The sequence below is a fragment of the Priestia sp. P1_B12_1 genome (assembly GCF_056406695.1).
Genome location: NZ_JBFTZR010000003.1, coordinates 57,672 through 115,342 on the forward strand (window position 1 = coordinate 57,672; position 57,671 = coordinate 115,342).

54 protein-coding genes, 1 tRNA gene, 1 riboswitch and 2 other annotated features (2 of these 58 cut by a window edge) are annotated in these 57,671 nt (G+C 36.5%); of the genes, 13 read left to right on the forward strand and 42 right to left on the reverse strand.

The genetic code is table 11. The annotated features are described in order from the left end of the window. Positions 1–453: the 3' portion of a hypothetical protein gene (locus AC1D0Y_RS11310; protein WP_060745586.1), read on the forward strand. Its footprint begins 48 nt before the window's first position; 453 of the gene's 501 nt are visible here — the last part of the coding sequence; its start codon lies off the left edge, out of view; the stop codon is at positions 451–453. Between the two features lie 48 nt (positions 454–501). Further along, positions 502–966, forward strand: coding sequence for a hypothetical protein (locus AC1D0Y_RS11315; protein WP_060745587.1), 465 nt, complete (start codon positions 502–504; stop codon positions 964–966). A gap of 79 nt (positions 967–1,045) precedes the next feature. Here AC1D0Y_RS11315 and AC1D0Y_RS11320 read toward each other — a convergent pair whose 3' ends face one another. Both AC1D0Y_RS11320 and AC1D0Y_RS11325 read right to left on the reverse strand, forming a co-directional pair. Beyond that, positions 1,046–3,553: an ABC transporter permease gene (locus AC1D0Y_RS11320; protein WP_477707586.1), complete on the reverse strand. Its 2,508-nt coding sequence runs from the start codon at positions 3,551–3,553 to the stop codon at positions 1,046–1,048. Further along, positions 3,550–4,317, reverse strand: coding sequence for an ABC transporter ATP-binding protein (locus tag AC1D0Y_RS11325; RefSeq protein ID WP_060745589.1), 768 nt, complete (start codon positions 4,315–4,317; stop codon positions 3,550–3,552). The genes AC1D0Y_RS11320 and AC1D0Y_RS11325 overlap by 4 nt, the downstream gene beginning before the upstream one ends. Before the next feature lie 364 nt (positions 4,318–4,681). Between AC1D0Y_RS11325 and AC1D0Y_RS11330 the strand changes: the two genes are divergently transcribed. Both AC1D0Y_RS11330 and AC1D0Y_RS11335 read left to right on the forward strand, forming a co-directional pair. Further along, the gene (locus AC1D0Y_RS11330) at positions 4,682–5,095 is read left to right on the forward strand and encodes a thiol-disulfide oxidoreductase DCC family protein (protein WP_060745590.1); all 414 of its coding nucleotides are present in this window, start codon (positions 4,682–4,684) and stop codon (positions 5,093–5,095) included. 21 nt (positions 5,096–5,116) lie between these two features. Continuing rightward, on the forward strand, positions 5,117–5,602 hold the full coding sequence (locus AC1D0Y_RS11335; RefSeq protein ID WP_060745591.1) for a hypothetical protein: 486 nt from the start codon (positions 5,117–5,119) through the stop codon (positions 5,600–5,602). Between the two features lie 293 nt (positions 5,603–5,895). Here the strand turns inward: AC1D0Y_RS11335 and AC1D0Y_RS11340 are convergent, their stop codons facing one another. Then, positions 5,896–6,456 (reverse strand): nitroreductase family protein, encoded by a 561-nt coding sequence (locus AC1D0Y_RS11340; protein WP_025751852.1) that lies wholly within the window; start codon positions 6,454–6,456, stop codon positions 5,896–5,898. A gap of 234 nt (positions 6,457–6,690) precedes the next feature. Beyond that, positions 6,691–7,983: a Glu/Leu/Phe/Val family dehydrogenase gene (locus AC1D0Y_RS11345; protein WP_060745592.1), complete on the reverse strand. Its 1,293-nt coding sequence runs from the start codon at positions 7,981–7,983 to the stop codon at positions 6,691–6,693. 198 nt (positions 7,984–8,181) lie between these two features. Here AC1D0Y_RS11345 and AC1D0Y_RS11350 point away from each other — a divergent pair, with 198 nt between their 5' ends. Continuing rightward, on the forward strand, positions 8,182–8,337 hold the full coding sequence (locus tag AC1D0Y_RS11350) for a hypothetical protein (RefSeq protein WP_169305162.1): 156 nt from the start codon (positions 8,182–8,184) through the stop codon (positions 8,335–8,337). 9 nt (positions 8,338–8,346) lie between these two features. Here AC1D0Y_RS11350 and AC1D0Y_RS11355 read toward each other — a convergent pair whose 3' ends face one another. The 5 genes from AC1D0Y_RS11355 to pdxR all read right to left on the reverse strand — a co-directional run bounded on the left by AC1D0Y_RS11355 (position 8,347) and on the right by pdxR (position 14,501). Further along, entirely contained in the window at positions 8,347–10,281 is a 1,935-nt protein-coding gene (locus AC1D0Y_RS11355; RefSeq protein WP_060745593.1) for an alkyl/aryl-sulfatase, read from the reverse strand. Between the two features lie 395 nt (positions 10,282–10,676). Beyond that, positions 10,677–10,874 carry a ChaB family protein gene (locus tag AC1D0Y_RS11360; protein WP_060745594.1) on the reverse strand — a complete coding sequence of 66 codons (198 nt, stop codon included), beginning with the start codon at positions 10,872–10,874 and terminating at the stop codon, positions 10,677–10,679. 65 nt (positions 10,875–10,939) lie between these two features. Then, the gene (locus AC1D0Y_RS11365; RefSeq protein WP_060745595.1) at positions 10,940–11,785 is read right to left on the reverse strand and encodes a DUF2971 domain-containing protein; all 846 of its coding nucleotides are present in this window, start codon (positions 11,783–11,785) and stop codon (positions 10,940–10,942) included. Between the two features lie 138 nt (positions 11,786–11,923). After that, a complete protein-coding gene (locus AC1D0Y_RS11370) occupies positions 11,924–12,556 on the reverse strand; it encodes a hypothetical protein (RefSeq protein ID WP_060745596.1) in 633 nt (210 codons plus the stop codon). A gap of 508 nt (positions 12,557–13,064) precedes the next feature. Continuing rightward, positions 13,065–14,501, reverse strand: coding sequence for a MocR-like pyridoxine biosynthesis transcription factor PdxR (gene pdxR, locus AC1D0Y_RS11375; protein WP_060745597.1), 1,437 nt, complete (start codon positions 14,499–14,501; stop codon positions 13,065–13,067). A 136-nt stretch (positions 14,502–14,637) separates the two neighbouring features. On the opposite strand from pdxR, the gene AC1D0Y_RS11380 reads away from it, so the two are divergent. Continuing rightward, positions 14,638–15,537 (forward strand): DMT family transporter, encoded by a 900-nt coding sequence (locus tag AC1D0Y_RS11380; protein ID WP_028408470.1) that lies wholly within the window; start codon positions 14,638–14,640, stop codon positions 15,535–15,537. 155 nt (positions 15,538–15,692) lie between these two features. On the opposite strand, the gene AC1D0Y_RS11385 is transcribed toward AC1D0Y_RS11380, so the two are convergent. Then, a complete protein-coding gene (locus tag AC1D0Y_RS11385) occupies positions 15,693–15,923 on the reverse strand; it encodes a hypothetical protein (protein WP_016764194.1) in 231 nt (76 codons plus the stop codon). A 181-nt stretch (positions 15,924–16,104) separates the two neighbouring features. Then, positions 16,105–17,406, reverse strand: coding sequence for a GH25 family lysozyme (locus AC1D0Y_RS11390; protein WP_028408471.1), 1,302 nt, complete (start codon positions 17,404–17,406; stop codon positions 16,105–16,107). A 225-nt stretch (positions 17,407–17,631) separates the two neighbouring features. Between AC1D0Y_RS11390 and AC1D0Y_RS11395 the strand changes: the two genes are divergently transcribed. Next, on the forward strand, positions 17,632–18,180 hold the full coding sequence (locus AC1D0Y_RS11395; protein WP_060745598.1) for an HD domain-containing protein: 549 nt from the start codon (positions 17,632–17,634) through the stop codon (positions 18,178–18,180). A gap of 106 nt (positions 18,181–18,286) precedes the next feature. Continuing rightward, a tRNA-Ala gene (locus AC1D0Y_RS11400) sits at positions 18,287–18,358 on the forward strand. A gap of 117 nt (positions 18,359–18,475) precedes the next feature. Here the strand turns inward: AC1D0Y_RS11400 and AC1D0Y_RS11405 are convergent. The 3 genes from AC1D0Y_RS11405 to AC1D0Y_RS11415 all read right to left on the reverse strand — a co-directional run bounded on the left by AC1D0Y_RS11405 (position 18,476) and on the right by AC1D0Y_RS11415 (position 21,257). Next, entirely contained in the window at positions 18,476–18,625 is a 150-nt protein-coding gene (locus AC1D0Y_RS11405) for a hypothetical protein (protein ID WP_013057122.1), read from the reverse strand. 846 nt (positions 18,626–19,471) lie between these two features. Beyond that, positions 19,472–19,924, reverse strand: a complete 453-nt coding sequence (locus tag AC1D0Y_RS11410) for a hypothetical protein (RefSeq protein WP_028408473.1) — start codon at positions 19,922–19,924, stop codon at positions 19,472–19,474. A 133-nt stretch (positions 19,925–20,057) separates the two neighbouring features. Further along, the gene (locus tag AC1D0Y_RS11415; protein WP_013057119.1) at positions 20,058–21,257 is read right to left on the reverse strand and encodes a phosphoglycerate dehydrogenase; all 1,200 of its coding nucleotides are present in this window, start codon (positions 21,255–21,257) and stop codon (positions 20,058–20,060) included. A gap of 168 nt (positions 21,258–21,425) precedes the next feature. Further along, positions 21,426–21,504: riboswitch (ZMP/ZTP riboswitch) on the reverse strand. Positions 21,505–21,714: 210 nt separating this feature from the next. Between AC1D0Y_RS11415 and htpG the strand changes: the two genes are divergently transcribed. Next, the gene (gene htpG, locus AC1D0Y_RS11420; RefSeq protein WP_477707587.1) at positions 21,715–23,592 is read left to right on the forward strand and encodes a molecular chaperone HtpG; all 1,878 of its coding nucleotides are present in this window, start codon (positions 21,715–21,717) and stop codon (positions 23,590–23,592) included. A 30-nt stretch (positions 23,593–23,622) separates the two neighbouring features. Here the strand turns inward: htpG and AC1D0Y_RS11425 are convergent, their stop codons facing one another. The 6 genes from AC1D0Y_RS11425 to trhO form a co-directional block, all read right to left on the reverse strand. Then, a complete protein-coding gene (locus AC1D0Y_RS11425) occupies positions 23,623–24,183 on the reverse strand; it encodes a tubby C-terminal domain-like protein (RefSeq protein WP_028408475.1) in 561 nt (186 codons plus the stop codon). A 55-nt stretch (positions 24,184–24,238) separates the two neighbouring features. Further along, positions 24,239–25,045, reverse strand: a complete 807-nt coding sequence (locus AC1D0Y_RS11430; RefSeq protein WP_028408476.1) for a DUF817 domain-containing protein — start codon at positions 25,043–25,045, stop codon at positions 24,239–24,241. A gap of 148 nt (positions 25,046–25,193) precedes the next feature. After that, positions 25,194–26,630 (reverse strand): 4-hydroxyphenylacetate 3-monooxygenase, oxygenase component, encoded by a 1,437-nt coding sequence (hpaB, locus tag AC1D0Y_RS11435; RefSeq protein WP_028408477.1) that lies wholly within the window; start codon positions 26,628–26,630, stop codon positions 25,194–25,196. A gap of 140 nt (positions 26,631–26,770) precedes the next feature. Further along, positions 26,771–27,133, reverse strand: a complete 363-nt coding sequence (locus AC1D0Y_RS11440; RefSeq protein WP_081085230.1) for a group I truncated hemoglobin — start codon at positions 27,131–27,133, stop codon at positions 26,771–26,773. A gap of 224 nt (positions 27,134–27,357) precedes the next feature. Then, positions 27,358–28,215 carry an SMP-30/gluconolactonase/LRE family protein gene (locus AC1D0Y_RS11445; RefSeq protein ID WP_025751869.1) on the reverse strand — a complete coding sequence of 286 codons (858 nt, stop codon included), beginning with the start codon at positions 28,213–28,215 and terminating at the stop codon, positions 27,358–27,360. A 207-nt stretch (positions 28,216–28,422) separates the two neighbouring features. Further along, complete coding sequence (gene trhO / locus AC1D0Y_RS11450) at positions 28,423–29,391, reverse strand: oxygen-dependent tRNA uridine(34) hydroxylase TrhO (protein ID WP_477707588.1); 969 nt, start codon at positions 29,389–29,391, stop codon at positions 28,423–28,425. Between the two features lie 334 nt (positions 29,392–29,725). Here trhO and AC1D0Y_RS11455 point away from each other — a divergent pair, with 334 nt between their 5' ends. Beyond that, a complete protein-coding gene (locus AC1D0Y_RS11455; protein ID WP_201026583.1) occupies positions 29,726–30,529 on the forward strand; it encodes an alpha/beta fold hydrolase in 804 nt (267 codons plus the stop codon). A 76-nt stretch (positions 30,530–30,605) separates the two neighbouring features. On the opposite strand, the gene AC1D0Y_RS11460 is transcribed toward AC1D0Y_RS11455, so the two are convergent. The 4 genes from AC1D0Y_RS11460 to AC1D0Y_RS11475 all read right to left on the reverse strand — a co-directional run bounded on the left by AC1D0Y_RS11460 (position 30,606) and on the right by AC1D0Y_RS11475 (position 33,542). Then, on the reverse strand, positions 30,606–31,385 hold the full coding sequence (locus tag AC1D0Y_RS11460; protein ID WP_060745602.1) for an MBL fold metallo-hydrolase: 780 nt from the start codon (positions 31,383–31,385) through the stop codon (positions 30,606–30,608). Between the two features lie 184 nt (positions 31,386–31,569). Next, positions 31,570–31,905, reverse strand: coding sequence for an ArsR/SmtB family transcription factor (locus tag AC1D0Y_RS11465; RefSeq protein WP_060745603.1), 336 nt, complete (start codon positions 31,903–31,905; stop codon positions 31,570–31,572). After that, the gene (locus tag AC1D0Y_RS11470; protein WP_060745604.1) at positions 31,906–32,334 is read right to left on the reverse strand and encodes an SRPBCC family protein; all 429 of its coding nucleotides are present in this window, start codon (positions 32,332–32,334) and stop codon (positions 31,906–31,908) included. A 188-nt stretch (positions 32,335–32,522) separates the two neighbouring features. Continuing rightward, positions 32,523–33,542 carry an STAS domain-containing protein gene (locus tag AC1D0Y_RS11475; RefSeq protein WP_060745605.1) on the reverse strand — a complete coding sequence of 340 codons (1,020 nt, stop codon included), beginning with the start codon at positions 33,540–33,542 and terminating at the stop codon, positions 32,523–32,525. Positions 33,543–33,836: 294 nt separating this feature from the next. On the opposite strand from AC1D0Y_RS11475, the gene AC1D0Y_RS11480 reads away from it, so the two are divergent. Beyond that, complete coding sequence (locus AC1D0Y_RS11480; protein ID WP_028408486.1) at positions 33,837–34,568, forward strand: GntR family transcriptional regulator; 732 nt, start codon at positions 33,837–33,839, stop codon at positions 34,566–34,568. A gap of 41 nt (positions 34,569–34,609) precedes the next feature. Here the strand turns inward: AC1D0Y_RS11480 and AC1D0Y_RS11485 are convergent, their stop codons facing one another. The 9 genes from AC1D0Y_RS11485 to AC1D0Y_RS11525 form a co-directional block, all read right to left on the reverse strand. Then, positions 34,610–35,452, reverse strand: a complete 843-nt coding sequence (locus AC1D0Y_RS11485; protein WP_060745606.1) for a PfkB family carbohydrate kinase — start codon at positions 35,450–35,452, stop codon at positions 34,610–34,612. A gap of 15 nt (positions 35,453–35,467) precedes the next feature. After that, positions 35,468–36,352, reverse strand: coding sequence for a carbohydrate ABC transporter permease (locus AC1D0Y_RS11490; RefSeq protein ID WP_028408488.1), 885 nt, complete (start codon positions 36,350–36,352; stop codon positions 35,468–35,470). Continuing rightward, on the reverse strand, positions 36,352–37,233 hold the full coding sequence (locus tag AC1D0Y_RS11495) for a carbohydrate ABC transporter permease (protein WP_028408489.1): 882 nt from the start codon (positions 37,231–37,233) through the stop codon (positions 36,352–36,354). The genes AC1D0Y_RS11490 and AC1D0Y_RS11495 overlap by 1 nt, the downstream gene beginning before the upstream one ends. A 15-nt stretch (positions 37,234–37,248) precedes the next feature. Continuing rightward, positions 37,249–38,535 carry an ABC transporter substrate-binding protein gene (locus tag AC1D0Y_RS11500; RefSeq protein WP_060745607.1) on the reverse strand — a complete coding sequence of 429 codons (1,287 nt, stop codon included), beginning with the start codon at positions 38,533–38,535 and terminating at the stop codon, positions 37,249–37,251. Positions 38,536–38,651: 116 nt separating this feature from the next. Then, positions 38,652–39,638 (reverse strand): SIS domain-containing protein, encoded by a 987-nt coding sequence (locus AC1D0Y_RS11505; RefSeq protein WP_060745608.1) that lies wholly within the window; start codon positions 39,636–39,638, stop codon positions 38,652–38,654. Positions 39,639–39,717: 79 nt separating this feature from the next. After that, complete coding sequence (locus AC1D0Y_RS11510; protein ID WP_028408492.1) at positions 39,718–40,866, reverse strand: ABC transporter ATP-binding protein; 1,149 nt, start codon at positions 40,864–40,866, stop codon at positions 39,718–39,720. 302 nt (positions 40,867–41,168) lie between these two features. After that, entirely contained in the window at positions 41,169–41,333 is a 165-nt protein-coding gene (locus AC1D0Y_RS11515; protein WP_016764155.1) for a hypothetical protein, read from the reverse strand. 225 nt (positions 41,334–41,558) lie between these two features. Beyond that, positions 41,559–44,228: an MMPL family transporter gene (locus AC1D0Y_RS11520; RefSeq protein ID WP_060745609.1), complete on the reverse strand. Its 2,670-nt coding sequence runs from the start codon at positions 44,226–44,228 to the stop codon at positions 41,559–41,561. Beyond that, positions 44,225–44,686, reverse strand: coding sequence for a MarR family winged helix-turn-helix transcriptional regulator (locus AC1D0Y_RS11525; RefSeq protein WP_014460056.1), 462 nt, complete (start codon positions 44,684–44,686; stop codon positions 44,225–44,227). Before AC1D0Y_RS11525 ends, AC1D0Y_RS11520 begins: the two co-directional genes overlap by 4 nt. Positions 44,687–44,942: 256 nt before the next feature. On the opposite strand from AC1D0Y_RS11525, the gene AC1D0Y_RS11530 reads away from it, so the two are divergent. Further along, a complete protein-coding gene (locus AC1D0Y_RS11530; protein ID WP_060745610.1) occupies positions 44,943–46,151 on the forward strand; it encodes an MFS transporter in 1,209 nt (402 codons plus the stop codon). A 63-nt stretch (positions 46,152–46,214) separates the two neighbouring features. Here the strand turns inward: AC1D0Y_RS11530 and AC1D0Y_RS11535 are convergent, their stop codons facing one another. Continuing rightward, positions 46,215–47,615, reverse strand: coding sequence for an amino acid permease (locus AC1D0Y_RS11535; protein WP_028408496.1), 1,401 nt, complete (start codon positions 47,613–47,615; stop codon positions 46,215–46,217). A 384-nt stretch (positions 47,616–47,999) separates the two neighbouring features. Between AC1D0Y_RS11535 and AC1D0Y_RS11540 the strand changes: the two genes are divergently transcribed. After that, on the forward strand, positions 48,000–48,206 hold the full coding sequence (locus AC1D0Y_RS11540; protein WP_060745611.1) for a hypothetical protein: 207 nt from the start codon (positions 48,000–48,002) through the stop codon (positions 48,204–48,206). Between the two features lie 171 nt (positions 48,207–48,377). Here the strand turns inward: AC1D0Y_RS11540 and thrS are convergent, their stop codons facing one another. The 8 genes from thrS to AC1D0Y_RS11580 form a co-directional block, all read right to left on the reverse strand. Then, entirely contained in the window at positions 48,378–49,595 is a 1,218-nt protein-coding gene (thrS, locus tag AC1D0Y_RS11545) for a threonine--tRNA ligase (protein WP_477707589.1), read from the reverse strand. A gap of 54 nt (positions 49,596–49,649) precedes the next feature. Further along, positions 49,650–49,878: a binding site (T-box leader), on the reverse strand. A gap of 39 nt (positions 49,879–49,917) precedes the next feature. Next, positions 49,918–50,143, reverse strand: a binding site (T-box leader). A gap of 402 nt (positions 50,144–50,545) precedes the next feature. Further along, positions 50,546–52,288 carry a sulfatase family protein gene (locus AC1D0Y_RS11550; protein WP_477707590.1) on the reverse strand — a complete coding sequence of 581 codons (1,743 nt, stop codon included), beginning with the start codon at positions 52,286–52,288 and terminating at the stop codon, positions 50,546–50,548. A 506-nt stretch (positions 52,289–52,794) separates the two neighbouring features. Next, positions 52,795–53,253 (reverse strand): cell wall hydrolase, encoded by a 459-nt coding sequence (locus AC1D0Y_RS11555; protein WP_098790649.1) that lies wholly within the window; start codon positions 53,251–53,253, stop codon positions 52,795–52,797. A 204-nt stretch (positions 53,254–53,457) separates the two neighbouring features. Then, positions 53,458–54,744, reverse strand: a complete 1,287-nt coding sequence (locus AC1D0Y_RS11560) for a valine--pyruvate transaminase (RefSeq protein WP_098249707.1) — start codon at positions 54,742–54,744, stop codon at positions 53,458–53,460. A 15-nt stretch (positions 54,745–54,759) separates the two neighbouring features. After that, a complete protein-coding gene (locus AC1D0Y_RS11565; RefSeq protein ID WP_342839575.1) occupies positions 54,760–55,995 on the reverse strand; it encodes a DUF6421 family protein in 1,236 nt (411 codons plus the stop codon). Between the two features lie 27 nt (positions 55,996–56,022). Next, positions 56,023–56,961 (reverse strand): DMT family transporter, encoded by a 939-nt coding sequence (locus AC1D0Y_RS11570; RefSeq protein WP_028408502.1) that lies wholly within the window; start codon positions 56,959–56,961, stop codon positions 56,023–56,025. A gap of 32 nt (positions 56,962–56,993) precedes the next feature. Continuing rightward, positions 56,994–57,554, reverse strand: coding sequence for a hypothetical protein (locus AC1D0Y_RS11575; RefSeq protein ID WP_060745619.1), 561 nt, complete (start codon positions 57,552–57,554; stop codon positions 56,994–56,996). Between the two features lie 15 nt (positions 57,555–57,569). Next, positions 57,570–57,671 carry the final stretch of an ATP-grasp domain-containing protein gene (locus tag AC1D0Y_RS11580; RefSeq protein WP_028408504.1) on the reverse strand. 1,161 nt of this gene lie beyond the right edge of the window, so 102 of the gene's 1,263 nt are visible here — the last part of the coding sequence; its start codon lies beyond the right edge, outside the window; it ends in the stop codon at positions 57,570–57,572.

Sequence of the window (57,671 nt, forward strand, 5' to 3'; positions counted from 1 at the left end):
ATACTAACGGCTTGTTCAGCAACGAACGTACACAGTAAAAAAGACGTGGAATTCTATTCTAGTGAAGATGAAGCCTTTGAAAATGCAAAAAAAGAGTCTACAGGAATACAAGATATTATCGGTGAAAGCAAATATGTAGATAACGAAAAGATTGTTATCTATACAATTAAAGAAAAATCGAATGTAGGTGTAGGAACAGCTACATTAACTCAAAAGGATCAAAAAATCCGTTGGTATTTTAATGGGAATCCAGCTATTATCAAACAATCAAAGGGAAATACAGATATCACTAGTGAAATAACGACTCCAAAAGGTGTAAAGTACGATTTTTATGCCGGTACCCCAACAAAATCAAATATGACAATTGAAACCCGTACCGATACTGAAGTAGTCCCTCATATTGATAAAGAATATGATATTTATTATTACCTCTCCCCTGTTCCAAGAAATTAAGCAGCAATTTTTTTTACTAGTCACAACTCACTAAGGGGGACATTATATATGAAAGGGTTTATAAAATTATCTCTGTTTACGTTTATTATCGTTGGATTATCAGGGTGTATAGGCGAAGAATATGACTTCTCTCCCCCTACGGTTACATTATCGGCCAATGATGTTTTGGATGTCGAACTGAAAGAAACTAATGTAGATTGGCGAGGCGAAGAAGGAAAACAGTACAGAAAGGAAACAAATACAAGGAATGGTATAAATAGAGCTAAAAAGCAGCAACAGCTAGCTGTAGCCCCTGAAACACCAGGAAATTTAAGGTTTGACAGCGAAGATTTTCTTGTTAATGACATTAGTTCTTATACAATAAGTACTAGTAATGCGAAGCAAGATATTAGTATAAACGAACAAGATAGAACTTTTACGTTCCCAAAGAAAAAAGGGAATTATGTTTATGTGCTAGAACTTCAAACTGATAGAGGCTACGCACAATATGTAGGGAACGTTGTTGTTAAATAAATAACATAGAAACTAATAAGACCCAACCTCTACAAAGAGATTGGGTCTTATTAATATTATAATATATCTACATGAGAAGTCACCTATTATCATTAGTAAGCTCTATAGAAAGATCTTGTCCAGATATTTTTCGACTTACGTATGAGAATAAAAAAGTGCTAACTACAAGCATTGATACTACTACAGAAAGAATCGTTTTATAAGCTATAACAAACTTCCCTGGATCCATTAATAGCAGAATTAATGTCACTAAAAGTCCCATTACAATTCCACATATTACTCCAATCGTAATATATAAATTCACCTGTGAAAGAATGACTTTACGAATGGATTTTGGCGTCATGCCCATCGCGCGTAAAACAGCAAATTCTTTTCGTTTTGAGTAAATATTATTTGCCAATGAATTAAATACTCCTACCATGGTAGAAACAACCAACGTGGCAATAACAACTATAAAAATTCCCCAGCGCTGATAAAACATTTCGTTTGCTTCTTTAACAGATTGATCATAGCTGCTTACCTTTAATTCGGAATACTGGCTTTTTAAACCTTCAATTTCTTTTACAGCGGCCTTTACATCCGTAACATCTATGTATAGGCGGTAAAAATCTACATCTTTAAACTTGTTGCTTTTCCAATCTAAAAATGCTTCATTATTGTCAAGAAGGTGATTAGGTATAGCTGTTACCACATAATCTCCCTTAGGTATTATATTTCCCTCTACCATTGATTCATCTTGATTTTCAACATACATACCTAAATGGAGTACCTGACCTACTTTTAAATCATGACTTTCAGCAAATTTTTCAGACACTATTATACTATTCTCTTTATTACTTCCTTTTACATACGAGAAGTGCTCTAGAAGTCCTTGCTTCTGCAATCTTTTCAAGTCAACCACATTGTAACGAATATCCGCAACCTTTTTTGAATTTAAAATCTCTCCTAAGCCTTGATTACTCATGTTGCTAACGCTTTTTACGTTAGGTAATTGTTCAGCCTTTCTAGTTAGTTCTTCTACATCTATTTTTGAATCATCAAGGCGAGTTTCCACAATAATAGGCATTACATATTCTTTTTTTAAGTAGGTTAGTCCATTAATTTGTATGGTTCTAAATGTAATTGACCCAAATACAGTAATGATCATTAATCCCCATATTATTAAGATAATCATTGTGTTTTTTTTAACTTGGGGAATTAGGTTTTTTACCGCAATATAAAATTCTTTGCCAAATATTTTTTGTCCATATGGCAAAAACCATTTTAATCCTTTAGTCACTATGATAGGAAAGATTAGTATAAAGGCAAGCAAAACTAAAATAACTGTAATTAGCAACATCCCAGGTCCGTATGTGCCTCTTGTAGGAAATACTTGGCTTCCTATAACTAAAAATAAGGACAGTGCTAATAGTACCTTAAAAACTACTACTCTTGTCTTGGAAAAACCATAGTTAATTTTCTCGTTCGTCTGCATTGTTTTTAGGGGCAATACTTTTGTACTTCGATAAGCTGGAACGAGTAAAAAGAATTGAATAATAACAAACATTACAACTGTAAGGGTAATGGCAGTACCTACGTTAAAGTCAGATGGAAAGGAAGGTATTTCTGACACTTTTCCTAACCAGCTATATAAGTACCTTTGACTGCAAAAGGTTAGCAAAAATCCTACACCTGTACCTACGGTGTTTATAACGGTGCTTTGAAGTATGATAATCTTGCTAATCTGTTTAGCACTGGCTCCTATTGAACGCATAATGGCGAACTGATTCCTCATCTTGTAAAGCAAAAGCTCAAAGTTTGAAATGAGAATAAGAGACGTGATAATTAACACCAATGCCGATAAAACAATAATAAATGTATGTAAGGATTGTAAATTATTTTGCACGCCTGCATCTTGTTCAGCTATATCAATACGTAAGTTCTTGTTATAAGATTTTATACGATCGGCCAACTTTAAGGCGCTCTCATTCTTGTGTGCCTTTATTAATAAATAAGTTGCTTCTGCGCTGCTTTTTTCTTTTGCTTGAATATAGCCTTTTACGTTTTTTTGATTAAGTATTAGCATATCTGGAGCTACTCCAGTAGCGGATAAATCTTTTACCGTTTCTGCTAATGTATATGTTTTGTTTTCTATAAGAACTTTATCTCCTACTTTTGCATGTAAATCTTTAGCTAGTCCTTTGTTCATTGCGACAGAATTCTTATTCAACGGTTTGGAAAAGTGATACCGACTTTTAGCTAAATAATCATTTTCGACACCTACTGTATAGATAGAGGTATTTAGTTTATTTAGATTCAAATGAGCAATAGATACTTTTGATACCTTATCTACCATTTTATCCTGGTGAATTTCTTCCACTAAAGTCGATGTCAAAATTTTGCCTTGATCCATCTCAAACCCTACAGACAAATCCATCTCACCGTAAGTTTGTTTTAATTGACTTTTTAATGTGTCCTGCGCATTAAAAGAGAATAAAACCATACTAAGTACAAGCATCGTAGAAATAGCTATACTTACAATAGATGAGAACACTATAAATTTATTGGACTTAAATAAACGAAAAGCTAAGCCTTGTAGTGTTTTCATATCTTAGGACTCTCGACTTTTGTAATAAGCTTAAACTTCTCTAGTATATGATCCAAATCACTATTTCCGCTACAGATATATGTATCGACAATAGAGCCATCATGAAAGAATAGAACACGATCTGCATAAGTAGCTACATTAGGGTCGTGAGTAACAAGAAGTATGCTTTGGCTAAGTTCGTTTTTTGTAGTTACTAGTGTGTGTAGTATGACTTCGGAAGTATTAAAATCAAGGTTACCTGTAGGCTCGTCTGCCAGAATAATAGGTGGTTCAGTTATAATTGCTCTTCCTATAGCTACGCGCTGCTGTTGTCCACCTGACAGTTGTACAGGACGGTGTTTTTTCCAAGCTGTTAAGCCCAAGAGCTCGACAACGTTATTTACTTTTAAATCAATTACATCCGATGTAAGTCCCTTTAAAACGAGCGGCAGAGCTATGTTTTCTTCTACAGATAAATCCTTTAATAAGTGGAATGATTGAAAGACAAATCCAATATTATCTCTTCTGTACGCTGAAGCTTGAGGTTCTTGGAACATATCTTTTGAAAGCATTCCTTTTAATTTAATCGTTCCACTAGTTGGTTCATCCAGTGCTCCTAAAATGTTCAGCAGTGTGCTTTTTCCTGAACCACTTGTTCCCATAACAGCAACCATTTCACCTATCCTTAACTGAAAGGATATATCATTTAGTGCAGTAACTTCATAGCCCTCTCCTTTATAAACTTTAGTTAAATTTTTCACCTCTAAAATATGTTTATTTTTCACGTCTTCACCTCGAAGTAAGTTTCTTTTTGTAGTAGCAAAGGTAGTTCACGCTTTTATTACATCTACCTCGTAAATCCCCACTATATCTAGTACGTTTCAAAACAGGAATAGTTTTACATTTTGTTAAAAAAGGAAAAATTTTTAGTTGTTTATAAGAAACACAAAAAAGTAGAAGTTTATTAGATAAGCTGCTACATTCAAATTCAAACAAAAACAGTGTTGTATTTGACTCTGTTTTCTTGCTTAAATTCACTTGAACTCACATAAAACATTTCTACTTTTACCCTTATGTCTTGTAGTCCCACACGTAAACAATTATACTTATTTTAGTAAATATTCATAAAAAAGGAAGGAGAGAAACGTCATGCCGCCAAATCCATCACACCATCCTATTATTCTATTTGATGGTGTTTGCAACCTTTGCAACGGATGGGTACAGTTTGTTATCAAACGAGATCCACGTGCTCTATTTCGTTTTGCGTCGCTTCAATCTGATACTGCGGGAACCTTGCTGCGTAAGCATAACCATGAGCATCCACCACTTCACTCGGTTATTCTTCTTATGAACGGGAATCTTTACACAGAGTCTACGGCTATTCTACATATTGTCCGCCAGCTTCGAGGACCCATTCAACTAATGGCGTGTTTCCAAGTGGTTCCCTCGTTCATTCGAAACCTGCTCTATCGTTTCATTGCACGTAATCGGTATAAGTGGTTTGGAAAACAAACGTCATGTATGTTGCCGACCCCTGAAGCCAAAATGCGATTTTTGGACTAAGCATACAAATGGAGGAAAACAATGCGTTTATCAACAAAAGAGAAATTTCGTTTAAGTGTTCTTGCGACCCTAAGGTGGACCATGGCTATTACGTTTCTTATTTATGGAATGGCCAAAATCTATCCAGGACAATTTATAACAGGCGATTTTGTGTTCGATTCAACAAAAGATTCTGCGATGAAACTGGCGTGGTATTTCTTTGGGTATTCCGATTTCTACAACTATTTTATTGCCGCTGGCGAATTATTAGCTGCGTTGTTATTGGTGATTCCGCGTACCGCGACACTAGGGAACATTATTTTTCTCCCCATTATTGCCAACATCACCGTCCTTAACTATTGTTTCAACATTCCTGCCAAAGTGGTGTGTGTTCCGCTTCTTGCGATGAGTTTGCTATTAGTATTGATGGAATACTCAAAGTTAAAAGGCATCTTCTTTGTCAACACTGCTACCCCAACGCAGAAAGTAGACGTTCAATCATCCGAAAGGAAGGTGACCGTTAAATGATCGTCTTTCTTTTGCCGCCCATTATCTTCGGTTTGGCGTGTACTTATTATTTTGGTCTTCGCAAAGAAGACTGAACACAGACAATTCCTATTTTGCTTTGACTAGTAGTTACGGAAACCAGAGAAGTTCGCGATAAGATACTAAAAAGAACTGCTGCAGGTAAACCCATAAAAGTACAAATTGATGCCGCTGCATGGTGGCATTAAATTTGCACTTTTCAAAAACAATAAAAAAGGCAGCAGCTCATAAGTTGAGCTGCTGCCTTTTATTTATAGAAACATGGGAATAACCTTTTAACGATACCAAATCGTTTTATCTTGATATGGAATACGTTTTGATGAAGCTTCTTTATTAGGGTGGCCGACGTAAATTAAGCCTAAGAGCTTATCTCCGTCTTCTAGAGATAAAAAGTCATTCAGTTCTGACTGATAGACAATTTCACCGGTTCTCCAAATTGTAGCCAGACCTTGTTCTTCCGCTACTAATAGCATATTTTGTATGCTTGCCGCTACGGCAGAGATTTCTTCAATTTCAGGCACTTTTCCAGAAGGGCTTACTGCTACAGCAATAATGACAGGAGCGCGAAGCGGTCCTTTTTTTGCTTTTGTTGTTTTTTTCAACGCTTCTTCTTCACTTAAGTGAGCAGTTTTTTGCTTCATAATACGTTCCATTTCGTCTCCTAAACGAACGCGTGAATCCCCTGTAAACACGCGGAACTTCCAAGGCTCTGTCTTTTTATGATTAGGAGCCCAAGTGCCGGCTTCTAACATAAGGTTAATAGCATCTTCTGATACGTCTTTGTCTTGCATGGCCCCAATCGTTCTTCTAGCTTTAATAATATCTAATACGCTCATGCTTTCTATCTCCTTTTCTACATTTAATTTATTAGTATAGGTATGTATATATCTTATATATAGAATAATTGAAAATCATTCTCACTGTCAATTGTTTTGCCCTTATTCGGGTCGCGATAAATATGCCAATTTTTTAAGCGTGTTTGCTTTTTTAGCAGGTTTTCTTTTAATTATTTGGCAGTCCGGTAAATAAAAAACGATTTGGAACATAGAGCCCAAATCGTTTTTTTTATCTTATACCCAGCCGCGGAAACGAGAAGCTTCAGCTGATTTTTTAATTCCGGCCATGTAAGCAGCAAGTCTCATATCTACGTCATGTTCTTGAGAGATTTGATAGACCGCTTCAAATGAATCCACCATTACTTTGCGTAATTTGTAAGCTACTTCTTCTTCAGACCAGTAGTAGCCTTGATTATTTTGCACCCATTCGAAGTATGAAACCGTTACGCCTCCAGCACTCGCTAAAATATCTGGCACTAAAAGCACGCCTTTTTCATTTAAAATGCGCGTAGCTTCAAGCGTAGTCGGTCCGTTCGCTGCTTCTACTACAATAGAAGCTTTAATGCGATAAGCGTTGCGAACCGTAATTTGATTCGAAATGGCTGCGGGCACTAAAATATCACATTCTTTTTCTAATAGTTCTTTGTTTGTGATCACATTGGTAAATAAATTCGTTACGGTACCAAAACTGTCGCGTCTATCAAGCAGGTAATCAATATCAAGACCAAGCGGATCGTAAAGAGCTCCGTATGCATCTGAAATGCCAATTACTTTTGCACCTGCATCATGCATGAACTTAGCAAGAAAACTGCCGGCATTTCCGAAGCCTTGAATAATAATCCGCGCTTCTTGCAAGTTAAGGTTTTTCTTTTTAACAGCTTCTTCTATACAAATGGTTACTCCTTTAGCCGTTGCAGTTTCGCGTCCTTGAGATCCTCCGAGTACGATAGGTTTTCCGGTAATAAAACCAGGAGAATCGAACTCACGCAGTCGGCTATATTCATCCATCATCCACGCCATGATTTGAGAATTTGTATAGACATCCGGTGCAGGAATATCTTTAGTAGGCCCAACTATTTGACTGATGGCTCTTACATAGCCGCGGCTGAGTCGTTCTAGTTCACCAAAAGACATGTTTCTTGGGTCACATACAATTCCGCCTTTACCGCCGCCGTACGGAAGATCGACAATCCCGCATTTTAAACTCATCCAAATGGATAGTGCCTTCACTTCTTCTTCATTGACTTCAGGATGAAAGCGTACGCCTCCTTTAGTAGGCCCGACAGCATCATTATGCTGAGAGCGGTAGCCGGTGAATACTTTTACCGATCCGTTATCCATTTTAACCGGAATGCGAACCGTCATCATGCGCAGCGGTTCTTTCAATAAATGGTACACTTCTTCACCATAGCCCAGCTTTTGAAGCGCTTCTTGAATAACCGTTTGAGTAGATAAAAATAAATTAAGTGATTCCTGTTCTTGCTGCTGTTCTTTTTTTAATTCACTAGCTGTTTTTGTAATAGACATTCTGTTCACCCCATATTAATCATTGAATTTCCTCAACGATTTAATATGCAATTCCTGTGCCAATTTCCGCTCCTTTACAACGCTTTTATATTATAAATAATCTGCATTAGCAAGCCTTATATTCCCTGCATAGGCTGATATTAGTATATACTTAAAGAAATAAGACAAACTATTTATACTACAAAGGAGGAAAGTGCTATGTTACATGAAAGAAAAGAACAAGAACCAAACAATCACTGTATAGAATGCTGTTCCATCTGCGGAGAAAGGCTAACATCTTTTCAAGAAAAAGAAATCTTCACATGCGACAGCTGCTTTGAACAGAAAATCAACGATGTGCTTTCTGAGCTGTAATCAGGTACTTTATTTTTTAGAAACAGGTGTCACAATATTAAAGTTTGGATCGATAGAATCCTGACAAGACAAAAAGAAATCCCATTTCGATTTATCTCCTTGAACAAATAGGACCGAGCTATAAGAGTGATCATTTGTAGTTGTGAGTCGATATAAGGTATCTTGCCACATCGTTACCGTCACCTCAGCTTTCCTTCGCGTATCTCCAAGATACCTAAAGATTCCATGCTTAAGTTCTGTAAGAGCTACTTCATTACGATCGGGTATCACAAACAATATACGATAGTTACATGCACCTGCTTTTAATCCATCTACGCGAATGCTAAATAGTTCTAAAATATTTTTTAAAGGAAGTGTATCCCATACTTCTTTTGTGATAATGTTGGCAGGAAGCGGTATATTACCTAAACGAAGTTCTTTGGCTCCTGTTAAATATTCATTTCGCCAAGGGCCAGATTCAGCTGTATACCCTAACTGTTCAAGCGCGTCTGCACATAAAAGTTTTGCCTTCACATGGTGAGGATCAGCATAAATAACTTGTTTGGTCACTTCAGCTACCCATTGGTAGTCGCCTTGTTGAAAACAGCACTGCGCTTTTTTGACAATATTGTCCGCTCCGCCCATATACTCTACATACTTCTTAGCTGACTCTTCAGGAAACAGTTTATTTAAATCTACAGGATTGCTGTTATACCAGCCCATATAGCGCTGATAAACCGCTTTTGCGTTGTGGTTAACCGTTCCATAAAAACCGTTGGTATACCACTCGTGAGATAGGATTTCTGGCAGCTTCATCATTCGGCCGACGTGATCAATGGTATATCCTTGATTCATGAGCCTTAATGTCTGATCATGAATATATTGATAAACATCTCGTTGGTTTTCGATATAGGTAATACACGACTCGTTTCCGAACCTTGGCCAATTATGTACCCCAAATACAGTTGTTAGCTCTTGGCCAAATAAATCGATTGCTTGCTGCAAGTATCTTGACCATGCTGCTGCGTCTCTTACTTTTGCTCCTCTGAGCGTATAGAGGTTGTGCTGAGTGGCCGTACAGTTTTCTGCAATACATAGAGACTTTTCACTAGGAATATAGATGTTCATTTCAGCAGGAGCTTCCGTTCCTGGCGTAAGCTGAAACCGAAATGAGACGCCGTCAATTTTCTTACTTACATAAGAATGAGGTTCGGAAGGACGAATTTCTTCTATTCCTTTAATAAGCGTGATTGTTCCAAATGAAATTTCTTTTCCGATACCGTTGTCAATTAGGCCTTTTTCATCGCGTCGCAGTTGAATACCGTACATATATTGACTTCTTCGTGTCATTGCTGTGGCTGCCGTGACGTTTTCATCGATAACCGCATCCATAAACCCAGCAGGAGCATAAACTTTACTAGTTTTATTTTGTGTTGAGTCAGGTAATACTCCTAAAACTCCACCGTAATGGTCTATATGTGAATGTGAGAAGATAACGGCTCTAACAGGACGCTTCCCGCAGTGCTGGTTTACTAGTTTAAGTGCTTCTTCTGCTGTTTCTTTTGACGTCAAGCAATCAATAACAATCCATCCCGTTTTTCCTTTAACAAATGTAATATTAGCCATATCAAAGCCTCTGACTTGAAAGATATTTTCAGTTACTTGATATAAGCCGGCTTGTACATTTAATTTTCCTTGTTCCCACAGTTTAGGGTGGACAGTAGCAGGTGTAGATTGTTCAAATAAAAAAGCGTACTTTCTTAAATCCCATACAGGATACAGCTGATTTTTTTTGAAAATCAGAGGAAAAGGTACGCGTACAACAGCTTGGTAATCCGCAAGATTTTGTTCTAATTTCACTTGTTCCCAGTCTATGTTTTTATAAGTATCAGCATTAGTCGCTGCAGTCTTTTGAGTAGCATCTTTTCGGTGAATCGTTAACTCCTGTTCATAATCACACAGCATAACCCCCTCCTTTTTATTACTTTATGCGTAAAAATGAGACGAAGTACAAAAAAGGAGGGAAAATAGAGTTAACAAAAAAGAAGATGCGCTTAGCACGCATCTTCTTTTTTATACTGAATGTTATGTTTGAATAGTCGAGTATTCTGTCTGAATTAGACAGCCTAGCACTTAGTATAACGATTGTTTACCAATGTGCCTTTTGTAATCAAAACAAATCTTCCTTCTAAGGTGCTCAATACGTTTCTTGAAGTCGCTGTAAAACAATGCATGTGTACAGTCTCTCCTTTCTTGTATTGGCCTTACATAGAGTGTGTACCCTCGAAAAAATAATTGAAACCTAATTGGGAGATTTTTTCAAAAAATAATAAATCCATTATGGTTAGGTTCTTTTGTCTCTATTCTTTCACCCAGTTGTCATTATCATCTTTTTTGTACTTCGTTTTCACCGCGTTCCAAGCAACTTTGTGAGCGGTAGCTTCTTCTTTGTATTCATCACTTGCTGAATTGAATGCTTCTTTATAAATTTCCTGAGCATGATGAGGAAGATTATCTCTTACTCCATCCGGCAGTTCTTTTAATGAATTGTAAGGCATGATAGTATTCCTCCTTGTAAACATCTTTTACTACTGATTTACCTGTTTTCAAATAACATAAACATTTAATAAATATAGTCCTTATACAAGTCGGACTGAGTGACCTTTTTATAAGCGAGTCCGTGTTTTTTAGCAAGGGCTTTTACTTCATCTACGCAGCTTTGAGCACTTTTTGGTGATACGTAAATTTCATTGATCAGCTGATGTAAATTACATGTAAGGAGGTTACCATGCTCGTGAGAAAAATCATACGATCTTTTTTCAAGGATATCCATTCGTTTTTGCCATTGATTTGCGGAAATACCTTGAATTTCGAACAGCTTTTGCAGCTTCCAAGCGTGTATGCGACTTGCTACAATAACAAGCCTCAATTCATTTTCATGCTGATAGGATTTGCGCTTATAAAATAATGTGTCATATACAGAGTGGCTGATCATTTCTTTTTGAAAGTCTATGTACTGCACTTTGCCAGAGAAGAGTTTATAGCGTAAATCTTTAATACTGCACAATAAATTTTCATAGGTGGTTTTAATAGCTACGCCATCATTCCCCTTTAAATATAGATCCCACATTCCAGCAGCTTCGTAATCATTGATATGCCAGGATGAAACAGCAGAAAATTCATGGATTTTTCTTATATAGGTTCTAGAGGTACGGTTATGACTTTCGCCTTTTTTTCTTAACTCTTCTATGTTCCACATTGAAGAGCATCCTTCAAGGGGGTCGGAAAATGCATCAGGTTTTGCGAAAAAAAGCGCATTGGTTTCCAGTAAATCTTGAAAATCAGACAGGGGCATAAATCGCCACACCGTCGGATTATTGTGCACCTTATAGCGTTCATCATAATCGTCATAGCTAGATTCGAATCTTTTGGCATATTCGTAAGCTTTATCTCTATAAGCTAAATCCATCGGTTTTCCTCCTCTGAATGCATATTCATACTTGAATTATAGCATTTAATTGTTGTAATTTTCAAAATTATCCACCTGTATTAAGAGAGTTCTGTTATCAGAAAAGAAGACACGCCTCAACATCTGCAACGTGTCTTCTTATTTAATGAAATGAATGTTTTGCTTAACACTTTCACTTTCTTTCTGATTTAATTCCAATAAATAAATTTTATCCGCTCGAAAATCAGTATTCTTCATTTCTTTTTTTAAGGTACGAATAAAGGCAGCTGAACTTTTTCCACAGGCTTCAAAATAATGAAATGTGTGTACAACAAATAGAATGGATGCTCCACTGTAATCTTTTTTGCTCTTTTTTTGGATGTTTTCTAGCACTTTTTCTATATACTCTTCTACAGAACCTTCCGTCTGGATACGGGGTAGAGCGAAATTTCCTGAATTCACCCTCTGTGCATCTTCAAATTCCAGTTTCCCATCTTTGTAAGAAGTAATTTCAATTCGTTTTTCAGTACCATCCGGCTGAAGAATTAATCCGTCGTATCCTTGACTTCCAATAATAAGCTTCAATTTTGAATTCCTCGGACAATAGGAAGATTGGCTGAAACAATAAAGCGGATAAAACTCTTCAAAAAACTTTTTGAAACGCCCTTTTTTAAGTCGGGCTAATTTTATATATTCTCTGTTTTGATGAATCATTTGCTGCGTATGTTCAAAATACTGCTTCATTTCTTCTTGCGTTCTGTACACATCAAGATCTTTAAATAATTCATCCATCTTTTTCACCTTCAATCCCACCAACTAAAAAAGGCTTCTTACTTAGTAGATACATATTCATAAATGTGTGTGACAATTTTCTTTTTTTTAGATATAGCCTTTTTTAAAACAAAACGTGCACACTTTTCATTTTTTTGCATATCTTGTTATTCGTGCGTTCAATTATGAGCGTACGTTTCAGCCTTTAGTTGTAAAAGATGAACCGCAAAGTTACAGCTGATGGCGGATGATATGCGTCTGATTATTTCATAAACTATAACAAACAGGAAACTTAACAATAATTGAGGTGTTGGAAATGTTTGATAATGATTACGTAGTTAAAACCATTCACGATTTACATGTAAAACGTACAGAAAGCAAATTAAAAGTCTTCTTAACTTATTTTTATCATAAAAAATAACATGGATTTATAGACGGTAATATATAGTCAGTTGTTACTTGGAGTTTTTTATAGGAAGAAGAGTTTGATACAAGTAAAAAGGAATAGCGAATAATCCGCTATTCCTTTTTACTGTACTTGCAATTCCCGAATAAGTTCAGCAAGAATTTTAATACTTCTATCGATATCTGGTAAAGAGGCATAGGCGTAAGAAAGCCGGAGATAACTGCCGGTTTCTTGTGCATAGATACTTCCGGAATTAAGCAATATCCCTCTTTTTAAAGCACGAGAGTATAAAGATTTCATTGAAATAGAAGGTTGAATATGCACCCATATAAAAAAGCCTCCTTCAGGATTCGTCCATGTCGCTACATCTCCTGCATATGTTTCTAAAGCATTCAGCATAACTTTTCTTCTTGTTCGCAATTCGGTTCGTACCGTTTCCATATGCTGTTGATATAAGCCATTTTTAAACCATTCTGCTGCCACTCTTTGAGACAATGAGCTAGATCCATAATCCGTTTGCATTTTAATATCCGCCAAACGCTCAATGACTGGTTCTGGGCCGACTATCCATCCGATACGTAATCCCGGGCTTAATGTTTTAGAAAGACTGCTAACATATAACACGTGTCCATTTCTATCTAAAGCCTTTAATGGCAACGGAGGCTGTTTATTTAGCCATAATTCGCGGTATAAATCATCTTCAATAATAGGAAGCTGATGTTCCTCACATTCTTTCAGCAAATCGTAACGCCTTTTTTGTGACATTAATGTTCCCGTTGGGTTATGAAAACATGGATTTGTATATAAAATAGCTTGCCCTTCTTGAGGGTCGGCGCGTTTTATAGCTGTTACTTTTATTCCTTCCTCATCCATAGAAAGACCTTTGAGTTTCATTCCCGCTGATTGAAATACATGTAAGGAGTATAGATAAGAAGGTTTTTCTAGCAAAACCGAAGAGTTCTTTTGCAGCAGTCCAATTGAAATAAGCTGAAGAGCTTGAAGAGCGCCGGAAACAATTAAAATAGAATCTGGAGAAGATTCTATTTTAATTGTTTTCATATACGCACTTAACTCTTTTCGTAAAGGAAAATACCCCTTTGGTTCTTCGTATCCCAGAACCTCCATGTTTTTTGCTACTTTTTCCATAGCGTATTTCATTTTATCTTTAGGGAATATGTCAGGTGAAAGCTCTCCTTTGCTTAATTGAATAAGGTTTGAGTTAAATTCGGATTCATTAATATCTTGTACCATTGCTTGACTCGGACGATGCATACCTGATTTCACATGAACATTCCAATCGGGCGGAGTCGTAGCCAAAAGTGTCCATGTATTATTTATAACGATTGTTCCCTTTCCCATCTTACCTTCAATTAAACCGTCCGCTGTTAATTCCTCTAATGCCGTGATGACCGTACTTCGGTTAACATCGAACATAGCAGCAAGCTTTCGCTGACTAGGAATTTTACTTCCAATCGGCCATTCTCCACGCGCAATTTTCTCTTTCATAAAATCAATGATGTGTTTGTATTTTGGATAACTTGAACTGTTTCCTTGATTCATACATTTACTCCTGTTTTTAAAGTGGTTGGGTTAATTGCTTTTAAACTGGTTGAAGACATTTTATCAAATGTTTATTAACATGGGAACCACAATAGATACTGGTTGGATTCAAAATGAAAAATGGAGATGAATAGGCATGAAATTAACGTTTAGTCTGGTGTTCTTACATATACTGATGATTAGCTTATGGGCTTCAGCATTTCCAGTTATTCAAATAGGACTGGAATCGTTTTCTCCTCAGCACCTTGCTTTTGTTCGGTTAAGTATTGCTTCTTTAGTACTGTTAGTTATTGCAATAGCTACACGCATGCGCTTGCCTGATATAAAAGATATTCCACTTCTTTTAGCACTCGGTTTTTTAGGTTTTACCGTATATCACACGGCATTAAACATTGGAGAAAAAACGGTGAGTGCGGGTATTGCGAGTTTACTGGTCTCGACTACTCCTATTTTTTCTTCCCTTTTAGCTATTTTTCTTTTTCAGGAGGAGTTCGGAAAAAGAAAATGGATTGGATCTGCAGTAAGCTTTGCAGGTATTGCACTTTTAACCTTCAGCAAAGAGAACTTTGTACACTCAATTAATGGAATCTTACTGATTCTGCTAGCTGCCCTTGCAGAAAGCATCTATATAGTATGTCAAAAAAATTTATTAAAAAAGTATGGTTTTCTTTCTTTTGTGACGTACAGTATTTGGGGGGCTACAATTTCTATGCTTGTTTTTTTACCTGGGTTAGAAACAGAACTTGCACATATCTCTGTCAGATCAGCGATAAGCGTGACATATTTAGGATTATTTCCAACCGTTATTCCCTACATGGTACTCGCTTATCTGACATCGCGTATAGGTTCTGCTGAGGCTGCCATTTCTCTTTACTTAACTCCTGCGCTGTCCTTTTTCTTAGCGTGGCTGCTTTTAAAAGATATCCCGAGTGCAGCTTCCATTGTGGGAAGCATCATTACGTTATGCGGCGTGTTGCTTACACATAGTAAAAGAAAAGTAGTGGTAAAAGAGACAAAGTTCACAATGCAAAGATAATGTGTATGCTTTAAGGAGTTGTCTTAGAGGCTATGTTTTTATTTATACATTTTATTTAGAACATACTTTAATTTCTTCTTTTCGCAGTTTAATTAACAATTAATAAAAAAGCGCCTTTCTTTAATCTTAAACCAAGATTAAAGAAAGGCGCTTTTTTATGTAGTTTCTAATTCCGCTTTTATTTTCCCAGCCACTGCGTGAGTCAGCTGCTGAAGATCGTAAATCTCTTCTCCTGAAAGTACTACATGTCCGTTTAAAACGTGGTTATGTTTATATGCTCGATACGTCACTTCGATACTTTTTATCGCACGCTCTACTTCATCATTCACCATAATACTTTCATAGTGATAGGATAGTGTTTCAATTCGAATCTGCGTATTTTTCATATTCATTCACCCTCCATGAGCCGTTGACTAAAAATATGACTGTTAGAGGTGAACTATACATAGAAACTTTTTTGTTATCACCTACTTTGTTATTTAGAACATATTTTAATTACTTAATTTATCTCTGCTATTCTTTTTTTACAAAATACCAAAATAAACCCCTGCTCTTCGGAGCGGGAGTTTATTGCTTGTAGTACCAACCTTTTTTATCTAAAAACTGTTTAACTTTTACAAAATCCAGCCCAGCTGCGGTAAGTTCAGCGGACGGATTACCTATTGCATGTACGTGTAATTCACTGTCGATTCCTTCATTTTTTAAGAAAGCACGAAACTCTGTTTCCATGTCTTTACTTAATCCGCCTGTTTTAATTGTAATTGGGATAGGTTCTACGTCTTTCATTTGCACAAATCCACCTGGAACAGCCCATGCTGCATTCGTATAGCCATATACACTAAATACCGTGCCTTTTTTTATAGTTCTAAAATTCTCTGTTATATTCGCATATTTGTAGACTCCAATATCCTTCTTCGCTTTTACTTGAAAAGAATATTTATCTCCGAGTGAAGTAACCTTTGGTAATGATTCTTCGACAGGATTGCTTACACCCTTAAGCAATTCCATTATTTTAGCTAATGTTTTCTCATCAGCTTTTCCAGTTGACGTTAATCCATACTTTTCTTGAAGAGCTTTAACAGCCGCAACAGTTTCACTGCCATATTGACCATCGGTCCCTTGCTGGGAAATTTCAAATCCTAATTTAATTAATTTTTGCTGCAGTTCTTTTACAGCTAGTCCGCTATCACCTTGCTGTAATTGTGCTGATGGCTTATTATTTTCCACCACCGTCACGTCCGTATTAATACTATTAAAGAAATCCAGATCCATTTCATTGATATCAACATTGCCTTTAATCCCATTTACTTTTCCTTGATCTGTATATTGAAACATAGACCATCTATCCCAAATCCCCGTATCACCTGGGTTAGCAAATCCCTTAGAGCGGTTACTTCCACTGTAACGAGCTATCCATAGCGGATATCTTGCCACAGCGCTTGTAAAATTGGATTTAATAAAACTATACCCTGTGTAAAGAATAGGCGTAATGCTTGTTTTCCTTTCAATATACTCCATCCATCTAACTGCAAAGGCTGTGACCTGCGCTTTTGTTTTCCCTTTATTTTCTTCCAAATCTAAGCAATGAGGCAAATCAACCTTCATGCTACCTAATTTATTTAAAAAGAAATTAACTTCTGCAATGGGATCATTATCAGCATGAGCAAAGTGATAAAAGCCTACACGTAGACCTGCATTTTTTGCACCTATATAATTATCATATGATTTTTTATCTAAGAAGGTTGTACCTTCTGTTAATTTAATATACGCGCCTTTTACACCATCCGACGCCACTTTTGCCCAATCAATTGTTCCGTTGTGATGAGAAACATCAATGACCTTAATATTTTGATTATTACGGTTTTGCATTGCTATCACTCCTTCATACAAACTATGAATAAAAAAGGAAATGGCAACTGATACAGGCCTATTAAATAGATATTAGGTCTTATAAAAAAACTACAATATGAAGGGATTTTAATAGCCTTCCCTTATTATAAGAAATGAATTTGTGCAATTTTATAAAGTGAAGAAAGCTATATTCGTTTATACTATTAATATGAAGATATACTGAATAAAAAGTGGAGGAATATGATGTCTTTAATAAAAGAAGCACGTAGATATGCAGAACACGCTCATAGCGGCCAAATGCGCAAACTGTCCGATAAACCTTATATTGTTCACCCTATTAATGTAGGTAATATTTTAGAAAAAGCGGGTTTTAGTGAAGAAGTAATTGCAGCAGCTTATCTGCATGATGCTGTAGAAGATACAAGTGTAACACTCGAAGAAATTGTACAAAGATTTGGTTTAGAGGTAGCGGGGATTGTTGAAGCTCATACAGAAAACAAATCAAAAAGCTGGGAAGAACGTAAACAGCATACAATTCAAATTGTGAAAACTGGTTCTCTTGAAGTGAAATCTTTAATTGTAGCAGATAAATTAGACAATTTACGGTCTTTAAAAGAAAGCTACGATCAGCAAGGAGATACGATTTGGAATAGCTTTAAAAGAGGATTCGAAAAGCAGAAATGGTACTACGAATCCATCAGCAAATACGCTGCAAAAGGATTGGAACCAAGCCAAATTCCAAGTTTTTTTTATACGTACAAACAAGAAGTAAATGATTTTTTTAGAAGTTAATATTCATATGAAGAAATTAGAAAACACTGAAAATAACTATTGCGAACGCGCGGCATACGTATTAAAATATAGTAGAGTCAACACGCAATAAAGACTCTACATAATCGGGACTGTAGTTCAGTGGGAGAATACTTGTCTGGCAGACAAGGGGTCGTGGGTTCGAATCCCATCAGTTCCATAAAACCAGTCGCATCAACAGTTTAAAACACTTTAAAACTCTGCAGAATGGAATGGTTGCAATACTATTTCATCTGACCTCTTCATGATTTCCATGAAGAGGTTTTTTATTTTCTTTTTACGATTGATCCTCATGGTTTTTATGATTATTTTTTTCACTGCTTCTGCTTACAATTTCTCTAAGTTCGCCCTCGTCGCCTTTTGCATTGATGATTTCAAAAAGCTGATTCAACCCTTCACTTGTTTCATCATTTGGTTCTTTGCCCATTCTATCCCCTCCTTTTGCTTCTAGGATACCCATTTTTTTCACATTGTTTCACGAAAAAAGCAATTCATCAATATTAATTCGCCGTAAAAGTATACCTTTACGACCCTTGTACAATTACTGGTTATACAGATATACTCAATCAATTCTTTCAATTTTGCAGCGTTTTATAGGGCTTCTAATACTCATCTATAATGAAATGATCATCACAAACTTCGCTAAAATCGTTCTCTTCGTGGAGATCTACTTCTTTATCTTTAGATATCTCGGTTTCTATTGTAAATAGTTTAAAAAGCTTGTTTAACATTGTTCCACCTCATATCTTTTATTAATACATTCAGTATGATTAATTTATATGAAGCCAGTATGAATTGAAACTTAAGATAATGTGAATGTAGACATTAACGTGAGATGTTAAGCATGCTTATACCCTGGACAGAAAAGTTATTTCATTCTACAAAGAAGTGATTAGTATATCAGCTGTATGTGGCCTTCGTTCTATAACAGTCGTTTTTGTTATTCGTTTTGCCATTGTACTAGGTAGCTTAGTTTTATGTATTATCGCTTTAATCCTTTGGTTATCAACATCCTTAAATACCATTCAAATGGCTTGTGTAGTTGGAATTATCCTTTTGCTTGCTTTGTTTTTCTTTAGTTATATCCACAATTGAACGAAAAAACGCAAGCTATAAAAAAAACTTTGTATGTTGCTGCAAAGTTTTTTTCATAGACACTTACTGTTTGTTAAGAACTGTATGAAATATGAAATAGCTCATACACTTCTTATACAATCGTTAAGACCGATGCTTTTTTAATACTTCTACTATCACTTCTTAAAGTAGTAATCACCTATTCTTTTGTAGTCATAAAATGAAGAATCCTTACCTTTTTTTCACAATATTCAATAATTTCATAACAGACTGTGAGAATATCATGTCTAGACAGTTCTATTTCATCAAATACAAATTTTGAAAGCTGCTTCTGCAGAACCTCCAGCTTTTTGCTGTCTTCTTCATCGATCCATAGCCCTTCCGTAATACACACATCTGCTAGTTTGTTAATAGATTGAGCCGTCCAGTTTAATCCGGCTGAAGAAACAGTTTTTGTAAGTAAATCGTTTTTTATAGCTAGAATAACTTGACACACATGGGTATAGGCATCAACTTTCTTTTGGATAAATGCTTTGCGAAGCTCTTGCTTGTATTGCTCTTTCGACATCACTATGGCTACGACAGACGTAATGAATGTTCCTGCCAGCGCGATGAGCGACCCTATCAAAATTCCGATCAGTTCTCCTGACAAAACGTTCACCTCTTTAAAGGTATTTCTATATGCTATGGGAATGAAGGAAATGATATGAAGATAAACACTATGTAAAAACAGCCCTAACTTTTCTAAGTTAGGGCTGCAACACTAGAATATGATAGTAACCAAATTAGATAATACGACTTGTAATAATTCCTTCAATTTGACCAATTTTTTCTTCTAGCTCAGGCACAATCTCGTCACTTACTTGATTGTCAATATCAATCATTGTATACGCATATTCACCGCGGCTTCTGTTCACCATATCTGCGATGTTTAAATTGTAGTTTGAGAAAACTTGCGTAAGTTGTCCTACCATATTCGGCACATTGTGATGGAAAGCAGCTACGCGTTTTTTCCCAGTGTAAGGAAGAGATGCATTCGGGAAGTTTACTGAGTTTTTAACGTTTCCTGTTTCTAAGAAATTTTTCACTTGACGTGCTGCCATTACCGCACAGTTTTCTTCTGATTCTTGAGTTGATGCCCCTAGATGAGGAATTGGCACAACATTTTTCATGTTCAAGACATTTTGATTTGGGAAATCTGTAATGTATCGTCCAACTTTTCCACTTTCAAGAGCAGCTTTCATATCTTCTTCGTTTACAAGCTCACCGCGTGAGAAGTTCAAAATATGAACATCCGGTTTCATGATGCTGAACGTTTCTTTATTGAAAACACCTTTTGTATCGTCCGTTAATGGAACGTGAACCGTAATATAGTCAGATGCTGCAAATAGTTCTTCTAGAGACATTGCACGCTGTACGTTGCGAGACAAATTCCAAGCTGTATTAACAGAAATGAATGGATCAAAACCAATTACGTCCATATCTAAATCAAGCGCATCGTTTGCTACAAGAGCACCAATTGCACCTAAACCAATAACGCCTAACGTTTTACCTTTGATTTCTTTTCCAACAAACTGTTTTTTACCTGCTTCAACTAATTTAGGAATTTGATCACCTTGGCCATCTAATCCTTTTGTCCATTCAACTCCAGCAAATAAGTTACGAGAAGAAGCCATAATTGTAGTTAAAACCATTTCTTTTACTGCGTTTGCATTAGCTCCTGGCGTATTAAATACAACGATACCTTGCTCCGTGCAAGCGTCCACCGGTATATTATTAACCCCTGCTCCAGCTCGTGCAATAGCTTTTAAATTTTGGTCAAATGCCATGCTGTGCATGTTAAAGCTACGCACGACAATCGCATCTGGATTTTCGCTGTCGTTGTCAATTTGATAACCTTCTTGATTAAAAACATTTAGACCTTTTTGTGCAATGTTGTTTAATGTTTTGATTGTTTGTACTTTTTCTAATGTTAATGTGCTCATTTTGTACTCTCCTCTGATTATCATCGTAGTTTTACATGTTTTTACCTTTGGATAAAGGAACTTCATTTTTAATTTTTTTAAAAGTCTGGTTTTTTAGCCTACATGTGTGATAACTTCTATATCCTCTCCCCCTAAACAGAAAGAGGTAAGAGATATGTATTAATCCCTTACCTCTGCCCAGGCGAACGGCTACGTCACTATATGCTTCCTCACGGTTATCCGCGTTTCGCCAGTCACATATAGTCTTTGAAATTAAGTATATTCTAGCAAACTCTTTCAGAACGTTCAACCTTTTTTTAAAAGTTTGCTTTTTTCAGTCTAATTTTTACTCTCTTTAGCGAATCTCCTAATATATTGACAAATATCCTAATACATGTTAAATAAGAAGAGTGATTAGCACTCTATTCACCCAAGTGCTAATTATTTTATAAGCCCCATTTGGAAAGGAGAATTTCTTATGTCAAAAAAAGAATTCAAAGCCGAATCAAAGCGATTATTAGAGATGATGATTAATTCTATCTATTCTCAAAAAGAAGTATTTTTGAGAGAACTTCTATCAAATTCAAGCGATGCAATCGATAAAATTTATTACAAAGCCTTAACAGACGATTCCTTACGTTTTAACAAAGAAAGCTATTACATAAAAGTAAAACCAGATAAAACTAACCGTACCTTAACCATTACGGATACTGGAATTGGCATGACGCAAGAAGAGCTTGAAAGCAGCTTGGGCACAATTGCGCGAAGCGGTTCCCTTGCGTTTAAAAACGAAAATGAAATAAAGGACGGGCACACGATTATCGGCCAATTCGGCGTTGGGTTTTACGCAGCGTTCATGGTGGCAGATGTCGTGACGGTGATTAGTAAAGCGTTAGGCAGCGATGAAGCCCATAAATGGGAATCTACTGGTGCTGATGGTTATACAATCGAGCCTTGCAAAAAAGAAACGGTTGGGACTCAAATTATTTTAAAAATTAAAGAAAATACAGAAGATGAAACATATGATGAGTATCTAGAAGAGTATCGTTTAAAAGAGATCATTAAAAAGTATTCAGACTTTATCCGCTACCCGATTAAAATGGACATAACGGAAAAACGTCCTAAAGAAGGTTCTGATAACGAGCTAGAAGATTATACAGAAGAGCAAGTTATCAACAGTATGGTACCTATCTGGAAGAAAAATAAAAATGAATTGACTTCAGAAGACTATGAGCAGTTTTATTCAGAAAAGCGCTACGGATTTGATAAACCGCTCACTCACCTTCATATTAATGTGGATGGAACGATTTGCTACAATGCCATTTTATTTATCCCAGAAAATAGTCCGTTTGACTACTACTCAAAAGAATTTGAAAAAGGGCTTGAACTGTATTCAAACGGCGTCTTAATTATGAATAAATGTGCAGATCTTCTTCCAGATTACTTTAGCTTTGTAAAAGGTATGGTAGATTCTGAAGATTTATCTCTTAATATTTCACGTGAAATTTTGCAGCAAGACCGCCAGCTTCAGCTGATTGCCAAAAACATCGGCAAGAAAATCAAAAATGAATTAAAAAGCTTGCTTAAAAACGAACGTGAAAAGTACGAGAAGTTTTATGAATCATTTGGCCGCCAGTTGAAGTACGGCGTTTACAGTGACTTTGGCAGCAACAAAGACGTATTAAAAGACCTGCTTTTATTCTATTCTTCTACAGAGAAAAAGCTCGTAACACTAGATGAGTATGTATCGCGCATGCCTGAAGATCAAAAGTATATCTATTATGCATCAGGTGAATCGTATGACCGAATTGAAAAGCTTCCTCAAGCAGAATTGGTTGCAGATAAAGGGTACGAAATTCTGTATTTTACAGAAGATATCGATGAATTTGCAATTAAAATGTTAATGACGTACGAAGAAAAAGAATTTAAATCTGTTTCAAGCAGTGACTTAGGGATTGAAGCAGAAGAAGAAGAGCTCAATGAGTCTGAGGAAAGAGAAAATAAAGAGCTATTTGACTATATGAAAAAAGCTTTGGCGGGAAAAGTAGGAGATGTGCGCGCGTCTAAACGTTTAAAAACACATCCCGTTTGCTTATCAGCTGATGGTGAAGTAACGATTGAAATGGAGAAAATTTTAAGTGCTATGCCTGATAATCAGCATGTAAAAGCAGAAAAAGTGTTAGAAATTAACGTACATCATGATGTATTTGCTTCTTTAAAAGATGCATTTGAAAATGATAAAGGGAAATTAGACCTCTATACAAATTTATTATATAACCAAGCTCTTCTAATTGAAGGTTTATATATTAGTGATCCCGTTGAATTCACAAATGATATTTGTAAAATCATGATATAAAAATCAGGCGCAGAATGATTCTGCGCCTGATTATATGTATGGCATAATAAAAGTAGTTATATAGTAAGAAGCGATAAAAATGGGTACGGGCAGTTCTTCTGTTACTCTTATTGAGTGTTTGCCTTCTTTAAAATGAAAAAGGTCTGATTTAAACTCTGCGACTTTTTCTCTTTTTTGATTAAAAATAAACGCTTCCTCTACAGCTTCATGACTGCTTAACATGTAGACGTTATTTCCCCATCTAATTTCTTGTGCTCCTTCGTTGTTAATTATTCCTTTACCTAATAGATCTCCCACTGTTTTTCCATTTTCTTTTATCACCCACCGGTGTTTTTTTACGTGATCAATAAACACCGTTCTTCCTTCCCATTGAACTTGTAAATGTACCTTTAAGCCGCAGGAAAAGATAGGAAACCAAGAAATAGAATCTAACACTGGAAGTCCATCACGAGTTAAAAAATCAATACTTTTCGTCCACATATTTTTATGCATTCTCTTAAGCTGTCCGACGTTTTCTCCATTTTCATTTGTAACTGCTATGGTCTTCCCCGCTGATTTAAAATAGGGAAGATAAAAAATATATTCTTGCATATAAGCCTCCAAAGGTTCTGCACTTCATATTAACAGCGTGTACATAGTTATGTTTCTATCTTTCATATATTTCGTTTGTTTCTTTTGATTTCTTTCTTTGTTTAAATTGGCTTTGATTTTCTTTTAAATGCTTTAGTAAAGCAACAATCAAGAAACTAACAATCACAAGAAGAAGCCAAGAGCTAATTTTACTTATATGAACCATTGTCCACTGCTGCTGTTGATCTGGATACTGCCATGCTCCGAAAAATGTTGCGATATTTTCAGCGATCCAAATGAAAAAGCCAATCAGTACAAAAGACAATACTAAAGGCATGCGATATGTACGTTTGTTAACTGTAAAATATACAAAAGTTCGATAGAAAATAAGTAAAGTAAAAAGTTTTAAAAACCAGCGGAAGTCGTAAATAAAATGATGCGTGAAAAAGTTAAGGTAAATAGCCGCACTTAGTATACTGACAACCCATGTAGAAGGCCAGTTCGTAAGCTTTAATTCAAGCCTTCTCCACACTTGGCACATGTAGCTGGCTACACTAGCATACATAAATCCGCTGTACAGCGGAACTCCCCAGACTTTAGTGAAAGCTTTTTCCGGATAGCTCCATGAGCCCATATGAACTTTGTAGAGTTCTAACGCTAGTCCAATTAAATGAAATACTGCGATGACTTTTACTTCATCAAGCGTTTCTCGTTTAAACATTACCATTAAAACTTGAGTTCCTAGACAGACTAATAGAATAAGGTCATATCTAGAAATAAACGGTACTTCAATTATTTTTGTCATAGCCAACGTAAGAAAAATGATAACAGGAAAAACACAAGATTTTGCTTGTTCTAAACCAAAATAGATTAATTGCTTCATTGTCACATCCTACCTTTATAGTATTCCTTAGTATTTTCACAGAAATGATTCCTTGAAAATTATTGCAGATTTTTAAAATTTATTCAATAAGCATCTCCGCTGTTTTGGTAACTAAACTATCATACCCAGCGGAGATTCGTTTTCTCCGTTAACTTTTTAAAAAATCGGTTACTCTCTGTACATAGCGCTCTTTATCATAAGATAAGTACAGATAACTGGTTAACTGTACAGGCTCTCCAAAGAAAAAACGTTCATACAGTGTTTCTCTTGTGCCAAACGGACTCATAGTTAAATCCCACGCTAGTCGAAAAAGCTTAATTCGATCTTCTGCCCCTCTCGATTTAGCTTGTAAATAACGCGTAATATCTTCTTTAACCAATGAGCGGCACGTATTTTCTGTTGGTATTGCCATTAGTCCGCTTGCACCTAAAAGCTGGATAATCTCTGTAAAGGTAGGATATGTTTTTGAAAATATATTTGCGGCAATACGAAGTGTAGTTTCATTCGGACGCATGTATCCCCATGGATCAATTTCCGCTTCTTCTTCTGCTTTCATCACGAGAGCTTTCATTGTTTCTAAAGCAATAATAAGCTCCGTTGCTTTTTCTCGCACATGCGGATAATCCGTAATGTTAATGGTTTCAATCAGAGATTGTACAATCCCTAATACAAACTCTGTTTTGACAATTCTCCTTGAAGTTACCTGATGCAGAGCAAAAGCTGAAAAGGAACTAGAAGCAAGGAATGTATTTGATACGTCTACATTTTCATAGAAAAAAACGCGGTTCCACGGTACTAATACATGGTCAAAAACAACAACTGTATCCATTTCTTCAAATCTAGAACTTAATGGATAATCAAACGTCGATTCTTTTCCTGCAAATGATTCTCTACAAATAAATTTAATTCCTTTTGTATTACTTGGAATCGAAAAAGCAAATCCTTTTTCTTTTCCTTGAATGCCCGCTGAAGACAGTACGAGCAGCTCATCCGTCATTCCGCCCTGTGTAGCAAGCAGTTTCGCGCCTTGGATAACGATTCCCTCATTGTTTTTATCAACTATTTTTGCTGCTATCGGTTCGTCGTTTTGCTCGTAATAAAATTGGATTCGATTGACTTGAGGATCGATGAATGTATGAGTGAGCGATAAATCGTGCTCTCTCACATATTCATAATAAGAAAGGATGTTTTCAGGAAAGCAGTTTTCTGTTCCTCTCAGGAGTTCTGCAGAGGATGCAAAAGCCATTAATACGGTATTCATATAATCTGGACTTCTTCCCATCATACCATGGGTTAATTGCGCCCATTGCTGGGTCATCTCTCGTCTTTTTTTTAACTCTTCTTTTGTTTTAGGCTGTAAATAAGATGTACCAACAAATTCTTTAGAAGCCGGAGATTGATATGTCATGATATCTTTAATTTTTTTGTCATGCTGAAGATCATAAAGCTTAGCTTGACTGTTAATGGCTCCTTTAAAAGCCGGATGTTCTGATATATCGCCTGTTACGAGCTTGCCATCAACCCATACATTTGCTTTTAATTGATTAATTCTCTCTACGTATTGCTTCCCATTAATTGCTGACATACTCCCACTCCCAGACTTTCGATAAATATTTTTACCTATTGCATTTTTATCATATTACGATGTCTTTTCCATGTTTCCTTCATACATCACAGCTTTGAGCATAAAAAAAAGAAGGTCACAGTAACCTTCTTTTTTATGATTTATTTATATTGAATATCATTTCTTAGGGATTCAACTTTACTTAATGCTTGGTCAATATCAGGCTCTTCAACATTAAAGTGAGCAAGTGCATCGTGAAGATGCTTAGCAATTGCATTAAAATGTTCGGGTTGAATATTCATATTTGCATGTGCTTTGGCCATCGACTTCCCTGAATATTGATTCGGGCCACCTAAGGCAAAGCTTATAAACTTAGCTTGATGCCGACGCTGTTTATCCATGTCCGTATGCTCGAAAAAGTGACTGACCGTTTCGTCTTTTAATACGAGTTCAGAATAAAAATAATCAACTACTTTGTCAATCGCTTCTTGTCCGCCCACTTTTTCATACAATGTTTGTTCCAAAACAATTCCTCCTTTTGTACCTTCTCCCATTATTACCCAATAGAAGTGTTCATATTCTTTAAAAGGCTTCTTTATGGAAATTCGTTGTCCCCATATTTTATTCCTCTTCCTCATAAAGAATAAAATGTAAAGAAGTGAACACAACGTAAAGGAATTGTAGAAGCTGTATGTAACATCTCTCGTTACTTGGCTTTAGGAATCATTACATTTTTCCAAGCGCTTATCTAATATACGTAAGTATAAGCAGGGACGCCTTTTACTCCTACTCGGCATGAAAAAAGAGAGCCGGCAGCTTCTTCGTATTTTTCTTCTTCCTTAGCTGTGGTGATAAATAAGGTTTGTAAATCGTCTCCTCCAAATGTACAGCAGGTTACATTGGAAACAGGAAGATGAATAGATTCTATAATTTCTCCTTTATCTGGATCTACACAAATGACTTTCGAACCTCCCCAAAGCGCTACCCATAATCGGTCGTGTTCATCAATTGTCATTCCATCGGGAAACCCGTCCATATCTGAAAGGTCAATCACTACTTTTTCATCTTCGAGCCTTGTTGTTTCTTTCGAAAATGAATAAGACATAATTTTATTTTTCGGTGAATCAACCAGAAAGAATTTGTCTCCTGTTCGATTCCAAGCTAGCCCGTTTGACACGCTTAATCCTTCTTTAGCGCTCTTAATGACACCTTTTTCATCTACTACGTAAAGTTGGGCTTTTCCTTCTTCATCTTCTTCACTCATCGTTCCAATCCAAAAGCGATTATATGGATCACATTTCCCGTCATTAAAACGCATGGTTTTTTCAAGAGTATCTAAACGGATATACTCTTCATGATTCTTTTTGTTTTTATCAACTAAAAGCAGCTGATTACGGGTAGAGACAATCAATTTTGAATGATTGGTTTTAGAAACGCTTGTAACGACTGAAGGAAGAGCAATATCTTCTAAGGTTGTCGTTTTTGGATCGTACGTAAGAAGCTTTTTATCTAAGATGTCTACTAACACTAATTTTTGATTTTCTTCATCCCATAGGGGTCCTTCAAGCAAACGGCCATCGTACTTTTTTTCAATTTTTGCTTCCATTTTCAAGCTCCTTTTTCGTTTTTATGTACAATCATTTTTTTATAATCGCTTTCTCAAAAAAACATTCTTTTAAACAAATAGAAAAAGTTAGGAATATCTTTCCTTTTTCATAAATACCCGTTGTATGACATTCTTTAAACACCAGGTTCTAAGAGAATCTTTTCATAAAAAAGCAGCACGCTTTGTATAGCGTGCTGCTTTTTTTTATTATAAAGTTACGTGTTCTTTTTCAAGCTCTTTAACACGTGCTGCAAACTCTTCTTCTGTTAAACCATGTTCTTTTACATAGCGGTTACGAGGGCTCACTCGGCATTCATGTGAACAAGCGCGTAAATATTTGTGTTCATTTTCTTCAGAAGCTAAGATTTTCTTATTGCATTCTGGGTTTGCACAGTTAACATAACGTTCACAAGGCTCGCCGGTAAAGTGGTCTTTTCCGACAATCACATGCTCTTTTTGGTTAACTGGTACGCTGATGCGCTCATCAAACACATAGCACTGACCGTCCCATAGTTCACCTTGTACTTCAGGATCTTTTCCGTATGTGACAATACCTCCGTGAAGCTGGCTTACGTCTTCAAAACCTTCTTCAAGAAGCCACCCAGAGAATTTTTCACAACGAATACCGCCTGTGCAGTAAGTTAAGATTTTTTTATCTTCAAACTGATCTTTGTTGTCGCGAATCCATTCAGGAAGCTCACGGAAGTTTCGAATATCCGGACGAACAGCTCCTCGGAAATGACCTAAATCGTATTCATAATCGTTTCGTGCATCAATTACGACCGTATTCTCATCTTGCATCGCTTGATGAAATTCTTTTGGGCTTAAGTAATTACCCGTTACCCGAAGAGGATTCACATCTTCTTCTAATCGAAGAGTTACTAATTCTTTGCGGTGACGCACGTGCATTTTTTTGAACGCATGTTCATCTGCTTCGTCTATTTTAAATACAATACCTTTAAAACGAGGATCATTTTTCATCGTTTCCATGTATTTATCTGTTTGTTCAACTGTTCCTGATACCGTTCCATTGATCCCTTCAGCCGCAATTAAAATGCGTCCTTTTAATTCAAGCTCTTTACAAAATGCCAAGTGCTGAGCTGTGAACTCTTCAGGATTTTCAATTGGAGTGTACAAATAATATAGTAGTACTTGATATGGTTTTCTTTCAGTCATGTTGCTTCTTCCACCTATCTGTTTATATTTGCAAGATATAATGCATGTAGGTCGGTTATTGTGAACCGAATTGATGGTAACAATTCATTACTTAAAGGTACATTACGACAAAAACAACATCCTTTTTATGAGGATGCTTCTATCTAAAAAGTATTACAGTGAATGATTGTTTCAAAAACATACAGTATTTAAGCCTGTAATAGTATAACATATCAAAGCGTCCACTTCTAGGATTTGTTCTTCAATAAAAATTTTATTGACGCGATACGTTCTACCTGAATTTTCCCGCGCATACATGATGAGATATAAATCTTTGAAATTGGGGGCGAAAATAATGCCTTTTTATACATTAAAAGACGGTGCAACTTTGTACTATGAACAACAAGGAGAAGGAACACCTATTATTTTCATTCACGGAGTTTGGATGAGCAGTCGTTTTTTTCACAACCAGCTTTCTTTTTTTTCGAAACAGTATCAAACTATTCTTTTGGATTTAAGAGGACATGGAAATTCAAGTCATACTCCATACGGCCATACAATTTCCACTTATGCTCGTGATGTGCATGAGTTTATAACCACTCATCAATTAAAAGACGTCATATTAGTAGGCTGGTCGATGGGTGCTTTTGTTGTGTGGGAATATTTGAAACAATTTGGTCAAGAAAATGTAAAAGGGAATGTTATTGTAGATGAAATGGCTTCAGACTTTAAGTGGCCAGACTTCCCAATCGGTGCATTTGATTTACCTGCGCTTATTTCGCTCATGCAGGGTATTCAACTTGATAGAACAAGTACATTAGAAAGTTTTATTCCGCTTATGTTTAAGGATGAGTTAACGGAAGAAAATAAACATTGGATTATGAAAGAAGTAACGAAAATGCCTGAGTCGATAGCCAGTGCTATTTTGTTTGATCAATCCATTGTGGACTATCGAGATTTTCTCCCGTTTATTACAATCCCTACCTTACTGTGCTTTGGAAAAGAAGAAAAGCTCATTCCTGTAGCGGCTGGAAGACATATTCAAAAGCTGGTTTCAGGTTCTGTACTTGAAGTTTTTGAGAACAGCTGCCACTGCCCTTTTCTTGAAGAAAGCGATCGATTTAACAAAGTTGTGAGCAACTTTATCGAACATATCTAATTTACAAACTTAAAGAAGCAGCGCTTTAGCTACGCTGCTTCTTTAAATGAAACCTTTTATGCGTTTATGTATTGCTTTAGGGTAATAAAATCTCGCGTCCGTCATAAGCAAAGCTTACGTTTTCATCTGAGAGCATCTCGGCGTGCTTTCGGATATCGATATCATGTGATAAATGAGTAAATACCATGTTTTTGGCCTGCAGCTTCGCTTTAATCTCCATTGCCTCTGTCACGTCATATACGGATCTTTTTTCTTTTTGAAGATATTCTTTCCAGAAAGATGTACCAAATATCAGTAAATCTAAGTGGTAAAAGGGCTGCCACTGTTCTTTTGTCACATTAAAAGAATCGGATACATACGCCCAGCGTTCGCCCTGTTTTTGATGAACCACAATGCCGTAGGAATGACCGTTAAATCCGTGATTTACTTTATGAAACGTAATCGTTGTTTCTCCACTATCCCATTTTAACGTTCCTTTAAAGGTAAGCCCTTTTCTTTTTGCGAGATAAGGAAATCTTTCGGTTAACTCGCTGATGACTTCAGGCGCTCCTACGACTTCTGTATTTACATTATTCCAATAGCATAAGTCAGCTAAATCTCCTAAACCAGCCACATGATCATTGTGAGGATGCGTAATAAGTACAGTAGAAGGGATTTTTTTGTTATTGTATAAATGAAATTGATGTTTAAAATCAGGTGATACGTCAATCAAAAACACGTTACCGTCCATTGTAAACTGTGCACTGGGCCTTGTGCGCTGATTTAATTGATCTTTTTGTGTACATACTTTACAGTCACATAATAATCGAGGCACTCCTTGAGCATCGCTCGTCCCGTAAAATAAAAGCTTGTTCATTGCTCTGTTTCCCCCTTTTTTTCTTCTAAAGGTCTATCTTTTTATTTCAAGAAATGTCATATGTTGTTCTGCATCGTTCTTTTATTTGTCCTTCTAGAATAAAACCAGCTTTTATGTAAAACAGCCAGTCTTTTTAACGACTGGCTTTGCTATATTCCCTATAAAAAACGTTTTTATGCTTTTTCTATTGATTTCTTTCTTCATCTCTTTCAACAATATGCTGAAGAATAGATAATTTGTTCGTCCAAAATTGCTCATAGTAAGAAAGCCAATCTTGTACTTCTTTTAAAGGCTCTGGCTGAAGATGATACACTTTTTCTCTGCCTTTTTTTTGTCCATGGACTAAGTCTGCTTCTGAAAGTATATGAAGATGCTTGACAATAGCGGTACGGCTTATTGAAAAATGAGACGTTATTTCTGATATAGGCAATTCTTTTTCAGAAAGCAGCTCAAGTACTTTTCTTCGAGTAGGATCAGCAATGGCTTGAAAGATATCATGCTTGGCAGCTGATGAAGTCATTTAGTTTTCAACAACCTTTCGAAGTTTTTCATTTACGAGACTAATCCACCCGTAGCTCATTCTATCTCGTACCACTGAACTCTTTTCGTTTGCTTTTTCAAGAAGTGTTTCAGCTTCTTTCCACCCGCTATGAATAAGCGTAAATTCAGTTTGATTACCCATTTCTTTTAAGGTAAACGAAACGACCCATCCATCCTTATCCCAAGAGAAAGAAAGGTAGTTTGGTGCATCTATTTCTAATACTTTACACGGAGATGGTCCAAAAGGCGATTGCAAATGAAATTCATATCCTGCCTGAGGCTGAAAATCATTAGGCATGAACCATTGTTGGAGCCCTTCTGCGGTTGCTACTTTATCCCAAACTTTTTGAATCGGCGCGTTAAATATTATCGTCTGTTTTACATCTTCTACTACACTTTTATCATTCATCGTTATCTTCATTCTCCTTTTTAAAAAATAACACTAAAAGGTTTTATATAAAAATAATATAACACCTTTTAGTGTTATGTCAATTCCTCTTTTAAAAAATGAAATCCTTTAATACATTTCCAGTCTTTGATAAAGAGATTTGTTATGATGCTGAATGAGTGCATTTTGTTATATTTCAAATATATCTTTTAAACGATGCTTCGTCCGCTTTGTGCCAATGCATAATGAATGCCGTGCTGCAATGTTTGAAAACAATCATATTTTGATAAATCAATATGGGTCTCTGATATAACTAAGCCTAAGTCGGCAGAAATCCCTACTAAAATTGTTTTCGTACCAATCAGGGACGCTGCTGCACCTAATTTTTCAATAAGACTTGCCGTATATTCAGTAAGTTCTTTATCCAATCCGGTTAAATCCAGCACAAGATAATTAGCCTGATGTTTTGGAAGGTTATTTAATGTATTGACAATCAAATCTTCCGTTCGATCCTCGTCGTATTTGCCAATCAAAGGAACGACGACTATGCCTTCCAAAACCGGAATAATAGGAGAAGAAAGCTTTTTAATAAGATCTTTTAACTCTGCTGTTTTTTCTGCTACAATGTTTTGCAAATGTTCTATTTTCTGCGCTTCTTTTCTTCTGGCTAATTGATGAATATTTTGAGCGATATCAATGTTAGAAGGGAAGTATTCTACTGTAGTGCATTCATGCCCTTCTATTTGATGTTGAATCACCTTGTACCAAATATTTGTTCCGAATAGTCCTGTAAAAATCCCTGCATAATGGGCCGGAAGAAAATTTCCTCCCTTTGTTTTCTTTTGCGCGACGTTAATTTTATGTTCCCAACTGTCTTTTAATTCAGCAGATAGAGTTTTACTTTCAGGATTTAAATATTTGATAGTAGTTTTTCCCCATCCAGCCGAAGCGTATGTATTGGTAATTAACTCAGCCGCTTCAAAAACCGTTACGCCTTTCATATTCTGAAAGTACTCTCCTACTACTAATCCCTGTCGGAAACCAGTGGTTTCCAGTACTACAGAAGCTGCCTCTTCTCCAGATATTTCTTCGATTGTGTCAAACAATGTTTTCATCGCAGAAGAAATCCAAAAAAGGATCGCATCTTCTCCTTCAAAGCTAAATTGTCCTTTTTCTAAATCCCAAGCAAAACTAAGACCACCTATATCAATATTCTTTTTTTCACCCATGGCGGAACCTCCTTTTTATAAAGTTCTTACCTTCTTTATATTTTATCTTATGTTGAAGAAGCTGGTAATAAAAATTGTTGCATATTTTCTATTGCTTGTCTAACCATTACCCATGTTTTCAATTAATAGAAAAGAAAGGTGAATGCTATAGAACTTTGAATTCGCCAACTTTTCTTTCTTTTGTATCAAACATACATGATAAAAAGGAAGAAAAGCAAATTGTAATATAACATCACATTACGTTATAATATAATTATATTCAAAAGAAAGTATTTAGGAAAGAGGAGGAAAAAGATGAAGCTAAATACTCATAGCTCTACGCCTTTATATATGCAGTTAAAACAGGCTATTACAGAAGATATTAATAAAGGAGTTTATACTCCGGGTGAAAAACTTCCAATTGAAACGGATTTGTGCGATATATACGGAGTAAGTCGGATTACGGTAAGAAAAGCCGTATTAGATTTAGTAGAAGAAGGCCTTCTGATACGTCAGCAAGGAAAAGGAACCTTTGTTCAATATCCAAAAGCTAAGAGAGAGCTGTTTGCCGTTAATGGACATACAGAGTATATGTCGGAATTAGGGAAAGTACCGCAGACTAAAATTTTGTCTTTTGGTATAAAACCTGTAAAAGCTCATGTGGCAAAGATGTTATCCATCCCTCCAGAAAGTGAAATCCTTGAACTGCAGCGCATCCTGTATTATGACGACCAGCCTCTTACCTTAGAAATTTCTCACTACTCCTTAGAATTGTTACCACACTTAGATCAGCACGTCCATAATTCAGTTTCAATGTACGATACTATAAAAAACAAGTACAATATTGCTCCGGTTCATAATAAAAAATTATTGAACATGGTATTTGCAAATGTGGATGAAGCAAAACATTTAGAATGTGAAGTCGGAGAGCCGCTGTTTAAAGTGGAAAAAGTGGCGTATGATGCACAAAAAAGACCGATTCATTCATCTTTTCTACACTATCCTGCGAATCGCGTTACGTTCACTATAGACAGTTCTAATTCTTAATAAAATAGCGCCTTGCTTCAAAAGCAAAGGCGCTATTTTATTCATTTTAAAACCATCGCACAGTCTGTATGATATTCTTTTCCATATCCAAAAGCTCCGTAATTTTGACAAGTTTGTGATGCCACTAATGCTCCATTATGGAGAGCTTTTGCTATGTTTTTTTCTAGTAGATAAGAAGAAAGAAAACCGGCGATGAAAGAATCTCCAGCACCCAATGTATCGACCACTTTTGTAGAGATTATAGGCTGTTTAAATAATTGGTTTTCGACTGATAATAAAGCTCCATCTTCTCCTCTTGTCACGCATACGACACTGGTTCCTAACAGGTGTACTCGCTTTATTAAATCCATACACTCTTCTTCTGGCAGGCTGCTTCCTGAGAAAAATGCATAGCTGATATATGGACATACTTGCTGTAAATATTCCTCATCGTATCTTGTAGAAAAATCAAAGGAAATATCAATGATTTTATGTAGCAACGGAAGGTCAGATTCTAAATGACTAAAAACGCTCGTATGAAGAAGATCGTGCTGGCGGATATAGGTTAAATCCGATTCATTCAGCATTAGTTTTAATCTAGATTGAACGCCCCCTTTATTTGATCCTACAAAAATTCGATCACCTTGTTCATCAAGTGTTACAACCGCCATTCCATTCTCTCCTACAGCTCTTCTTACTCTGCTAATCTCCATCTTTTCTTGCTGCAGAGTATTTACTACATGTTCTGCCGATTCGTCATTCCCCATGATTCCCATATAGGAAGACTGATTATGACTCAATCTATTACAAAATACGGCCACATTTAGCGCGTTGCCGCCTGGATAGATCTTTCCTTGATCTTTATAGTAATCTACTACATTATCCCCTACTCCAATTAGTTTCATCTGCTTGTCCTCCTATTATTTAACACTTCCGTTAGCAATGCCACGGATAAAATATTTTTGCATAAACAAAAACAACATAACAATCGGTGCTGCTGAAATGGTCAGTCCAGCTAGTAATACCCCCCAATCTGTTTGCAAAGCGTCTCTAAATTGCATTAATCCTGCTGGGATTGTACGCAAACTGTCATCGTCGATAAAGATAATGGCAAACATAAATTCATTCCATGTGTAGTAAGCTGTCAAAATTGTCGTTGTTAATAAAATGGGCGTGCTCATTGGAATGAAAATTCGAAATAAAATTCCCAAGCTTGTACATCCATCTAACCGAGCCGCTTCCTCCAGTTCTTTTGGAATCGAAAGAAAATAAGCGCGAATTAACAAGATGGTTAAAGGAATTCGATAAGCAACATAAGGCAGAATCAGTGCCAAGTGTGTATTATAGATTCCAAGTTTTTGAATAATGCTATACAAAGGAATTAAACTTACCTGAGGAGAAAGCATAAGCCCTCCAAGACATATAATGAGGACAAAAGCTTTTCCTTGAAACTCAAAGCGTGATAGTCCATAAGCTCCTAATGCACTGACCAGGACCGTCAAAAAACAAGACGCGCCCGTGACGATCACACTGTTTAAAAAGTAAGAAGATATTCCACTTTTCCACGCTGTCACGTAATTTTCAATTAGCCAATTATGCGGCATAGACCAGCTGTGAGTAAAGATTTCATCCGTGCTTTTAAAAGAACTTATAATCATCCAAAGCAAAGGATACGCAATGACGATAAAATAGACGATCAATCCGACATATACTATCGTTACACCTGTGTACCTCTTCTTTTTTCTTTCTCTAGTGGCTGTATTGACAACATTAGGTAAGGTGACATTTGTTTTAGGCATCTGCATCAAGCGTCTTCCTTTCCTGTTTTAAATGCTTTCATTTGAACAAGAGAAATCAGCAGTGTAATAATTAAAATGACAGTAGCAATTGAGGAAGCGTAGCCCATCATATCTTTCGAAAAGGCTGTTTTGTATAAATACGTACTTAGTACTTCAGATGATGTACCCGGTCCGCCTCCTGTTAAAATATAAGGTTCATTAAACACTGTAAAAGCACCAGTAAGCGTTAAAATAACAGCAACAAATGTCATTTCTTTTGTTTGCGGTACAGTAATATGAAAGAACATTTTAAATTTATTAGCGCCGTCTATTTCAGCTGCTTCATACAATTCAGGTGAGATTTTTTGTATTGCTACAATATACAGCATGGCGATATAGCCGATAGATTGCCACTGAGATACAGCAATAACTGCATAAATAGCCGTATTACTATCTCCTAGCCAAGGTTTTGCCAATGAGTCTAATCCGATCATTTTGAGCATTTGATTTAAAAGCCCTACTTCAGGATTGTAAAAAAAAGTAAACAACAAGGCAATAACGGTCATCGAAACGACTACTGGTAAAAAATAAACCGTTCGAAAAAAAGGAGAAAACCTTCGAATAAGTTTATCTTCTAAAACGGCAGCCACAATTAGACCGCCACCCACTTGAAAAATAATTGAAATGACCGCATAAAGAATATTATTTTTGAGTGCCTGATAAAAGACAGGGTCTTTAAATAAGTGCACATAATTATCTATTCCTACAAAAACTTTGTCTGGTGAAAATGTACTCCACTCATAAAAACTATCCCAAATATTCTGAAAAATTGGGATGTACACGAGTAGTAAAAAAGCAAAAGCAGGAAGAAGATATAAATAAGGGGTTAGCTTATTGCGTTTTAACATCGCTTTTTCACTTCCTTACTTTTTAGATTCAGCACGAACACTCGCTGCAGCTTTTTGCACATCTTTCATTACTTCTTTAGGTGTTTTATCACCATTTAGCATCAGCTGAGCCCCTGTTAAATAAGCATCTGCAATTCGAGCATCGATTGCCATATCAAACCATGGAGCCATCTCTTTGGCTTGTAAAATATTATCTACTGCTTCTAATTGCTCCGGTGTTGAATTACTGCTGTTCGCTGTATCATTTACTGCACTGTATTTCCCTACTTCTTTTACTAGCTTTTCACCCATTTGTTTTGATGTTAAAAATTCAAGAAATTCCATCGCTTCTTTTGGATGCTTAGTTTTAGAAGAAATCATAAACCCTTCAGGTGATCCAGTTAAATTAGTAGTATTTCCTTTTCCATCCTCCACTTTAGGAAAATTAAACATGCCAATCTTAAATTTCGTTGGACCGAAAAGCTTAATTTCAGCAGTTTCAGCATAAAACATAGCTGCTTTTCCATTTGAAAATTGTTGTCTTGCATATTCATGATCAATCGAGTTTGTATTTTTATTAAAGTAAGGAACTAATTCTTCTAATTTTTCTAGAGCTTTTACATAGCCTTTATCCGTGAATGTCCCAGTTTTTGAATTATAGTCTTTTGAAAGAACGTCGGGCTTTACCATGCGCTGATTTAAGGTTCCTACGTAGTGAGAAATGGTCCACGTATCCTGGCTTCCAAATTCTAAAGCTGTATAATGCTTCTTTTTTAACACGCTTAAAATATTTAGTAGCTCGTTCCAGTTTGTAGGCGCTTTTAATCCTAATTTATCGAAGATATCTTTGTTGTAAAAAAACATTTTCCCGTCCATTGTAACAGGAACACCGTAAATTTTCTTATTAACGGTATATGGTTTAATTTGAGATTGAACAAGCTTGGAAGACCATGCTGAATCCTTCTTATAATAAGAGGTTAAATCTAAGGCTTTGTTTCCTCTGACAAATTGTCTAGCAAACTCATCGCTCCAAGAAAAGTACACATCAGGAGGGGTATTAGTGCCTGTCATAACTTTAATTTTGTCTTTATATGAATCGTTTAAGACGGCTTCTGTTTTAATATCAATATCAGGGTGCTGTTTTTCAAATTCTTTTACAACTTCTTCAAAGTAGCTTTTTTCAGGTTCTTTTGGCCATCTGTGAAAGAATGTTAATGTTGTCTTTCCTGTGTCTGAGTCTGAAGACGTTTGTTTTCCAGCACACCCCCCGAGCATTAAAGAACAACTTAAAAGTGAGGCTAAGATTAAATTTGTCTTTTTCATATAGAAACCCCCTTATTGTAAGTGCTTTCATATATAAGTTATACTATAATGTTTTATAACATTATAGTATAACTCGTAAGGAAAATATACAGATTTCTATCTTTATTAGGAGATTATTAATATTCTACTTTCCACATGTAGCGTCTTTTACTTAAAGGGTGATTGCGTGCTTCGGCTAATTCTTCGGCGTACTGACGCAGTACACGATTTAATACAAGAGGAGCGATATACCCTTGCACATCTTTATCAATTCCTTCGAAGTCATATGCTTTTGCATCTAGAACAGTTAATTTCTTTCCATATCGTTTAGAGAATGATAAGGCGCGTTCTTCTAAAGGTCTTGTTTCATCTAGTCCAGCTAGGATGATAAAAGGTACGTTTTCATCAATAATTTCGAATGGACCGTGGAAATACTCTCCAGCGTGAATAGCGTGAGAATGAATCCATTGCATTTCCATCAAGATACAGATGCTGAATGAATAGGCTGCTCCATAGTTCGAACCGCTGGCCATTGTATAAATAACCGGTTCAGACTTATGTGATTCAGCAAATTTTCTTGCGTTGCTCGCTTCGTATTCTAGAGCTTTTTCATAAACAGACTGTAGATTTTCTAAGCTAGTAACTAACTTTGCAAATTTATCATTTTTTTCTGCTACGTATAAGAGACCAAATACAAGCTGATATAAAACGCCTAAGTTTGTTTCAAAAGCATCGATGTCATTGCCCCACTCATACTTAATAAAAATATCTGCGCTGTGTGCTAAAGGTGAAGTAGGTTCATTTGTTAAGGCTACAGCATAAGCGCCTTTGCTTTTAGCGAACTTAGCTGCTTCTGTAGTCTCAGGAGTTGTTCCTGACATGGAACATAAAATAACTAAGGAGTCTTTTCCTAGCTGCTGCGGATTGCGGTGGATAAATTCGTTCGAGCTATACAAATCGGATGTAATATGTTGAGCTTCTCGATCTAGTACATACTTAGCTGGATACATGATCGCAGAAGATCCTCCACATGCGACGAAAAACACATTACGAATTTGCTTGCTTTTTAATTCGTTTAATACGGCTTGCACATCACTTTTTACATTCACTACTGTTCTGCTCATTTTCCCCACTCCTTAAATAAAATATGATATACAACATTATGTAATGTTATATATTGTTATATTAAACTGTTTACATTAACTAGTCAATACATTTATCAGAATATTTAACTTTTTTATCTATATTTGTAGAAATGCGCTCTTCTGTTTCTCCATCAAAAAAATGAACGTAGGTTAAATTCAACGAAAAAATGCCTTTGTCCCTTGCTTCAAACTCACATAAAAGAGGCACTCGAGCCACAAACGTTTGCTTTTCTAAACTAGCATATAAAATTGTTTCAGCACCTAGTACCTCTATCATATCTAGTGTCGTAGTGAAGCAAAACTCATCGTTCAACTCTCTCTTACTATCCTCTTTATGATATATAATGTGTTCAGGACGCGCACCCATTATGACTTCTTTCTCATTATGACCTTGAGAATGTAAAGCGTGTAGTAGAAAATCAGGAAGCTGTATTTTAGTTTCTCCCATTATAAAATAAGTGCCTTGGAGATATCCCCGAAAAAAATTCATTGCGGGTGATCCAATAAAACTGCCTACAAATACATTCCTAGGATGTTTGTAAATATCTTGAGGAGTTCCGATTTGTTGAATAATCCCGTCTTTCATAACCACTAGGCGAGTAGCCATTGTCATAGCTTCCACTTGATCATGCGTCACATATATTGTTGTTGTTTGCAGCCTTTGATGCAGTTTAATAATCTCAGCACGCATCTGTACTCGCAGCTTCGCATCCAAATTAGATAATGGTTCATCCATTAAGAAAACTTTTGCTTCCCGAACAATAGCACGACCTAAAGCAACTCGCTGACGCTGCCCTCCGGATAAAGCTTTTGGCTTTCTATCTAAATATGTTTCTAGACCCAATGTTTTGGCTGCTTCATTTACCCGTCTATCAATTTCGTCTTTCTTTATTTTTTTTAATTTCAAACCAAATGCCATATTTTCTCGAACAGTCATATGAGGGTAAAGAGCATAATTTTGAAAGACCATAGCAATGTCACGATCTTTTGGAGCTACTTCGTTCATATGATCTCCATCAATGTAAAAATCACCTTTTGAAATCGTTTCCAGACCTGCAATCATTCGCAGCGTAGTAGATTTACCACAGCCTGAAGGTCCAACAAATACAACAAACTCTTTCTCTCCAATCTGAAGGTTAAAATCATTTACGGCGATATTTTTTTTATCATATATTTTATATACTTTATCTAAATGTAACATTGTCATCTTACCTCAGCTCCTTATATTTAAAGTTTGAGATACATGATTGCAAGTTACGCGTCTCTTTTTCCTTAATCCTTAATTCTTTCCTCCTTTTTATTTAAATTGTTAACTTGAGACATTAAAGTAACTTAATGACTATACTAATCGAATCTAGTTAGACAGAAAATAAATATGTAAAGGTTGCTAACACAAAACATACAAGCAACTGTTCACCTTCAAAAAAATAAAAACCTTCTCTAAAATTAAGAAGGTTTCACATCATAATCTGCATAGAGACTGCCTTTGCCTTATTTCTGAAGATTTTATTACATATCTTCTTTGCCTTGACAGCTTGGACACTCATAAACATGCACAAAATAAAGTCCAATATGGTGGAATCGTTTCCCTAAGCAATCTGGACATGTTCCTGCTTCGCGCATTTGTTCCCGTCGTTTGTCTCGCTGATTAGCTAAGAAATTTACAAATTTCATAAAAAAACCTCCCTCATGTTTTTGACTATAGGTTTTCCTGATGAGAGGTCTTTTATTCGACTGGGCGTGTTTATGGCCACTCCTGAACATTGTTTTTTTGTAGCACAAAAAAGGATAGAAAGAGCAGCCCGATGACGCTCTTTCTATCCTTCAGTTTTATCCTATATACTGTGTCAATAGTACTCTTCCTAAGACATACCTAATTTTCGACCTAGCGTATACAAGTTATTCTTCTACTTTGTACTTTTCTTTTTTTCGAAGAAACGGCCACCAGTTTCCTTCTCCAAGCGTTACGACAATCGCTGGCATAAGAAGCGGAAGAATAACAAGACCATAAAGTAAAAGACCAATAATAACAACCGTTGCTACATGAACAAGTGTTAATACACCCGATGGGATCATAGCCCCAAACGTTCCAGCTAAGATAATAGCAGCAGTAATAATAACCGATCCCATCTTACTCATAGACGTAACCATTCCTTCTGCGACGCCGCTTTTTACTTCTTCGTTAAAACGGTCTAACAAGAAAATAGAATAGTCAATTCCAAGGGCAACTAAAATAACAAAACTAAAAAATGGCACGGCCCAGCTGATTCCATCATTACCCATTATGTCCACGAATAGAAGCTCTGAGATTCCCATTGCTGTATAATAGGTAAGCAGCAGTGAAGCAATCATGTATACAGGCATGATCATTGAACGGAATAAAATGGTCAGCACAATAAACAGCCCAATCATCATAATAACCATTGTGCGTGAAAGATCGGTTGTAGATAAATCTTTTAAATCCGCATTTGAGCTCGATACCCCTCCGTACACAATTTCTGTATGCTCAAACGGCGTATCAACGACTTCGCTTGCCACCGCTTTTTCAATATTTTTTACGGTTGAAATGGCTTCTTCAGAATATGGATTTTGATCGAGCACTACACTGAGCTTAACTCCTTTTCCATCTGCAAAAGAATAGTTATCGATGGATTGTTTAAACCCTTTATCTTTCATCACTTCTGCTGGAAGGTAAATACCAGTATCTCTAACTGTTGAGCTATCACTCATGTTATCAAGCATATCTGTTGCTTTTGTTAAGCCATCTGAGATCTTCGTCAGTCCGTCATTCGCACTTTTAACTCCTTTTGCTAACTGATTGATACTGTCTGATAACGTTCCAACTTGACCTTGCTGAGCTGAAAGATTCTCATTTGCTTGTTGGAGACCGGTTTGAATGGTAGTAAGCTGTTTACTGATTGCAACAAGCTGCGGAACCGCTTGCTGCACAGTTCCTGTTGTAGAGAGCTGAGTGCTGACAAGCTGCAGCTGTTGATTAATTTGAGCTAATCCGTCTGCAGCAGGTGCAAGTGACCCTCCAGATTTCTCTTTAGAAGCAGAACCCGTTTGGTCAGCTATTTGATTTAGCCCTTTTTCAACATCACTTAATCCTTTTTCTACATCTCCGATTCCTTTAACAGCATCTTTGATTCCGTCTGATACGGAGCCTAGCTGTGAATTAACGTATAAATCATCAATCTTTTCTCCGGTAGGCTGTGTGATAGTCATAACAGAATCTACGTGATCCACTTTTTCAATTGCTTTGCTTATATTTCCTAAATAAGGAATAACATCTGCCTTTGTTAACTCTTTATCTCCTTTAATAATAACATTGACAGGAAACGCTTTTCCTTCTCCGAGTGCATCACTGATAGCGTTTAGTCCTTTTATAGATTTATAATCACTGCTTATTTCAGCAGTAGAATCAAACGATACTTTTGAGTCGTACGTTACAATAAAAGGCACGGTAATAATCGCTGTAATGACTAAAAACACGAACGGTCGCGCCACTGCCTTTTTCCCTAAAAAGCCCCACAGCTTATTATCGCTATGAGAAGCCACTTTTTTAGACGGCCAAAATAATTTTTCTCCAAGCGTAACCATAAAAAGTGGAAGCAGAGTAAATAAAATGACTAGCAGTACACCTACCCCCACTGCTACTCCGACAGCCGACTGGAAAATGGCAAACTTGGCAAATCCAATGGCTGCAAACCCAATAAATACAGCAATTCCACTGATAAATAACGTTCTTCCTGCTGTACGATAAGCCGTGATCGTGGCCTCTACTTTATCATGTCCGTTTGCCAATTCTTCACGGAAACGATTAAGTAAAAGGATGCAGTAATCCGTACCAATTCCAAACAAAATAGCTACTAAGAACGTTTGCGTGAACGTTGAGATTGGAAAATCGACATTTTTAACTAAAATCCCTAGTAACGATTGACTGATTAAGTATGTGATTCCCACAATTAAAATAGGAATAAACGGCGTCACGACTGAACGGAAAACGAGTAAAAGCAAACCTAAAATCAAAAAGATAGTAATAAACTCAGTTTTCTTTAACCCTTCTTCTGAACTGTGTGCAAAATCCTGATTAATAAGAGATGCACCCGTTACATATGCCGTAGTGTCTTTTGGCACGCTATCATAAATCTGATTTGCTATTTTTTCAACTTTTTCATCCGATCCACTGACAGTAACCGGAACTAAAACGGTTTTTTTGTCTTTAGACATTAATTGATTACGAACATCTTGATCATCTGTTAAAGGCGTTGTGACATCTTTTACACCTTTAATTTTCTCTGTCTTATCAATGATTTTCTGTATTTGTTTCTCACTATCTTTATCTAATGCATTATCTAACTTGATAACCATGCTGATGGTATTACTGTCTTCTCCAGCATTTTTTAGAATTTGGCTGGCTCTGGATGAAACGGCATCGTCGGGAAGCTGAGACTGTCCTTTTTCACTTGCGAGCTTTGTTAAATTTGGTGACGTTAGCATCAATATAACTGTTAAAGCTAAAATAAAGGCCGCAATCACCCACTTAAATTTTACGATAAATTTCATTCTTTGCTTTCCCCTTTTGTAGTTAACTTTTCTTTTGCCATTGTAAGAATTTCGATAAATGTATCTATTTTTTCTTCTTCTACATCATCAAATAAATTTTCAATGATACTAAAACACGCGGCATTTCCGTCATTTATTACTTTTTCTCCTTCAGCCGTAATCTTAATAAGCTTAGAACGTTTATCGCTCTCTAGTTCATTAGTGTCCCACTCCACGAGCCCTTTTTCGAGCAGTTTTTTGATTCGATTCGAAATGGCACTTTTATGAACGCCTTGCAAGACAGCGAGACTGCCAGGTGAAGACGGACCTTTAATCATTAAACTGTTTAACAAATCAAACTGCTGCCTTGAGACATGTTCGAAGAGGTTATGGCTGATCTCTCTATGAATCACTTCTGTTCCTACAAACAGCACTTCTTCAAAAAGTTCTACCGCTTGATATAACTTGCTTTTTGTCACTTCTTTCCCTCCTTTGCTCATTTAGTTTATAGGTATAAACTATTCGACTTTAAAAATAGTTTATAGGACTAAACTTTATTCTGTCAATAAATTTATGTCTGACTGTCTTCATATATGATAAAGATAAATAGAAATCTTGGAAGATACCGCTTACATCAGCTTTTTTGGTTGTCAAAGCTCCCTCACTTAAGTATTATTAGTAATTGACTTCTTTTCAAGGAGATATAAATTTTATACACAGAAAGGGTGATCACACATGAATACAATGCATGCCAACGAGCAGGTCAATAAGAAAGATTCCTTTCCAATTGCCCTCATCTCGTTAACTCTTGGAGCTTTTGCTATTGGAATGACGGAATTTGTTATTATGGGGATACTGCCTAACGTTGCGGAAGATCTTCATGTTAGCATTTCGACTGCTGGTCAGCTAATTACAAGCTATGCTTTAGGAGTAGCAATCGGCGCGCCAATTTTAACTATTTTTACTCATCGACTTCCTCAAAAGCTTCTGCTTTGTTTACTTATGCTTTTATTTATTCTCGGAAATGCGATTGCTATTATTGCACCCAGCTATGGGATTTTAATGGGAGCTCGTTTAGTTACGGCATTATGTCACGGTACTTTCTTTGGAGTAGGCGCTGTTATTGCTTCACGGCTCGTACAACCTCATAAACGTGCAAGTGCTGTCGCAACGATGATGGCAGGTTTAACCATTGCAAATATAATCGGCGTTCCTGTGGGAACATTCATTGGGCAACACTTAGGCTGGAGAGCTTCGTTTGGGGCTATTACGATCATGGGGATTATTGCATTTATTGGTATTATTCTGTTTATCCCAAAGCTTGGTCAAGACAAATTAACGGGTCTAAAACAGCAGTTTGCTGCTTTTACTCAACCAAAACTTCTTGTGATGCTTCTTTTAAGCGCGATAGGATGCGGCAGTTTATTTACTGTATTTACGTACATTACACCGCTTCTTGAAGACGTTACAGGAGTAAGTGAACATAGTGTTACGTGGATTCTTGTATTATATGGATGCGGCGTTACGCTCGGAAACGTTGTTGGAGGCAAGCTAGCAGACTGGAAGTTAATGCCTTCGGTTGTAGGTATATTTGCTTTTCTTTGTATTGTGCTGACTATTTTTACGTTCACTGTTAAAAGCCCAACAGCAGCTATTATCACGATGTTTTTCTGGGGAGCAGCAGCGTTTGCTGTAATGCCTGGTATTCAAGTGAAAATTATGAACTTAGCACAGGAAGCACCTGCTTTAGCTTCTACTTCGAATCACTCATTTGCTAACTTAGGAAATGCTTTTGGCGCCTTTTTCGGAGGCGTAATTATTAACCATATGGGACTTCCTTCACTTCCTTGGGTTGGCGCCATTTTTGTAGGAACGGCTTTTGTTATTAGCACTTGTCTTTTTATTGTGGAAACACGCAAAAAACATAGTGAACAATCGTCCTGACTGTCTAACAAATGAACAAAAAGCAAAAAAAGAGCCTTTCTTGGATGAAAGGCTCTTTTTTTGCTAGCTCGCTTTTTTCATTTCTTTACTTGTTAATCGACTGTGTTTACGAGAATAACCTATATACACAAATATACCAAGCACAATCCATATGCTAAAATACAGCCATGTTGTTTTAGGAAGATTAATCATTAAAAATAAACAAGATAATACAGATAAAATTGGTAAAATCGGGACAAACGGCATTGTAAATCCGCGTTTTAAAGTTGGATGCGTTTTACGTAAGATGATAATGCTGACGCCCACCATGCCGAAAGTTAAAAGAGCACCGATATTTGCTAAATTCGCAAGTTCTTTTAGATCAATAAACCCTGAAATTAACGCTCCGATAATCCCTACTAGCCAAGTGGAAAGAGTCGGAACTCCTGTTTTCTCATTTGTTTTAGCAAATGCTTTTGGCAGCAAGCCGTCACGGCTCATTGAGAATAAAATGCGTGTTGCTGCATAAATGTAGGCGAAAATAACAGCCATGATTCCAATGACAGCTCCTGCAGCAATAATTCCTGCCACTGCATTTTGTCCTACTGAATGAAGAACATAGGCCATTGCTTCTGGAACGTTCAGTTCCTTATAAGAAACAACCCCTGTCATAACAAGGCATACTGCTACATAAATAATCGTGCAGATCACGAGTGAACTAATAATTCCAATGGGCAAATTACGCTGCGGATTCTTTACTTCTTCTGCTGATGTAGATAAGGCATCAAAACCTAAGAAAGCAAAAAATACGGCCGCACCTCCTGTCACAACACCTTCAATTCCATAAGGCATAAAAGGTGTCCAATTAGACGGTTTTACATAAAAAGCTCCTACAATAATAAAAAGAAGGATAATAAACAATTTAACAAGCACCATAAAGTTGTTCACTTTTTTACTTTCTTTTGTTCCTCTTGAAAGCAGCCATGTAATAAGAAGCGTAATACAAATAGCAGGAAGGTTTACTAGACCTCCATTTGCAGGGATTGTAATCAATTCTTTTGGCAGTGAAAAACCAAATCCTTCTAAAAAGTTGTTAAAATAAGAAGACCAGCCGTTTGCTACTGCTGACATTGTTAACAAGTAGACCGAAAGCAACGTCCAGCCCATTAAGTGTGCTACCACTTCGCCGATGGTTGCATATGTATAGGTGTAAACGCTACCAGATACAGGTATAGTTGAAGCAAATTCTGCATAGCATAGCGCTGCAAAACCGCATACAATAGAAGCCAATATAAAAGAAAAAATAACGGCTGGTCCAGCATCGTTAGCAGCTACTAAGCCTGTTAATACCAAAACCCCCGTTCCGATTACGGCTCCAATACCAAGAAGAGTCAAATCGAATGCTCCTAATGTTTTGACTAGAGATTTGTTTTGACTTTGTTCTAATAATTGCTCGATTGACTTCTTTTTAAATAGTTTTCCCATTGCACTCTCTCCTCTCTGTTGCCACTCATCCATTAAAAACTTGAAAATACCTTCTTTTCCCATTGGGCTGCGCGTTTTCACTTCAGATACAGAAGTAATTATATAGAAATAATTACTAACTTGTCTATTAGTATACTAATATCATTATGTATATTTCAAGAGTTTTTGTAAGCGATTTCTTAACATCGTTCTATTTTGGATTTATAAACTAAATAAAGAGATTATCATTGTGCGTACGTATAATAAGTTTGAATAAAAATAATATTCTAAAAGATTGTTTTATATGTTTTTAAATAACTTTTTTACTAACTATCTTCAGATATAAATTCCTGACATAGAGATTATTTACAGAACGATGAATGTTTTATCTTACCGGGTGTTATAATGATGAAAACTGAGGTGTATGAAGGGCGGAGAAAGATGATTAACTTACTTATTGGCTGTATTTTACTAGCATTAGGAGTATACTTTATGTTTAAATTTCTTTTTTACTCTCCTTCTAAAAAGAAGCGAGAGCAGCAAAACATGAACAAACCATCAGGTGAGGCTTCAGCTTCATCCCGTACAAACGATTCGAATGGAATAAGATAAATTTTTTTATAAAATACCGGCGTTTGTCTAAGGCAAAAGTTATACTGCTGATATATATTATCTTATACCCTTCTAGTTCAATATTCCCTTCATTTTGGTGTGAGACAAAATGAAGGGAATCACTATCCGACTTAAAAAATCGGATTTTTCTATTTAGTAAGGTAAATAGCTTCAATACACTCTGTTTGAATTCTTTTCTTTATTCAAGTGTACAGCTGCCTCTTCCACACTTACTGTTCCTATATTTTTCTTCCCGTGCTTTCGCATAGCAAGCGATTCATTTTCCACTTCTTTATCTCCTATCACAGCCATATAAGGAACTTTTAGCATTTCTACTTCTCGAATTTTCAGCCCTATTTTTTCAATGCGATCATCTACTTCAACACGATACCCTTTTAACTCCAGCTCGTGTTTCACTTTATATGCATATTCCACGTGCGGCGGTGCAATAGGCAAAAGCTTAAATTGAACAGGAGCCAGCCAAAGAGGAAATTGACCTTCGTAATGTTCAATCAAGATGGCCATAAATCGTTCAACGGAACCGTATATAGCGCGGTGAATCATTACGGGACGATGCGGTTTATTGTCTTCTCCGATATACATACAGTCAAACTTCTCCGGCATTAAGAAATCAAGCTGAACTGTTCCGCACTGCCAGCTGCGACCTAAGGAATCTAAAATATGAAAATCGATTTTCGGCCCATAAAAAGCTCCGTCTCCTTCATTTACCTGATAGTCTAAGCCTTTTTCACTTAACACAGATTGAAGCGCCTTTTCTGCTTGGTTCCATGTTTCAATATCTCCCATGAATTTTTCAGGTCGTGTGGATAGCTCCACTTTGTAATCGAAGCCAAAATGTGAGTAAAAGTCATGGATAAACGCTAGAATGCGGCTAATTTCAGCTTGGATCTGACTGAGCTTTACGAATAAATGAGCGTCGTCCTGTGTGAATGAACGGACTCTTAGCAAGCCGTTTAAAGACCCAGAAAGCTCGTGACGATGAACTAATCCAAGCTCTGCGTATCGAATCGGAAGTTCTCGGTAGCTTCTTCGCTTGCTGTTAAACAATAAAATGGCTCCCGGACAATTCATCGGTTTAATCGCATAGTTTTGTTTGTCAACATTTGAAAAATACATATTCTCATGATAGTGCTCCCAGTGCCCTGATTGTTCCCAGAGCTCCTGTTTCATCATGATGGGTGTTTTTATTTCTTGATAGCCTGCTTTATAATGCTTTTGTTTCCAGTAATTTTCTAACTCATTTCGAACAATCATTCCGTTAGGTAAGAAAAACGGCATACCAGGAGCTTCTTCCATTGACATAAACAGCTCCAGTTCTTGACCTAACTTTTGATGATTTCGCTTTTCTGCTTCCATTTGTTTTGACATGTTCATTCCTCCAATATGTTTTTATTCAACAAAAAAAACCGCATTCATCCCTAGTAAAGGGACGAATGCGGCCGTGGTACCACCCTAATTCCGTAAAATACTTATACGTATTTTACGCTTAAAAAGATAACGGTTTTACCGGGTGCGGTTTCAGTGTATACACATTCCCCGCCGCAGCTCCAAGGTGGTAAATTCATTTCGTTTTCTAAGGGTTCTCAGCCAGTGACCCTACTCTCTGTAAAGAAAATCCAAAAATGATTCATGTCCTTTTCATTGCTTGTATATTCATTTTTTCTACATAAAAAGCCGCACTCATCCCTAGTGAAGGGACGAATGCGGCCGTGGTACCACCCTAATTCCGTAAAATACCCATACGTATTTTACGCTTAAAAAGATAACGGTTTTACCGATTGCAGTTTCAGTTATGCACGTTCCCTGCAATAGCTCTAAGGTGGTAAATTAGATGATTTCTTAAGGGTTCTCAGCCAGTGGCCCTATTCTCTGCGAAGAAAACAGCATCTAATTCGTGTCCTTTTCATTGCCAAATACTGTTTATTAGTTGTTAAAAGCGATTATAGTGTATAAATTTAACAAAAGTCAAGAAGTAATTTTTATTTTTCAAATGGTATAGAATTACTTTATGCTTGAATTTTTGAAAAGTTACTTAAGAATACACGGACTGAAAAAGTTTTTTATTATACTATTAACGACTACATTCCATTCTTATTTTTACCTCTATTTTCACAGCAATAAAGGCGAAAAAGAAAGATGCTATAAGTCCTTATTTGTTTTATCTAAGCAGAATTAATGAAGTGAAACCAATACTACCCCAAACCAGAACAAGTAACCTAACACAAGTATCATCAAGTTTTTAATTTATATACTAAAATATTAAATACACCTTTTTCTGCTCACACAAATATTTAACTTGAATCCATAGAAACTATTTTTTATCTATCTTTAGACAAAAGCTCATCATGCATGCTTCCACTTTGCGGAAAAATCCGTTTTTTCCTGACTTGTTCTTTAAGAATAACGTCAAGCTGCCGCTGAATTTTCCTTGTTTCATTTGTCGAAAAATACGGGTGAGCCAGATTTACTGTTTCTAACGGATCCTTGGTCAAATTGTACATTTCAATTTGATCAGGAACACGGGTTGTTTTAAGGGTAGTAAAACTTACAGGGTAATCTTCATATTGCTCTCCGTGAATGAATTCATCTTTTTCGTCAGCTGCTGACCAAAATTGCGGATTATCATGATAGCGAGCGTATTTCCAAATTTCCTTTCCTGCCGCTGACGAAAACTCGACAATGACCGCTTGAATGTGATTAGGCTGAACAACTGACGGGTAGCTTTCTCCTAAAAAATTTGTTTGGTGAAGTCCTTTTGTCGGGTCATCATCCGTCATGAAGAAAATCGGTGTTTGCTCTTGCTCAAGAGACGATTCTCCTCGAAGTATATCTGACAGGTCTCGCCCAACAAATGGATGTACTTCCGTATGACTTTTTTGTAATTGCTTTTGAACAGCGGAAGCATCGATATTAGCTAAACTAAGCATTGTCGGGATCAAGTCAAGGTGACTAGTCAGTGTGTCTGTATGTTGATAACTAGGAAACAAACGCTTGTTATGAATGAGAAGCGGAACGTGAATAGATTCTTCATACATGTTGTACCATTTTTGATGTAATCCCCCGTGAGCTCCAAGCAAATCACCGTGATCAGACGTAAAAATAATAATTGTATTTTCATAGAACGAAGATTGTTCCATGGTCCGAAGAACTTTTAAAATTTGTGTATCAACATTTTTTTGCAGCTGATAATACAAGCGCCGGTAGAAGCTAGAATTTGGGGTTGGCTGCAGCGCTTTTGGATAGATGTATTTATAGCTGCTTTGAGCGCTAGGCTTTGTTTGTAAAGATTCTCTAATGGTAGGCGGCGGATCGATGTTCGGAATCGTCTCATCAATAGAAAACTGAAACATAGGAAGGTGTTTGGTAATCGCTCCAAACAGCGCAATGTCATGCGGGTTCACAAACGAAGCTACCATGAGCCAAGGCTGCTCAGTCGCTTGATGTTCTAATCGTTGAAAAAGCTCTATGATTTCCTCTGCATATATTTCGTCTCGTCCGCTCACTCCAACGGCCGCAGATGAACCAGAATTGTGCGGGTTTCTCCCTTCCGGTTCTGGACCAATCCACCCTGAAAAACCAAACTTTTCAAGCTTATTAGCGCGTTGATAGAGGCATTCTTTTTCCGGATCCGGTATTCCTGTTTGCATCTGGTAGCTGGAAAAAACATTATGTGTTCCTGGAATTAAGATGTTCTCATCGGAAATGTGCCATTTTCCTTTATAAAAGGTTTGATACCCAGCCTGCTTAAAATAATCTCCCATCGTCGGGACGGTATTAGGCTGCAGCCAAAACATATCAGGATCTTGTGACTTCTTTGCGATACCTTGCGTTTGCGTAACTCCATGCAAGGAAGGATACTGCCCTGTAAACAATGTAGCTCGACTTGGTGAACAAGCTGTAGAGCCGACGTAGTGACGGGTAAATTCCATTCCATGCTGTTTTAAAAATTCATGTGCTTTTAAATGTTTTTTTCGCCACTTTTTTAGTTCTTTACTTTCATATAAGGGTGGAAACCGCTCCTCGTCCACGATAATCAACAAAAAATTAGGCTGTTTCTGCATGTTTACTCCTCCGCATGTTTATCAAATTTTCTGTATTGATAAACTATGTAAAAAGCACTTTTTTTAGAAGAACGGAGTACGGTTCATATCTTTTTATACCCAAACAAAAAAAGACTTGGAGGATTTCTCTAAGTCTTTCATAACTCGTTTCAATACGATATTCCTTATTTCTTGTAAGCTTTTAGCTGCTGATTTCGTTTATAGGTGCCAATGATACTAGGTATACCTACAATTATACTTATCATAAAACTCCACATCATGTAGCGCCAATCCCCTGTAAAAAGCGCTACTCCCATAAAAAAACGAGCTGACCAGCAAGAGCTAACCATGAAGCTATCCAAGCAAACATCATATTCTCTTTCACGTTATCACCTCATATTTTTAATTACAAATAACTTTTTATATTTTACCATAAAATTCTAATTTTAAAGGTTGTTCTACTGTTTATTTTATGTACATAACTAAAAAAGCTAATAGCAGCGCGCAGCTAGCCATTAGCTTTTTTATTATTTTGCAAATACATGATTTCCTATTTTAATTGTTTCTTGTTTTTGGCGCAGCCATTGATCTCCCGTTTTATCAGGATTAAAGAAGAATAATGAACCTTTTCCTTGACCTTGGAAGTTAATTGCTTCTTCTACAGCTTTTTTTGAATCTTTGTCTGCAGGTTTATTAATTTGACCGTTGCTGACCGGACTATACTGACCTTTTTGATAAATAACGCCTTTTACAGTGTCCGGGAATTTGCTGCTGTCGACTCTATTTAATACAACTGTCGCCACGGCTACTTTGCCTGCATAAGGCTCTCCTTTGGCTTCGGCTGATACGAGACGAGCTAATAATTCTTTATCATTTTTATTTACTTGAACGTGCTGTTCATGAGCGGGCGCTGCAGCAAATGCTGAGTAACCTGCACCAAAACTTGGGATAAGCATCGCTATAGCGATTGCTAGTTTCTTTATCATAAAAATAAAAAGCCTCCTTGCTATTTCTTGACGTGGTTCATATGCTAGCAGAAATATAGGAGTCTTTCATTGTAAAAAATTATCCAATTCCAAAAGAAATTGGATGTTATTGTCTTCTTTAAACAATCTTTAGCTTATAAAGAATCCTTTATGATTACGTATGAGTTGCACTTCTAAATCTTAAAGAAATTCTATTTTTTCTGTTTAAAATATAAAGTTTGAACTGTATATTTCCTTAACTACTGAAGAAAGAATATCAATTCCTTTCTTTAACTCCTCATCTGTAGCAGTAAGACTTATACGAATGCACTCCCGGTTGTGAGAAGAAGATTGGCTGCCGTGAAAGAATGAGCCGCCTGGTACTACAATCAAGTTTTCTGCTTTTAATCTATTGTATAGATCGCTATCACTGAAAGGCAAACCTTCTAACCAAAGCCAGCCAAATAACGAACCTTCCGCTTTGTGCAAATACCAAGGAATATTATCCGGCATACGTGTAGTTAAAAGATTTTTTAAATAGTCATGTTTTTGTTTATAATGAGTTCTTATATAGTCAGCTGAAATTCCGGCTAACTGCCCGCTCTTTAAGGTGCTAGCCACCATTCGCTGACCTAACCTAGAAGAGTGAATCAAAATATTTGATTGAAATGCTTCCATTACTTTTATGAACTCACTTTTTCCTATAGCAATTCCTATTCTCTCTCCAGGCAATCCGGCTTTAGAAAGACTCATGCAGTGAATGATATTATCCTGTATAATTGGATCCATTTCAATAAAATTAATAGCAGGAAAAGGCGGTGCGTAAGCTGAATCAATTAGCAATGGAATGTGATAGTCCTTGCAAACTTGGGATATAAGCTGTACGGCTTCTTCGGAAAGGATGTTGCCGCTTGGGTTATTAGGTCTTGATAATACAACAGCTCCGATGTCTGGGTCCTGAGCTATTTTATCTTTAAATGCTTGTTTGTTAAATTCATAGCGAAACGTATGACGATCAAGCTTTGAAAGGATAGGAGGAATTCCTTCTATTACACCTTCCTCGAGCGCGACTCCACTATACCCAGCGTAATCTGGCAGCATAGGTATTAATGCTTTTTTTACTCTTCCTTCTTTACTTGTACCGCAAAACGAATTTAAAGCTAAAAAAAAGAGATTTTGACTTCCCGACGTGATCAAGACTTGTTCTCTGTCCAGTTTAATACGATAATTCGTAAAGAAGTATTCTCTTATGCAATCAATTAATTCATGCGTACCGTAACTAGAACCATATTGGCTAATCAAATTTTTTAATTGTTTGTCGTTCACAATATCTCTTAAAGCTTCTTCCCACATTTCATAAACTTGAGGGAGGATGGCGGGGTTGCCAGCACTTAAATTCATATATTGATTGAGATTGGAATTGAGCACTTCTTGGATGTCATGCATAATAGCGCGAACGCCTACTTTATTAGTCATTTTGTTTCCTATTTTACTTAAATGCAAAGCAGTCACTAGTGCACCTTCTCCTTAAAGATTATAGTCATTGAATAGTAAGTATGGAACTTCAATCTTTTTATTTTGCTGATTAATAAAGTAATTGTCCGGGATAAAAAATTTATCACCGTTCTCACTAGGTAATAAGTATTTTCGAACATACTGTTCAGCTTCTTCTTTATAGTCAAGGTCACTTTGAATCGTTTCAAGTTCTTCAATTTCTTTTACTAAAAGATCCAGTTCTTTTAAGCATATGTGTAAATCTAAATAAGCATGGTCTCCTTTTCGGGATATTGAACGCCCGTTTGCAACTAGCCAGCTAAAAAGAAAAAAACCTGTTCCAGAATCAAAGTTTCGAGGTGCATTATGCTGACTAGGGTATCTTAAAAGTCGTTCAAAGAGAACAAATTCCGTTATCTCTTCCCAAAAAGGATATTTTTTTTTATGAAGAGCCAGCACCGTCTGGCAATCTACTTTAACTTCTTCTAGTATGCCTGCAAAAAAATTCATTTTCGCCTGTATATGTTGGTCAAAAGGTTTATTTCCGCAGTGATGATAATAATCATGCAAATATCCCCAGATTACCCTTGCCTGATAAGTGTCTTCTCTATTCATAGTATGAGATTTAAAGTTGAAATCAGGAAAGATAGAAGAAGCTCTTTTTAATGTATCCTCATTGTATATGCTGTGAAATTTATTAAAGAAAAATATCGCGAAGTTTTGACTTGTTACCTTTTCTTTTGTTTTTACATTCTCAGGGAAAAACACAATACACTTCCCTTCCATAAATCCTTGAGTACCAGCCAACAGCTTTAAAGATTCACATCCATTTTTAGGATGAGGAAGGTCTGTTTCGATGGATTTCATGATTTCAGGTTCATCGCGAACAGCGATAAAGGCTTCTAAATAAAATCCTCTTTTTGTAGGGCCATTAGGCGTTACAATCGGTCCTAAAAAGAACGTCGCCTCCCCGTTTGCAGGCGGGCTATAAGCAATTAAAGTTTGATCAAAATAAGGAGCTTGATCGAGTCCTCTTTCAATCCAATCACATACGTCATTTTTTAATGCATTCCACACTTCAGGTAAATTTAAAGAGTTATATATTGTTTCAGTTTCAGCAACTACTTTTAATAAGAGCTCTCTAGCTTTTTCGTAATTTCTTTTGACCTCTCCATTTGGGCCCTGATATTTTCTTATCTCATATAGAGCAGGTACTATTTTATCGTTTAATAACTCCACTAAACTTTGAGTATGATTTTTTGTTAACATGATTAAAACACTCCTTTTTTAGAACAGCTACTTAGCAGAAAAATTTTTAGATGATGTAAGAGTAGAGTTATTTGTGTTTTTCTCTATTTGCTTTTTCAAGTTAATAAATATAACCCCTGCTATTACAAACGCTGTACCTATATAGACCTGTTTGTTTAATGTTTCACCTAAAAAGACAAATCCTACATATAAGGCGATAACCGGTGAAATAAATAAATGCGCTGTTGCTTTTGATATATGCCATTTTTTTAATAAATAAATATTAATAGAAAACCCTACGACCGACCCTATAATGGCCAAGTATAATAATGAGATAAGGCTAATCCCCGAGAAAGTGCGATTTCCATTTTCCACAAATAAACTAACAATCAGTAAACAAGCGCCTCCACTTAGCATCGAAAAAGAATTAAAGGTCATAATAGGCAAGGATTTTATGCGAGATTGAACTTGAACAGTTATAAAAGCAGAACCTAGCATAGCCATTAAAATGACGATCATGGCTACTATTTGAATCACATTTCCCTGTATAAACAGCTGATTTCCAAATACAACGCTCATACCAATTAAGCACATGACTACACCTAGCTTTTGTCCTTTTGTAGCTGGTGTTCCTTTGAATAGGCGATTAAATAAAAGAGCAAACACTGAAATGCTGGCAGCTAAAACGGAAACAAGCCCGCTTGGCAAATAGACGGATGCCCAATAAACAGAACCAAACGGTAGAGCAAAATACAAAATTCCGTTTAATGCTGAAATGATTACTACTTCTTTTGAAACGGCCATTTTTTTTGTGAGTAAGAGGTAGAGGGCAATTATTAAACTAGCAATTAAAAACCTCATACCTGCTGACCATAGAGGCAAGCTATCTTTTAATCCAGTCTTTTGAAAAGCCCATGTCGTTCCCCCGATGACAGCTAATAGACAAAACAAAAGATGGACATGAATACGGGTTAATTTAGAAATCACTGTTTCACCTTATTTCTTTTTTTAAGTTGTGCCTATTTTCTTCCGTGGAGCGTAAAACACATCGGCACTTCTCCAAAATCTTTTACAACTGTTAACCCCTGCTCGTTAGCGGCTTTACTTGTTGTAATACATGCGTCTACCTTTCCTTCTAAGCAATCAATCGCCGCTTGAGCATTACTATTTACTAACTGAACATTAGGACTGATGGAATGAGCTAAATTAACAGGGGCAGGATGTGAAGCAATTAACAGGTTGTTGTTTGTTATCACCTCTTCTTTTGAGGCAAGCACCATGTTATACGTTGGCATAATAAAGCTATCTACTAGCTCTAAACTAGTTAAATTTTTGAACACAATATCATGTAAGTAAGGATATACAGCGCAGCCTAGAAGAGCAGAACTCTCTGTTTCTTTCACATGAACTAAAGCTTCTTCCAACGTTTGGTGCAAAAAGACCTGACCTTGTATGCTTTGGCGTTCAAACCACAGATAGCCTGCTTTTTCACAATTTGTTCCTTCAGGCCCTAAGGTATGGATAATGCTAATTTTTTGAAGCTGCTTATTTTTCTTACTAGACGACTCTGCAACTATCATAGCCTTTGATACCCCCTATGCGTTTACTTTATTTTTATAAACGATTTTTACTTTGTTATCTAAATAGCTGTAATACTGCTCACAGTCGGAATAAGAGTCATGAGTGGTTAAAATAAA

Excerpts from the sequence above, each read along its gene's own strand:
- AC1D0Y_RS11315 (WP_060745587.1), top strand. The coding sequence starts at position 502 with ATGAAAGGGTTTATAAAATTATCTCTGTTTACGTTTATTATCGTTGGA.
- AC1D0Y_RS11320 (WP_477707586.1), bottom strand. The coding sequence starts at position 3,553 with ATGAAAACACTACAAGGCTTAGCTTTTCGTTTATTTAAGTCCAATAAA.
- AC1D0Y_RS11330 (WP_060745590.1), top strand. The coding sequence starts at position 4,682 with ATGCCGCCAAATCCATCACACCATCCTATTATTCTATTTGATGGTGTT.
- AC1D0Y_RS11335 (WP_060745591.1), top strand. The coding sequence starts at position 5,117 with ATGCGTTTATCAACAAAAGAGAAATTTCGTTTAAGTGTTCTTGCGACC.
- AC1D0Y_RS11340 (WP_025751852.1), bottom strand. The coding sequence starts at position 6,456 with ATGAGCGTATTAGATATTATTAAAGCTAGAAGAACGATTGGGGCCATG.
- AC1D0Y_RS11345 (WP_060745592.1), bottom strand. The coding sequence starts at position 7,983 with ATGTCTATTACAAAAACAGCTAGTGAATTAAAAAAAGAACAGCAGCAA.
- AC1D0Y_RS11350 (WP_169305162.1), top strand. The coding sequence starts at position 8,182 with ATGTTACATGAAAGAAAAGAACAAGAACCAAACAATCACTGTATAGAA.
- AC1D0Y_RS11355 (WP_060745593.1), bottom strand. The coding sequence starts at position 10,281 with ATGCTGTGTGATTATGAACAGGAGTTAACGATTCACCGAAAAGATGCT.
- AC1D0Y_RS11360 (WP_060745594.1), bottom strand. The coding sequence starts at position 10,874 with ATGCCTTACAATTCATTAAAAGAACTGCCGGATGGAGTAAGAGATAAT.
- AC1D0Y_RS11365 (WP_060745595.1), bottom strand. The coding sequence starts at position 11,785 with ATGGATTTAGCTTATAGAGATAAAGCTTACGAATATGCCAAAAGATTC.
- AC1D0Y_RS11370 (WP_060745596.1), bottom strand. The coding sequence starts at position 12,556 with ATGGATGAATTATTTAAAGATCTTGATGTGTACAGAACGCAAGAAGAA.
- pdxR (WP_060745597.1), bottom strand. The coding sequence starts at position 14,501 with ATGAATCAAGGAAACAGTTCAAGTTATCCAAAATACAAACACATCATT.
- AC1D0Y_RS11380 (WP_028408470.1), top strand. The coding sequence starts at position 14,638 with ATGAAATTAACGTTTAGTCTGGTGTTCTTACATATACTGATGATTAGC.
- AC1D0Y_RS11385 (WP_016764194.1), bottom strand. The coding sequence starts at position 15,923 with ATGAAAAATACGCAGATTCGAATTGAAACACTATCCTATCACTATGAA.
- AC1D0Y_RS11390 (WP_028408471.1), bottom strand. The coding sequence starts at position 17,406 with ATGCAAAACCGTAATAATCAAAATATTAAGGTCATTGATGTTTCTCAT.
- AC1D0Y_RS11395 (WP_060745598.1), top strand. The coding sequence starts at position 17,632 with ATGTCTTTAATAAAAGAAGCACGTAGATATGCAGAACACGCTCATAGC.
- AC1D0Y_RS11405 (WP_013057122.1), bottom strand. The coding sequence starts at position 18,625 with ATGGGCAAAGAACCAAATGATGAAACAAGTGAAGGGTTGAATCAGCTT.
- AC1D0Y_RS11415 (WP_013057119.1), bottom strand. The coding sequence starts at position 21,257 with ATGAGCACATTAACATTAGAAAAAGTACAAACAATCAAAACATTAAAC.
- htpG (WP_477707587.1), top strand. The coding sequence starts at position 21,715 with ATGTCAAAAAAAGAATTCAAAGCCGAATCAAAGCGATTATTAGAGATG.
- AC1D0Y_RS11425 (WP_028408475.1), bottom strand. The coding sequence starts at position 24,183 with ATGCAAGAATATATTTTTTATCTTCCCTATTTTAAATCAGCGGGGAAG.
- AC1D0Y_RS11430 (WP_028408476.1), bottom strand. The coding sequence starts at position 25,045 with ATGAAGCAATTAATCTATTTTGGTTTAGAACAAGCAAAATCTTGTGTT.
- hpaB (WP_028408477.1), bottom strand. The coding sequence starts at position 26,630 with ATGTCAGCAATTAATGGGAAGCAATACGTAGAGAGAATTAATCAATTA.
- AC1D0Y_RS11445 (WP_025751869.1), bottom strand. The coding sequence starts at position 28,215 with ATGGAAGCAAAAATTGAAAAAAAGTACGATGGCCGTTTGCTTGAAGGA.
- trhO (WP_477707588.1), bottom strand. The coding sequence starts at position 29,391 with ATGACTGAAAGAAAACCATATCAAGTACTACTATATTATTTGTACACT.
- AC1D0Y_RS11455 (WP_201026583.1), top strand. The coding sequence starts at position 29,726 with ATGCCTTTTTATACATTAAAAGACGGTGCAACTTTGTACTATGAACAA.
- AC1D0Y_RS11460 (WP_060745602.1), bottom strand. The coding sequence starts at position 31,385 with ATGAACAAGCTTTTATTTTACGGGACGAGCGATGCTCAAGGAGTGCCT.
- AC1D0Y_RS11465 (WP_060745603.1), bottom strand. The coding sequence starts at position 31,905 with ATGACTTCATCAGCTGCCAAGCATGATATCTTTCAAGCCATTGCTGAT.
- AC1D0Y_RS11470 (WP_060745604.1), bottom strand. The coding sequence starts at position 32,334 with ATGAATGATAAAAGTGTAGTAGAAGATGTAAAACAGACGATAATATTT.
- AC1D0Y_RS11475 (WP_060745605.1), bottom strand. The coding sequence starts at position 33,542 with ATGGGTGAAAAAAAGAATATTGATATAGGTGGTCTTAGTTTTGCTTGG.
- AC1D0Y_RS11480 (WP_028408486.1), top strand. The coding sequence starts at position 33,837 with ATGAAGCTAAATACTCATAGCTCTACGCCTTTATATATGCAGTTAAAA.
- AC1D0Y_RS11485 (WP_060745606.1), bottom strand. The coding sequence starts at position 35,452 with ATGAAACTAATTGGAGTAGGGGATAATGTAGTAGATTACTATAAAGAT.
- AC1D0Y_RS11490 (WP_028408488.1), bottom strand. The coding sequence starts at position 36,352 with ATGCAGATGCCTAAAACAAATGTCACCTTACCTAATGTTGTCAATACA.
- AC1D0Y_RS11495 (WP_028408489.1), bottom strand. The coding sequence starts at position 37,233 with ATGTTAAAACGCAATAAGCTAACCCCTTATTTATATCTTCTTCCTGCT.
- AC1D0Y_RS11500 (WP_060745607.1), bottom strand. The coding sequence starts at position 38,535 with ATGAAAAAGACAAATTTAATCTTAGCCTCACTTTTAAGTTGTTCTTTA.
- AC1D0Y_RS11505 (WP_060745608.1), bottom strand. The coding sequence starts at position 39,638 with ATGAGCAGAACAGTAGTGAATGTAAAAAGTGATGTGCAAGCCGTATTA.
- AC1D0Y_RS11510 (WP_028408492.1), bottom strand. The coding sequence starts at position 40,866 with ATGACAATGTTACATTTAGATAAAGTATATAAAATATATGATAAAAAA.
- AC1D0Y_RS11515 (WP_016764155.1), bottom strand. The coding sequence starts at position 41,333 with ATGAAATTTGTAAATTTCTTAGCTAATCAGCGAGACAAACGACGGGAA.
- AC1D0Y_RS11520 (WP_060745609.1), bottom strand. The coding sequence starts at position 44,228 with ATGAAATTTATCGTAAAATTTAAGTGGGTGATTGCGGCCTTTATTTTA.
- AC1D0Y_RS11530 (WP_060745610.1), top strand. The coding sequence starts at position 44,943 with ATGAATACAATGCATGCCAACGAGCAGGTCAATAAGAAAGATTCCTTT.
- AC1D0Y_RS11535 (WP_028408496.1), bottom strand. The coding sequence starts at position 47,615 with ATGGGAAAACTATTTAAAAAGAAGTCAATCGAGCAATTATTAGAACAA.
- AC1D0Y_RS11540 (WP_060745611.1), top strand. The coding sequence starts at position 48,000 with ATGATGAAAACTGAGGTGTATGAAGGGCGGAGAAAGATGATTAACTTA.
- thrS (WP_477707589.1), bottom strand. The coding sequence starts at position 49,595 with ATGTCAAAACAAATGGAAGCAGAAAAGCGAAATCATCAAAAGTTAGGT.
- AC1D0Y_RS11550 (WP_477707590.1), bottom strand. The coding sequence starts at position 52,288 with ATGCAGAAACAGCCTAATTTTTTGTTGATTATCGTGGACGAGGAGCGG.
- AC1D0Y_RS11555 (WP_098790649.1), bottom strand. The coding sequence starts at position 53,253 with ATGATAAAGAAACTAGCAATCGCTATAGCGATGCTTATCCCAAGTTTT.
- AC1D0Y_RS11565 (WP_342839575.1), bottom strand. The coding sequence starts at position 55,995 with ATGTTAACAAAAAATCATACTCAAAGTTTAGTGGAGTTATTAAACGAT.
- AC1D0Y_RS11575 (WP_060745619.1), bottom strand. The coding sequence starts at position 57,554 with ATGATAGTTGCAGAGTCGTCTAGTAAGAAAAATAAGCAGCTTCAAAAA.